The organism is Nostoc sp. FACHB-888, assembly GCF_014696655.1.
GTDB lineage: Bacteria > Cyanobacteriota > Cyanobacteriia > Cyanobacteriales > Nostocaceae > Nostoc.
Genome location: NZ_JACJQM010000048.1, coordinates 1 through 47,565 on the forward strand (window position 1 = coordinate 1; position 47,565 = coordinate 47,565).

The 47,565-nt window shown below is 41.7% G+C and carries 36 protein-coding genes and 4 pseudogenes; 15 read left to right on the plus strand and 25 right to left on the minus strand.

The window, feature by feature from the left end; translation table 11 throughout:
* Nucleotides 1–288 (plus strand): annotated as a pseudogene (locus tag H6G26_RS24235) (hypothetical protein); the annotation flags it as partial.
* A gap of 143 nt (nt 289–431) precedes the next feature.
* Here the strand turns inward: H6G26_RS24235 and H6G26_RS24240 are convergent.
* Together H6G26_RS24240 and H6G26_RS24245 are read right to left on the minus strand one after the other, a co-directional pair.
* Nucleotides 432–1,571: a glycosyltransferase family 4 protein gene (locus H6G26_RS24240; protein ID WP_190731940.1), complete on the minus strand. Its 1,140-nt coding sequence runs from the start codon at nt 1,569–1,571 to the stop codon at nt 432–434.
* Nucleotides 1,572–1,783: 212 nt separating this feature from the next.
* Complete coding sequence (locus H6G26_RS24245; RefSeq protein ID WP_190731942.1) at nt 1,784–2,953, minus strand: glycosyltransferase; 1,170 nt, start codon at nt 2,951–2,953, stop codon at nt 1,784–1,786.
* Between the two features lie 525 nt (nt 2,954–3,478).
* On the opposite strand from H6G26_RS24245, the gene H6G26_RS24250 reads away from it, so the two are divergent.
* Nucleotides 3,479–5,695 carry a hypothetical protein gene (locus tag H6G26_RS24250; RefSeq protein ID WP_190731944.1) on the plus strand — a complete coding sequence of 739 codons (2,217 nt, stop codon included), beginning with the start codon at nt 3,479–3,481 and terminating at the stop codon, nt 5,693–5,695.
* Nucleotides 5,696–5,780: 85 nt separating this feature from the next.
* On the opposite strand, the gene H6G26_RS24255 is transcribed toward H6G26_RS24250, so the two are convergent.
* The 6 genes and pseudogenes from H6G26_RS24255 to H6G26_RS24280 form a co-directional block, all read right to left on the minus strand.
* The gene (locus tag H6G26_RS24255) at nt 5,781–6,062 is read right to left on the minus strand and encodes an ABC transporter substrate-binding protein (protein ID WP_190731946.1); all 282 of its coding nucleotides are present in this window, start codon (nt 6,060–6,062) and stop codon (nt 5,781–5,783) included.
* 169 nt (nt 6,063–6,231) lie between these two features.
* Nucleotides 6,232–6,428 (minus strand): annotated as a pseudogene (locus tag H6G26_RS24260) (TonB-dependent receptor); the annotation flags it as partial.
* 47 nt (nt 6,429–6,475) lie between these two features.
* Nucleotides 6,476–7,279 (minus strand): ABC transporter ATP-binding protein, encoded by an 804-nt coding sequence (locus H6G26_RS24265; protein ID WP_190731948.1) that lies wholly within the window; start codon nt 7,277–7,279, stop codon nt 6,476–6,478.
* Between the two features lie 91 nt (nt 7,280–7,370).
* On the minus strand, nt 7,371–8,411 hold the full coding sequence (locus tag H6G26_RS24270) for an iron ABC transporter permease (protein WP_190731950.1): 1,041 nt from the start codon (nt 8,409–8,411) through the stop codon (nt 7,371–7,373).
* Nucleotides 8,408–9,439, minus strand: a complete 1,032-nt coding sequence (locus H6G26_RS24275; RefSeq protein WP_190731952.1) for an iron ABC transporter permease — start codon at nt 9,437–9,439, stop codon at nt 8,408–8,410. The genes H6G26_RS24270 and H6G26_RS24275 overlap by 4 nt, the downstream gene beginning before the upstream one ends.
* Nucleotides 9,440–10,255: 816 nt before the next feature.
* A complete protein-coding gene (locus tag H6G26_RS24280; protein ID WP_190731955.1) occupies nt 10,256–11,134 on the minus strand; it encodes an aspartoacylase in 879 nt (292 codons plus the stop codon).
* Nucleotides 11,135–11,321: 187 nt separating this feature from the next.
* Between H6G26_RS24280 and H6G26_RS24285 the strand changes: the two genes are divergently transcribed.
* Nucleotides 11,322–12,509 carry an AGE family epimerase/isomerase gene (locus H6G26_RS24285; RefSeq protein ID WP_190731957.1) on the plus strand — a complete coding sequence of 396 codons (1,188 nt, stop codon included), beginning with the start codon at nt 11,322–11,324 and terminating at the stop codon, nt 12,507–12,509.
* A gap of 115 nt (nt 12,510–12,624) precedes the next feature.
* On the plus strand, nt 12,625–13,116 hold the full coding sequence (locus H6G26_RS24290) for a hypothetical protein (protein WP_190731959.1): 492 nt from the start codon (nt 12,625–12,627) through the stop codon (nt 13,114–13,116).
* A gap of 136 nt (nt 13,117–13,252) precedes the next feature.
* On the opposite strand, the gene H6G26_RS24295 is transcribed toward H6G26_RS24290, so the two are convergent.
* On the minus strand, nt 13,253–13,990 hold the full coding sequence (locus H6G26_RS24295; RefSeq protein ID WP_190731961.1) for a hypothetical protein: 738 nt from the start codon (nt 13,988–13,990) through the stop codon (nt 13,253–13,255).
* A gap of 674 nt (nt 13,991–14,664) precedes the next feature.
* On the minus strand, nt 14,665–16,593 hold the full coding sequence (locus tag H6G26_RS24300) for an alpha-amylase family glycosyl hydrolase (protein WP_190731963.1): 1,929 nt from the start codon (nt 16,591–16,593) through the stop codon (nt 14,665–14,667).
* Nucleotides 16,594–16,916: 323 nt separating this feature from the next.
* On the opposite strand from H6G26_RS24300, the gene H6G26_RS24305 reads away from it, so the two are divergent.
* The 4 genes from H6G26_RS24305 to H6G26_RS24320 all read left to right on the plus strand — a co-directional run bounded on the left by H6G26_RS24305 (nt 16,917) and on the right by H6G26_RS24320 (nt 22,075).
* Entirely contained in the window at nt 16,917–18,107 is a 1,191-nt protein-coding gene (locus H6G26_RS24305; protein ID WP_190731966.1) for an RNA-guided endonuclease TnpB family protein, read from the plus strand.
* A 217-nt stretch (nt 18,108–18,324) separates the two neighbouring features.
* On the plus strand, nt 18,325–19,362 hold the full coding sequence (locus H6G26_RS24310) for a hypothetical protein (RefSeq protein WP_190731968.1): 1,038 nt from the start codon (nt 18,325–18,327) through the stop codon (nt 19,360–19,362).
* 312 nt (nt 19,363–19,674) lie between these two features.
* Nucleotides 19,675–21,480 (plus strand): serine/threonine-protein kinase, encoded by a 1,806-nt coding sequence (locus H6G26_RS24315; RefSeq protein WP_190731969.1) that lies wholly within the window; start codon nt 19,675–19,677, stop codon nt 21,478–21,480.
* A 379-nt stretch (nt 21,481–21,859) separates the two neighbouring features.
* Complete coding sequence (locus H6G26_RS24320) at nt 21,860–22,075, plus strand: hypothetical protein (RefSeq protein WP_190731971.1); 216 nt, start codon at nt 21,860–21,862, stop codon at nt 22,073–22,075.
* A 43-nt stretch (nt 22,076–22,118) separates the two neighbouring features.
* Here H6G26_RS24320 and ribD read toward each other — a convergent pair whose 3' ends face one another.
* Nucleotides 22,119–23,333, minus strand: a complete 1,215-nt coding sequence (gene ribD, locus H6G26_RS24325) for a bifunctional diaminohydroxyphosphoribosylaminopyrimidine deaminase/5-amino-6-(5-phosphoribosylamino)uracil reductase RibD (RefSeq protein WP_190731974.1) — start codon at nt 23,331–23,333, stop codon at nt 22,119–22,121.
* Nucleotides 23,334–23,786: 453 nt separating this feature from the next.
* Entirely contained in the window at nt 23,787–24,386 is a 600-nt protein-coding gene (locus H6G26_RS24330) for an MBL fold metallo-hydrolase (protein ID WP_190731976.1), read from the minus strand.
* 171 nt (nt 24,387–24,557) lie between these two features.
* On the opposite strand from H6G26_RS24330, the pseudogene H6G26_RS24335 reads away from it, so the two are divergent.
* Nucleotides 24,558–24,764: pseudogene (locus H6G26_RS24335) on the plus strand (four-helix bundle copper-binding protein); the annotation flags it as partial.
* Nucleotides 24,765–24,885: 121 nt separating this feature from the next.
* Here H6G26_RS24335 and modB read toward each other — a convergent pair.
* Together modB and H6G26_RS24345 are read right to left on the minus strand one after the other, a co-directional pair.
* Nucleotides 24,886–26,697 carry a molybdate ABC transporter permease subunit gene (modB, locus tag H6G26_RS24340; protein ID WP_190731983.1) on the minus strand — a complete coding sequence of 604 codons (1,812 nt, stop codon included), beginning with the start codon at nt 26,695–26,697 and terminating at the stop codon, nt 24,886–24,888.
* Between the two features lie 166 nt (nt 26,698–26,863).
* The gene (locus H6G26_RS24345; protein WP_190731985.1) at nt 26,864–27,766 is read right to left on the minus strand and encodes a class I SAM-dependent methyltransferase; all 903 of its coding nucleotides are present in this window, start codon (nt 27,764–27,766) and stop codon (nt 26,864–26,866) included.
* Between the two features lie 264 nt (nt 27,767–28,030).
* Here H6G26_RS24345 and H6G26_RS24350 point away from each other — a divergent pair, with 264 nt between their 5' ends.
* Nucleotides 28,031–29,542 (plus strand): FAD-dependent oxidoreductase, encoded by a 1,512-nt coding sequence (locus H6G26_RS24350; RefSeq protein WP_190731987.1) that lies wholly within the window; start codon nt 28,031–28,033, stop codon nt 29,540–29,542.
* A 107-nt stretch (nt 29,543–29,649) separates the two neighbouring features.
* Entirely contained in the window at nt 29,650–30,012 is a 363-nt protein-coding gene (locus H6G26_RS24355) for a DUF6464 family protein (RefSeq protein WP_190731989.1), read from the plus strand.
* Between the two features lie 58 nt (nt 30,013–30,070).
* Here H6G26_RS24355 and fmt read toward each other — a convergent pair whose 3' ends face one another.
* Nucleotides 30,071–31,102, minus strand: coding sequence for a methionyl-tRNA formyltransferase (gene fmt, locus H6G26_RS24360; RefSeq protein WP_190731990.1), 1,032 nt, complete (start codon nt 31,100–31,102; stop codon nt 30,071–30,073).
* 851 nt (nt 31,103–31,953) lie between these two features.
* Between fmt and H6G26_RS24365 the strand changes: the two genes are divergently transcribed.
* On the plus strand, nt 31,954–33,273 hold the full coding sequence (locus H6G26_RS24365) for a hypothetical protein (protein ID WP_190731993.1): 1,320 nt from the start codon (nt 31,954–31,956) through the stop codon (nt 33,271–33,273).
* Nucleotides 33,274–33,364: 91 nt separating this feature from the next.
* Here the strand turns inward: H6G26_RS24365 and H6G26_RS24370 are convergent, their stop codons facing one another.
* From H6G26_RS24370 to H6G26_RS24395, 6 genes are all read right to left on the minus strand, one after another.
* Nucleotides 33,365–33,910, minus strand: coding sequence for a DUF3592 domain-containing protein (locus H6G26_RS24370; RefSeq protein ID WP_190731995.1), 546 nt, complete (start codon nt 33,908–33,910; stop codon nt 33,365–33,367).
* Nucleotides 33,911–34,108: 198 nt separating this feature from the next.
* Nucleotides 34,109–34,399 carry a cell division topological specificity factor MinE gene (minE, locus tag H6G26_RS24375; RefSeq protein WP_190731996.1) on the minus strand — a complete coding sequence of 97 codons (291 nt, stop codon included), beginning with the start codon at nt 34,397–34,399 and terminating at the stop codon, nt 34,109–34,111.
* A 36-nt stretch (nt 34,400–34,435) separates the two neighbouring features.
* Complete coding sequence (minD, locus tag H6G26_RS24380) at nt 34,436–35,242, minus strand: septum site-determining protein MinD (RefSeq protein ID WP_190731998.1); 807 nt, start codon at nt 35,240–35,242, stop codon at nt 34,436–34,438.
* 186 nt (nt 35,243–35,428) lie between these two features.
* Nucleotides 35,429–36,532: a septum site-determining protein MinC gene (minC, locus tag H6G26_RS24385; RefSeq protein ID WP_190732000.1), complete on the minus strand. Its 1,104-nt coding sequence runs from the start codon at nt 36,530–36,532 to the stop codon at nt 35,429–35,431.
* Between the two features lie 127 nt (nt 36,533–36,659).
* Nucleotides 36,660–37,982, minus strand: coding sequence for a four-carbon acid sugar kinase family protein (locus tag H6G26_RS24390; protein WP_190732001.1), 1,323 nt, complete (start codon nt 37,980–37,982; stop codon nt 36,660–36,662).
* A 160-nt stretch (nt 37,983–38,142) separates the two neighbouring features.
* Nucleotides 38,143–38,805 carry a hypothetical protein gene (locus tag H6G26_RS24395; protein ID WP_190732003.1) on the minus strand — a complete coding sequence of 221 codons (663 nt, stop codon included), beginning with the start codon at nt 38,803–38,805 and terminating at the stop codon, nt 38,143–38,145.
* Nucleotides 38,806–39,768: 963 nt separating this feature from the next.
* On the opposite strand from H6G26_RS24395, the gene H6G26_RS24400 reads away from it, so the two are divergent.
* Together H6G26_RS24400 and H6G26_RS24405 are read left to right on the plus strand one after the other, a co-directional pair.
* The gene (locus H6G26_RS24400) at nt 39,769–40,242 is read left to right on the plus strand and encodes a hemerythrin domain-containing protein (protein ID WP_190732010.1); all 474 of its coding nucleotides are present in this window, start codon (nt 39,769–39,771) and stop codon (nt 40,240–40,242) included.
* A gap of 101 nt (nt 40,243–40,343) precedes the next feature.
* Complete coding sequence (locus H6G26_RS24405; protein ID WP_190732012.1) at nt 40,344–41,483, plus strand: Gfo/Idh/MocA family oxidoreductase; 1,140 nt, start codon at nt 40,344–40,346, stop codon at nt 41,481–41,483.
* Nucleotides 41,484–41,804: 321 nt separating this feature from the next.
* On the opposite strand, the gene H6G26_RS24410 is transcribed toward H6G26_RS24405, so the two are convergent.
* From H6G26_RS24410 to H6G26_RS24425, 4 genes are all read right to left on the minus strand, one after another.
* A complete protein-coding gene (locus H6G26_RS24410; protein WP_190732014.1) occupies nt 41,805–43,094 on the minus strand; it encodes a Glu/Leu/Phe/Val dehydrogenase in 1,290 nt (429 codons plus the stop codon).
* A gap of 212 nt (nt 43,095–43,306) precedes the next feature.
* On the minus strand, nt 43,307–44,449 hold the full coding sequence (locus H6G26_RS24415) for a beta-ketoacyl-ACP synthase (RefSeq protein WP_190732016.1): 1,143 nt from the start codon (nt 44,447–44,449) through the stop codon (nt 43,307–43,309).
* A 68-nt stretch (nt 44,450–44,517) separates the two neighbouring features.
* A complete protein-coding gene (locus H6G26_RS24420; RefSeq protein WP_190732018.1) occupies nt 44,518–45,315 on the minus strand; it encodes a peptidylprolyl isomerase in 798 nt (265 codons plus the stop codon).
* 105 nt (nt 45,316–45,420) lie between these two features.
* Nucleotides 45,421–45,990, minus strand: coding sequence for a photosystem I assembly protein Ycf4 (locus H6G26_RS24425; protein ID WP_190732020.1), 570 nt, complete (start codon nt 45,988–45,990; stop codon nt 45,421–45,423).
* Between the two features lie 916 nt (nt 45,991–46,906).
* Between H6G26_RS24425 and H6G26_RS24430 the strand changes: the two are divergent.
* A pseudogene (locus H6G26_RS24430) lies at nt 46,907–47,565 on the plus strand (photosystem II D2 protein (photosystem q(a) protein)); the annotation flags it as partial.

The window sequence follows — 47,565 nt, forward strand, 5'->3', positions numbered from 1 at the left end:
CAGCACCAAATTAACCGATTTGAAGGCAATGCTGATCGTGTCGCTGCTTTTGAGATAGATTTGAAAAATGATGCTCAACGCAAGGCTCGTCGCTTTGAAGTGCTGCTTGTGAATCAGGAATATCAAATGGCAATAGACACCCAAATTCGATTAACTATCGATAAAGCAAATGCGATTGGTCATTTAGAATATCTGCGTAACCAGTTTAGTGTAGCTAAGTTGGAAGCAAGATTAGCGATCGCTCAACAACTCTCTGATTTAGAATCTCGTGAATTAGTTGGTTTGTAATCATACCCATAAACCCCAAGACTTGAAAAAGAGGCAAGGGAGCAGGGAGCGGGGAGAATTGGGGAGAAGAATTTGCAATTTTCTCCCTGCCTCTTCCCTGGGATTATCCAAACAAAATCGGTGATTGTAGATTAACCAAGCATTTATAATCTGTGAGACAGCAGTTGGGCAATTTGCTGATTAATAATTGCAACATCAAAACGCCCACTAGCTGTAGTTCTGGCATTATTGGCTATAGTTGCAGTTATTTCCGTCTCCTGAAGACAGGTGATAATTACTTGTGCAAGTTCTTGGGGTTCTCCTGGTGTCACTAGAAAACCATTAAGTCCATGTTCTACTAATTCTATTGCACCTCCAGCTTTTGCCGCAACTACAGGTTTTCCACATAGCATCGCCTCAACAATCACTCTACCAAAGGGTTCTGGGGAAGTAGAGGTATGTGTCACTAAATCACAGGCTGCCATTAACTGGGGAATATCAGAACGAAATCCTAAAAATTTGACGCGGTTTTCTAATCCCAGTTCAGCAACTTGTTGGTCTAACTTTTGGACATAATCTTGTTCGCCAAATAGTGCATCACCCACTAAAACCGCTGTCACCTCTGGCGGACATTTGGCAAGGGCATCAATTAAAATATGCTGCCCTTTCCAAGGTGCAAGACGGCTAAAGTGTCCAACTACAAACTTTCCTTGCAATCCTAACTGTTGCTGTAACTTATTAATATCAGACTCATCAGTTTGATATTTTTTTGAATCAAAGCCGTTATAGACAACTTCGATAATATCTGTGCGTCCTCCCGCTTGTACAAAGGCTGTTTTACTAGCTTGAGAATTAGCAATTACTAATGATGCAAAACGATTAGCTAAATTAACAGCAATACGAAGATTAGTTTGGCTAAAATGCTCTATGGAAAGAATATCATGTAAATGATAAACCAGAGGGCGGCGACTAAAAAAACTTGCTAATGCTCCGACAACTAATGCTTTTTGGGTGTTGGCATAGATTAAATCGTATTCACGTGCTTTTTTAACTACCTTAATAATTAAAGGCGCAAGTTGTCCCAGACTCTTTAATCCTTGTACTAAACTGCTTTCTTTACGAACTTGGATTGCTTGAGTTGCGAGAACTTCCACGGGGATATGATTTTGTTGTAGTAAATCTTTAAATAGGCCATCTGCAAATAAACCGACCAAAGCGCGATCGCCATATGGTTTAGCAATATCTATTAAACATAATTCGGCACCGCCTGGTTTACCACTTTGATCTAAGAAAAAAATTCTCATAAAACCTCTACTTTATCTAATTTTGACCCGCATAGTGCCCCTAATATCTATTAGAATCTAACTTTTCACGGTATGTGAAAAACCTCTTTCTAAATCTCTCTCCTTTTAGGAGAGAGACTTTGAATTTTCCCCCTTCCCGACACGGGAAGGGGGTTAGGTTTTTGGTGGATTTTTCCACATAACTTAAAAAGTCAGCTATTACAATCACTTGTTTAAGCTAATAAAATTTTCCGTACTTCTTGGGCGATTTGATTCCAGTCATAGTGCGTTTTAGCGTACTGGCGACAGGCTTCTCGTGAAGGTATAGGAATATCTCCCAATAGTGCTTGCTCTAATTTTTCAGCAATAGCTGAGGCTTCTGGTGAAGTAGTAATTAAATCGGGTGTAAACTCCGATAAAATTTCTGGCATTCCCCCAACTGGGGTACATAAAACAGGAGTACCGCAGGCTAAAGACTCGATTATTACTAATCCAAATCCTTCAAAAGATTGGCTAGGCATGAGAGTTAATTCAGCAGCTTGATAAGCTATGGGCAATTGCTCATCAGGTAGAAAACCTAAAAATTTAACGTTGTCGGCTAGCCCTAATTCTATAGCCTGTTGTTGTAGTGCAGCTTGGATGTGACCACGACCTGCGATCGCTAGCCAAACATCTGGTATCCTGGGCTTAATTATAGCCAGTGCTTGCAATAATTTGTCAACACCGGTTCGATGTACTAAGCGGCGGGATGTAAATATTATCCGGCGATTACTAGGCCAGCCTAGTTTTATACAAGCCTCCTGGGGTGATAAATTTGGCTGAAACCAGTTAATATCAACTCCACCAGGGATAATATTAATTTTGCTCCACGGTACTTGATATTTATCATGTAAAATTTTACCAAATGCTTTGCTCAAAACAATGAAGCGATCGCAGCGATTATAAGTATTTTTTTCTATTAGCCAGTGCTTGATCAAAAGACTGAGATTTTTATTAACTACCTCTTGCTGACTCTCAGAAGCCCAAGGGCCATGAAAGTTAAAAGTAACTGGTACTCCCTTGGGTAAAATATCTAAAAGAGGAAAGCTATATAATGCAAAGTGCAGATTAATAGCATCTGGTTTGCTTGTTCTTGTTTTCTGAAAATTACTGCGAATCGACCATAATCTTTGCCAAATAGCACTATCAACAGAAGCCAAATTAGTCAGCTTAATCGGCGAATTTATTTCAGCCTCTGGTAGACCGACTCCGCATAATTCAACCTGGTCTTGATTTGCTGCTAATTTATGAGTTAGTTCATAAATATACCTTTCTAGTCCTCCGGGACTTTTAGGAAACCAGCCTAATCCCAGGGTGAGAATAGATGCAGATGATGAAGAGAAATTTTCTGATTTTTTTTCCACTGATGTATTTCCTATAAATATATTAAAATAGGCGCACAGCCGTGCGCGTCTATATCTGTTTCTAAACCTGAATCACTAGAGTTTCCGAATACACATTAGCAATAAAACTTTTTTATAGAACACCAATTTATAAACTATTTATATGCCAACGTCAATAAAGAATTGTTGTGTTTTTATTAACTAGATAATACCGAGATAGATATATATTATACCTACCAATTAAGGAAGTAAATGCTATGCAGGGAAAGACAAAAGCCGCTATTAAGCAATGAATACAGAAGAATTTTGTATACCTTATTACTGTTTTATTTGAATTATAAGTAAATATTAATACTTGAATAGTCTTTTAAAGATATTAGCTAATAATTTAAAGAATAAGGTGAGCTTTGTAAAGCTTATGTAAAATAAGTTCCTACTTATCGTATTCAGGGTTAGCGAGTATCTTAACTACTTAACAATAGTTATTTTTATTGCGGATTTTATAGGAAATGGCTGTAGATAAATAATTAAAAGCCTAAAAAATACATGAAAAATAAATTTCTGGCGCAGTTACGAAAACTCCGTCATAAACTCAATCGGTATATCAAAAAAATATTAAATATTAGATATTTACAAAAAAGCAAAACTTTTAACTTTTTACTTAGCCTGACTGTTGGAGTGATTGTTACTACCATTGGAATTACAACAGACTGGGCGACAACTGGAACATCCACACTTACCTATAAAACATCGTGGATAGGTAATACGATTGGCAGTGGAAATTTGCGGGTACAAAACAATATCGAAGCAATGTATGTTGCCCCTGATGGCACAGTCTACACCAACAGCCATTGGGATGAGGCTGGAATGGAGGCAGGAATATATAAGGATGGTAAGGTTATTGGTGCCCTTGGGGATACTCACGGCTGGAGTCGTGGCGGTGGCAAAGCTGTAACAGCAAATAGTAAATATATTTACATTGCCATGACTCAGGGATCGCGGGGTAAAACAAATGAAGACTACCCCCCTGAAGGAACAACTTGGCATTGCGTTAGACGCTATGACTTGTCAGGAAAACCAGCACCTTTTCCTGAAGGGCGTGGCTGGGATAAAAGTATGTTAATTACTAGTACTAAAAGTGAAGTCACTGGATTAGCAACTGTGGGTAATGAGTTGTATGTGAGTGATTTTGCTGCTAACCAGATTCGTGTCTATGATACTGATACGATGAAGGAACTCCGCAGCTTTACCGTTGCTAATCCGGGAGCAATAACTATTGATCCACAAAAAAATCTGTGGATTATTCAAAGCAAAAATGCTGGTAAGCCTGCCAAGATTCTCCATTATTCGCAGAGTGGAAAGCAATTACCCCAAGAGATTGCAGATATCATTGCACCAACTGCGATCGCAATTAATCATCAAGGTAAGCTGTTAGTCGCAGAAAATGGGCCGCGTCAGCAAATGTTGATTTATGACATCAAAGATAAGCCAGTGCAGACGGGTAGTTTTGGCTGTAAAGGCGGTATCTATGCAGGAGTTCCGGGTGAAGTTCGAGATTTGAAACTTTACGGACTTACCGGAGTTGGTACAGATGCTTCCGGCAATATCTATATAAATAGTAATGGTTTCAACAAATCGGGAACAGATTTGCGGAAATTTTCGCCATCGGGAAAACTAATGTGGCGATCGCTAGGATTAATATTCGTCGATAATGCAGATGCTGATCCTAAAACTGATGGTGTAGATGTATTCACCAAACAAGAACACTATCTGATGGATTACAGTAAGCCTGCTGGTAAGCAATGGACTTACAAAGCTTACACCTTAAATGCTTTCAAATATCCTCAAGATCCCCGACTGCATACATCGCCAGATGGAACCTTTGTCCGCCGCATCCAAGGGAAGCCGTTTTTGTTTCTCACAGATATGTATAACAGCTTTCTGCAAATATATCGTTTTAATCCAGACACAGATGGCAAAATTGCCATACCAGCCGGAATGTTTGTCGGTACTAATAGCGCAGATAAACCATTTATCAAGGGAAATTGGCCACCGCATCAACCAAAACAAGGAGAATGGATCTGGCGCGATCGCAATGGTAATGGCAAATTTGAAAAGAACGAATATGATATCAGCAAAGATTATCCTTATATCGGCGGCTGGTGGGTAGACAGCAAAGGAGATGTTTGGAAAGCTTTGCGAACAGAAGATGGCATTCGACACTATCCTCTACAGGGAATAGATGCTAAAGGCAACCCCATCTACAGCTATAGTTCGATGGAGAAGCAAACTACTCCCAACATATTTAACGACTTGCGGCGGATCGAATATTTCCCCGAAACAGATACTATGTATTTGTCAGGCTTCACTGTAGATCACCCTGCATTCGGTGACGATGCTGGAGTTGCTGGATCTGAGATTGCCCGTTTTGACAATTGGAATAAAGGAAATCGGACTCCTCGTTGGCGAATTGTAATTCCCTACGACACCACTGGCAAACGTGAAGTGTCTACCGCGGCCATGAGTGTGGCGGGAGACTATGTATTTGCCGTGACAGTCAAAACCGCAGAGGTATATGTCTATAATGCCAAAACGGGAGCGCAAGTACAACAGTTAAAACCAGGCCCAGAAGTTGGCGGCGAAAGTGGCTGGATTGATATACCCTACGGTATCCGCGCTTTTCGGCGTTCAAATGGTGAGTATCTAGTATTTGTGGAAGAAAATTGGAAAGGAAAAGTCATTGTGTATCGGCTGGCGGGGTAAGCATTTTATATCGTTAGTCCTAGCCCTTTAGGATCAGTTTAGGGTGTATTAACTAAATATTTAAATAAATCATCAATAACGGCATTTATATGTAATCTATGGAGTAAACATGATTTTGTTGAACGGCTCGAAGCTTTTTCCAAAGTGGGTTTTGCTTGAGTTTATCAAGAGACTTTTGATCATCATTACTCAAGGTTCCCACGAATAAAATATCACCGTCAGCTTTCTCTAATTCTTCTATAGAAATGTAAAGCTGGGTATGAGGTACAATAATATCTTGTGCTTTGGAACGTTGCAGCCCCACATCCTTAAGAATAGAATCGGGAAATGAGTTTTTAGCTTCGCTAAATATCGCGCCGGGAGCCAAGAAGATAAGAGAAATTTCCTTGTGCTTGTAGCGCGATCGCCTAAAGCTGCTTTGAGTTCTTCAACTCGCTGATAATAGCGTTCCCAAGCCTGCTTTGCAGCTTCTTGTCTTCCTAACCGCCCTAGTTGTAAAAAATTCACCATCACTCCCACACCTTCAAGCTTAATATATCAAATAGATTACGGATATTGATACCAGTCTTAAAACCATCTCTACGGTAGTAAATTGCCGCATCAGTACGCAAGTAATCGGGTATTTCAAAGGAGTTAACTGAATCTCCCGATCGCGTACCCACATAAACAGCCCCAGACCAAATCCCAAACCCTTCAAATCGCTATTTTGAAACTCATAGGTTGTCCAGAGGCTAGGTGTTAGTATTTCCATTTGCCTTTGTTGACAAGTAAGTTAAGAAATTAAATAGGACTCCTTCTTCTTGCTTTACGTCCTATCGGTACACACATCGGTGTACCCACAACGGGGTCAGCAACAACACGACACTCCAACCCAAAGACTTCCTGCACCATCTCTTCCGTCATCGCTTGTTTGGGTTCACCAGCCGCAAAAATCCGACCTTCTTTGACAGCAACCAAATAATCAGCATAACGGCAAGCTTGATTCAAGTCATGTAAGACCATCACAATAGTCCGTCCCTGAGTTTGGTTCAATTCATACAATAAATCTAGAACCTCTATTTGATGCGCCAAATCCAAAAAAGTAGTCGGCTCATCCAACAACAAAATATCTGTATCCTGTGCTAAAGCCATTGCAATCCAAGCTCGTTGTCGTTGTCCACCAGACAAAGTATCTAAGGCTCTATCTGCCAACTTCAACAAATCTGTAATCTCTAGCGCCTGTTGGACAATTTTTTCATCTTTTGCTGACCATTGCTGCAACCAATTTTGATAAGGATAACGCCCTTGTGCTACCAAATCTCGTACTGTTAGACCTTCTGGTGCTACTGGCCCTTGGGGTAAAATACCCAACTGCTGTGCTACTTCTTTGGTGGAAAGCTGAAAAATAGATTCCCCATCTAGATATACCGTACCGACATGAGGTTTAAGCAGTCTAGCCAGACCTCTTAATAAGGTTGATTTACCACACCCATTACCACCAACTAAAGCACTAATTTTTCCAGTGGGAATTGCTAAATTCAAGTCACGGATAATTGGTACACCATCGTAAGCTAAAGACAGACCCTTGGTTGATAGTCCTTTCATAGTTGCTCCCATTTTACATTTTGGATTTTGGATTTATGAAAACCTGATATTTTGGTTGATAAAGTATTATTTTTACCAAGCCCTCAGTCGCTTATTTTTTGCGGTTACGAATTAACAAATACAGAAAATAAGGAGCGCCGATCGCAGCAGTGACAACTCCACAGGGCAGTTCGATAGGTGCAAACAGCGTTCTTCCTAGCAAGTCTGCCATCACAACAATCATTCCCCCCAACAATGCCGAGATAGGAATCAAACCTTCATGATTTGTGCCTACTAACTGTTTTCCTAAATGGGGTGCAATTAAACCAACAAAGCTAATCATGCCGGCGGTGGCGACTCCTGCACCTGCTAAGGCTACACCCACTAGCACAAGTAAACCACGCTGCCATTCCACACGACTACCTAAACCTTTGGCAACATCATCTCCCAAATTCAAGGCATTCAAATGTCTTGCTAATGTCAACGCCATAGGCACAAAAACAATTAACCAGGGTAACAATGAAAAGACTTGCTCCCAGGTACGCCCATAGACACTGCCTGCCAACCATACCAGAGCATTGCTGACATCATAAATTTCCCCAAAGGTAATCAACAATCTGGTTATTGCACTGGCGATCGCATCTAAGCCAATACCCATCAAAATAAATAGAAGAGGAGAACTACCATTGTTCCAAGCCAGCCAATAAATTAAACTAGCCATCAACAAAGCACCAGCAAAGGCTGATAAAGATAAGGTGTAAATTGGGGCTGAAGGGAATAGTACAATTACTGTAACGGCTGCTAGACTTGCCCCAGCATTGATGCCAATAATAGCAGGGTCAGCTAAGGGGTTGCCTGTTAGTCCTTGGAAAATAGTACCAGAAATAGCCAGTGCTACTCCCACCATAAAAGCTACAAGGGTACGGGGTAGACGCAGATTGTGAATCACAAAAGCATGATCCCGGTTGCCTGTATCTAACCCTAATACAGTTTTGACAATATCTAAGGGCGAGATTGGGTATTCACCCCGTCCTACATTCATCACCATTGCCACTGCAATCACTGCTGCTAAACAAAGCAGCATGAGTGGTACACGTCGGTCTATGCGAAAAGATATCGCTTCGGAACGGATGACTAGCCAATCAACTTTCATTTTTTCACCTTTGACTTAGCTAGATATACAAAGAAGGGAGCGCCTACAAGTGCGGTCATTACACCTACAGGTAGTTCTTGCGGTTTGAGTAATACACGCGCAGCAATATCTGCAATTAAGATTAAAATTGCCCCCACAACTGCGGAATAAGGCAAAATCCAACAGTAATCAGCTTTAATGAAAAATTTCACAATGTGCGGAACTACTAAACCAATAAAGCCGATTGGCCCTGCCAGAGATACTGAACTTCCAACCAGTAAAACTACGCTGATGCCTGTAATGATTTTTATCCAAGCTGTTTGTTGACCTAAACCTTTTGCTACATCTTCACCGAGACTCATGGTAGTAATTTGTCTACCAAGGGCAAAAGCAACTAATAATCCGACGCTGACAAAAGGTAGTACCTGTAAAAGTATGTTGATATCGCGACCAGCCAGTGAACCAGCTAACCAAAATCTAATTTCATCTAATGTTTTTTGACTGACAATGAGAATAGCAGTAGTTAAGGAGGAGATAAGTGCCATGAGTGCTGCGCCTGCTACTGTCAAATTCAGGGGTGTAAGCCCTCCCCGTCCCAAGGAACCTAGAAAGTAGACTAAAATTGCTGTAGTTGCTGTACCCAAGAAGGCCACAATGGTTAAAACACTCAAAGGCAAGTTGCCAAAAGCAAAAATTGTTCCAACAACAGCCAGTGTTGCACCCGCCTCAATACCTAAAATGCCTGGGTCTGCCAAAGGGTTGCGTGTCAAACCTTGCATTAAAGCTCCTGCAACAGCTAAAGCTGCGCCTACAAGGATACCAATGAGCGATCGCGGTAATCTCACAGTCTGGATAACTAAGTGATCATAGGAACCATCAAAGGTTACAAAGGATGCCAAAATCTTGTCTAGGGGTATTTCTGCTGCGCCTAGAGTCACACTATATACCAAGCAAATCGACAGAATAACCAGCCCCAAAACCAGGCCAGCTAAGGGTGATAATTCGGGCTTTTTCCATCCTCTAGGTGACATTATGGAAGCTTTTGTCATTCTATTTTTGTGCTGTGTCAATAGTTAACTGTTTCTCAACCATAAAATTAATAATCTTTTTTGATAATTTGAGCAAATTTTCAGCTATTGAACCGCAAATAGGTAACTTAATATACCAATTTTGGCTTGTTATATTCTAGATGTTGCATAGAAAATCAGAATATTACTTTAAACTTATTGCAACATTTTTTCAACTCATTGCGTAAAAAAAAGAGAGACTAAGCTGAAGAAACTTTTAATTTGCACAGATAAATTACATGGAATGGTTACTAGGTAAGCATATTGTCCATTCAAAGAAAGGAAATCGTATGTGCGATCGCTGATTATTAGCTGAGGTTAAAAGTGATTTGTTTTCTCAAGTTTGTTGTGCAGTTATGATATAAGCACTACTGATGTGGGTTTTGTCCCTTACCAGGTTTATTTTATCGAGAATCTATATTATCAAGTAATTCGACTGACGAGTATAAATTCCTAATTGGTGTTTTTGGGTTAGTTCCAATCAATTCTTTTTGTCAAAAAAGGGGAAAGGGGCAGGGAAGAAGATCCCATACATAAATGTAGTTGCTCTGAAAACGCGGTATCAGAATCGACACAGAAATTACCATTGGGGATGTTTATAGTACTCTATATTGTCATGACTTCAGAAACTATGACCATCGGCATAAGAATTACCATTGCCGTTGCTATTAGCACTAATTAAGCATAAGCGTGAAGCTTAGAGGATAATCATGTTTCATAATTTCACACTTTATTTGTCTTAATTTGGTATGAGATAAATTAAGACTAAAATTAGGGCTACGCTACCAAAGAAATGTCTTAAACTACCTCTTGTTGTTTTTGAGTGAGATACATGGCAATTCCTTTCTCGTAATAAGCTGCTTCATTAATAAAAATAGGATAAACAGTAGACGCTCCCTCGTAGAAAATATCTTGTCCTGTAAAAGTCAGAAACATTGGATCACCTGGATTCAGAGGCTCATAATCTCTAAACTGAAGCTGGGGATGAATCATAGCTTTAATCTCTTGGTGATTGCTTCTAGGATAATCAATTGTTTCAATATATTTATAGAATGTAAGCGTGCTTTTGGTCTGCGGAATATTACCTTGGTTGCAACCTTCCAAATAGTCTAAAATTGCATAAACAAGCTGCTCTGTTTGCTGAAATAATTCGGCGTTTAAGATATTCTGAGCCACGGCACCAACTTCTATGACAAAACCTAATTCGCACAAAGAACGGAGAAAACCACCTTCTTTAGATTGTGGATTAATAAAAACCTTTACCATCGGATTGATAGAACTTAAATAAGCACCTAACCGAAGTAAGAAAGGATGCATATCGCAAAAAATCAGACTTAACCCCATATTGGCAGTTGTACTGTGTAAATCAACAATTACGTCTACAAATGGCTGATTTTGCGGTTGCAGCATCTGTTGGATTGCTCTCGCCCGCGTATCTTCATAACTGGAGAGTTGGGTATTTTGTAAGCCTTGATTAGTGAAGCAACGATTTAAATCCTTGTCAATGTATCGTTTACCTTCTTCAATAGCTTTGAGATTGCCAAGTAATGCCAAAGTTTCAAAACTTGATCTATTGATTAGATTTGGATACTGCTGAAACCTTTTGACTAGATGTACTCCTGTTAACTCATTACCGTGGTTACCTCCAACGATCGCAACTCGTTCAATGTGACTCATAACAACCTCATATCTCAAAGCCTTACCAAATAAGCGTAAACCTTCCACCAGACCTTTGGGAATGAAAAACCGGGTAAACTCTGTTTTTAAAAGCGGGTTCAATGTTGTAAATTTGAGAAAATTGATTAATAGTTGGTAACTGATAACTGTTACGCTGTTGGTCTTAGAACAAAAGGGGAGGAAAATTATGGAGTATGATTTTAAAGCGATGCCTCCGGCGGGCTACGCCTACGCTGAACTTTACAAAAACGCTCTCCTCAACGATGTCCTCCCATTTTGGGAAAAATATTCTCTCGATTGGCAGCAAGGCGGCTATTTTACCTGCCTTGATCGCTACGGCAAAATTTATGACACAGACAAATTCATCTGGCTGCAAAACCGCCAGGTGTGGACTTTTTCGATGCTTTACAACCAGCTAGAAAAACGCGAAAACTGGTTAAAAGTTGCCAGCAATGGCGCTAATTTTCTCGCCCAACATGGCAGAGATAGTGACGGTAACTGGTACTTTGCCCTCACCCGTGAAGGGAAACCACTGGTTGAGCCTTACAACATCTTCTCTGATTGCTTTGCAGCGATGGCATTTAGTAAATATGCACTCGCAAGCGGCGAAGAATGGGCAAAAGATGTAGCGATGCAGGCTTACAACAACGTTTTACGCCGCAAAGATAACCCGAAGGGCAAATATAATAAAACCTATCTTGGCACACGCCCTATGAAATCGTTGGCTGTACCGATGATTTTAGCCAACCTGACTCTAGAAATGGAATGGTTGCTGCCAAAGGAAACACTAGAGAATGTCTTAGCTGAGACAGTCCGCGAAGTGATGACCGATTTTCTCGACCACGAACGGGGACTAATGTACGAAAACGTTGCCCCTGACGGTTCCCACATAGATTCTTTTGAGGGACGGGTGATTAATCCCGGTCACGGTATCGAAGCGATGTGGTTCATCATGGACATCGCACGTCGCCAAAACAACACCAAAACTATTAACCAAGCCCTTGATGTGGTGCTAAATATCCTAAATTTTGCTTGGGATAGCGAGTACGGCGGATTGTATTACTTTATGGATGCAGATGGTCATCCTCCACAACAATTGGAATGGGATCAAAAGCTGTGGTGGGTTCACCTAGAATCTTTGGTTGCATTAACGATGGGCTATCGCCTGAGTGGGCGTGAGGTGTGTTGGGAATGGTACCAAAAAATGCACGATTACACCTGGTCACATTTTGCTGATTCAGAATGCGGTGAGTGGTTTGGCTATCTCAATCGCCGTGGAGAAGTATTATTGAACCTCAAAGGTGGCAAATGGAAAGGATGTTTTCACGTACCGCGTGCATTGTACCTTTGTTGGCAGCAATTTGAGGCATTGTGATACCTGCGGCAGTAAACAACGCAGTCAGTTTAATCTACAAGTAAACGTGAAATCAGTGCCATTGTATAATACTCAATCATTTCTGAAACAGAAACCGAAAATTAGAATTTTAATTATGCTTAATTTTTCTAAAGTTCTTGCTTTAGCTTTAACAAGTTTAAGTTTTTACACTGCCAGTATACCAACATTCTTAAAACCTGCGTTAGCTGGGGAACCAATTATTGATAGAAACTGCCATCGTCACGAGAGAACACAAGCAGTATTTCAAAAAATACCACCACAAAATCAAGCTAGAATATTGCTGACATCTCCTTTTAAAGTTAATAATCAAAAATACGCTCTACAATTACTAAAATTTCCTAACTCTACAGGTGTCTTATGCCTTTGGAAACCTAATGATCGGCTACCACAAAGATTGAAATCCCTGTCGATGATTCAAGACAAGGTAATTGAAAAAGTTGAAAGAGATGCGTCTCACCCAGGAACTTATATAGTTACAGTCAGAGGCGAGAAAGCTGAAGATATATTAACAAGGGCTTATAGATTAAACCTAACTAATCCCAATCAACCAAAGGCGACACTGTTAGTCAGAGTGTACAAAAAGTAAACGGGTTTTTTGTATATAGATACAGAGTTTGTCTCTATTGTTTTGTGAGTGATGCTCTTGTGTCTCCTTAAGAGGATGTTTATTAAATTGGCATTCTTTTTATTAGTTTGGCATAACAAGTACTGAAGAACCATTTTTATTGCCTCTTCACAGCAATTGTATAACTAGGTAAATGTGAGGCATCTGTTTGAGTTTTCACAAGTCGCAAGTCATTATCTATATATAAATGCTCAAAGACTTGAGAAGTTACTAAGGATGTTTTTTTAAGTTCATTAGCATGATTTGCCTCTAAATTTTCTAATTGTAGAGCTTTAGTCAAATTCAATTTTGGCGTATTCAGTCTGACTTTAGTGTTTATTTTATTATTAAACCAGTTATACACTGATTCTAAAGTTAGAGGAATTTCTCTATTTTCAAAAGCCTGAAACCTATCAATGTTATGAAGATACCATCTACCATTTTGAACTTCATATTTTTGGATCAACATGAAATCATAAGCTGGTAATCTTGATTGAAAATTCTGAGAATCCGGCTCTTTTCCTATTATATACCGAGCTACACTGCCACAATAACCATCTTGCTGGAAAATTTGGAAGGACTGCTCTTGTATTCTTTGCGGTAAACTCTCATGAAACGATATAGTAGACCAGATTGGTGTCCAAACACCCACTAAAAGCCGTAATTGTTCCGTAACGCTGAAAACAGGATTATGTTGGCTCAACTTGATAAAATAGGGAAGTAATTCAGTTTTATAAAAATCTATCTCGTCATTTAAATCTTTTAAATTTCGGCCTTGAACTCTTGCAAAAATTTCATTTTTAAATTTTACTTTTTTTGGAGCACTTAATTGATTTTTCAGTAATAGGTCGAACATTACCATTTACCTTTTTCTAATTTTTTTAGATGACTTGGTTGGTAAGTATTAAAAACTGCTGAGTTTAGCGATTATAAAGGTACCATCTATTTTTTTATTTTGTAGCTTAAGCCTTTTTGCCCCTCTTTTTAACAGTTTTTGGGTGCTTATCTGCTTGATATTACTTATTTTAACTCACAAAGTGGTGTGATCCAGATCACTGTAAACTGAAATATATTGAAGAAGCATTTAGAAATCAGAGTATTGCATACATAGATGTGTAGCGGCTGACCATCCGAAATTTCTACGATTCTCTTCCCGATGCCTAGATATCACACCATTTTACAGTGCCTTTTTTCGCAATCACCCAACGGTGATTTACAAGTAACGCACAAAAAGAGCTAACTTGATGCGTTACGCTGACGATCCTACAATTGACCTGCAACTAATTTTCCAAAAGTAATCTAGCAATTACTCCTTTTATTAATTTTCTTATCTTGTCGGTTGCATCGAGAACGGCAACTGCTGATATCTCATGAGTACAAAATTACTAAAGCATCTAACTACTACACTATGGCGCACACTGCGGTTCAATACCCTTATTTGTGTATTTTTTGTTACTTTAAATTCACAAATAATGAAGAGTGAAGAATCAAAATTTTAATCCTTCACTCTTCATACTTCATTTGATATTTCTACGATTCTCTTCCCGATGCCCAGGTATCACGCCATTTAACGGTGCCTTCTTTGGCAATCACCCAACGGCGATTTACCAAATTTTCCCGCAGAGGCGATCGCCCTTCCCGCCACATGGCATATTTATATGCAATCAGCTTACCAGCACTCTCATCGAAGGCAATCTCAGCAGACCAGGTATTTTGATTGATGTACTCTAAAGGATATGCTTTGCTGATATCCCAGTTACCCAACTCTGGGCAATCTCCAGTTACCACAATAGTTTCGCCGGGTTGGGTATCCACGCCATTGAGTTGTACGCGCACAATTGTCTGTGCTCTGATGCGTTCCCCAACGTGGCTGAAAACAAGCACTCCCCGTTCTTCTAATACTAGGTCATAAATCTTGCCGTCTTTCACTTCATACTTATTGCGAGTCACTACGCAGGTATGCTCCCCATCGGGCAATTCTGTTTCTACTTCTGGTAGAATGACTTCTCCTCCCCGGTTTAAAGCTACAAAACACAGCGAGTCACGAGAGCGGCGCACATAACAGTAAATGTCGGGGGTGAGGTATTTTGGCCAATGGCTACCCATTGACACGGCTGGATTTAGTCGCCGTAAGCCAGACAATAGCCTGATGTAACGATATATCTCAGTATCAGTATCCCAACTTTCCATCATCGGGCGATTATATGGGTCGTTACCGCCATCGGTGTCGTTATGCAGATACTGTTCTGTGCCGTAATATATACAGGGAATGCCGCGACAGGTCATAATTAAGGCGATCGCAACCTTAAGCATCGCTGGATCGGGGTTCAGCGATTGGAAGCGGGACATATCATGGTTATCGATGAAGGTAACTAACTCTGTTGCTCCCTTGTAACGATAATCCTGGTCAAAAATGTATTGAATTGTCTGGAATCCGTTTTCTGAACCTTGCGCCAGTGCGGCTCGAATTGCCACGCACAAACCAAAGTCTAACAGTGTCATGCCTGAGTGGTTAACAAATTCCACCGAGCGATCGTCACTAGGATTACTGTAAATCCATTCACCAAAAATAAATACATCTGGTTTGTGATTGCTCATGTCGCCAGTGAATTCTTGCCAAAACCAGATGGGCATGTGCTTGACAGTATCTACCCGCAGTGCATCCACACCCCGGTCTAGCCATTGTTTAATTGCTGACTTGATATACTCCCGATATTCAGTATTGTTTTCATTAAAGGTTGCTAAACCAGATAGTTCACAGTTTTGTACTTGCCAGTCGTCTTCCCAGTTTTGCACTTCGCCATAGTGGTGATACCAATGATTGACATCATCATTAAAATCAGCAATTTTGACGCCATCATCATACAATTCGCCTTTGCTACCGCTAGTATCAGGGCTGCTATGGTTGCAGACGATATCCAGCACCAGCTTCATATTCCGCTTGTGCAGTTCCGTAATTAACCGATCAAAGGTCGTATTTTTTTCTTCTTGGGTAGCGTTTAAAGAAGGATTCTCCCCATCAGCAATGTACCGAGGATTGAGCCGCTTAAAGTCTTTTGTCCAATAGCCATGTAGCGCTGCATTGCCAACAAATAACTCTTCAACCTGCTCGAACAGAGGAGTTAACCAAAGGGCGGTAACTCCCATATTTTTTAGATAATCTAATTTATCGATGACACCTTGCAAGTCACCACCCCAGTACTTACCCCAATCTTGTCTAGTTGGATCGTACAGTTCTGAGTTTGCACCTTCGCTGTTATCTGGATCGCCATCATAAAAGCGATCAACCACAAGAAAGTAAATGGTTTCTTGACGAAATTCAATATCTCTAGTGTACAGAAACTCTAGGTCAATCTCAGTTTCTGATGGTGATGTTTCTATAAGAGCTTCTACTTTTTCTTGTGCAGAATCAACTTCGTATTGATCTGGTGAAAATTGAGATGCAGGGGTTTTTACCATGAAAAAACTCAAAATTAATGTAATTCACACTTGTAGAACCAACAATACAACGTTTTAAGTATTGAGTGCTACTACAAACATTGCTATAGTTGCATCCCACTCACGGTGTAAGTATCTATCGCTAGCTAGTTTATAATTCTATCGGTAGACATAATTCATTTGTCAGAGGATAAAAACAAAGGACTATAGTACCTATTAACGGTAATTGCTTCAAGTTTTTACCGAAAAGCTGGGTCTAGAGCTACGCACTTGTAGGACGGCTTTTTATTATATTTTAATTAATCTTATACCGAAGGTGGTAGTATAAGACAGGAGGTGGAAGGATGCTTGTTTTTGAGTTCAAGGCTTATGGAAAATCAGTGCAATTAGTTGCAATAGATGACGCAATTCGGGCTGCAAAGTTTATTCGCAATAGCTGTATTCGGCTATGGATGGACGTTAAAGGTATAGGTAAAAACGATTTGCAGAAATACTGCGCGGTACTTGCGGCTAATTTCCCGTTTGCTAACGAACTCAATTCAATGGCTCGTCAAGCTTCTGCTGAACGAGCATGGTCTTCTATCTCTAGGTTTTACGACAACTGCAAGAAAGGTATTCCAGGTTTAAAGGGGTATCCTCAGTTCCAGAAAGATTGCCGTTCTGTTGAGTACAAAACATCAGGCTGGAAACTTGCAGATGATCGAAAATCAATAACTTTCACTGACAAGAAAGGTATTGGAAGATTAAAACTCAAAGGTACTCGTGATTTGCACTTCTACCAAATTAACCAGATTAAACGGGTTAGATTGGTAAAACGTGCCGATGGTGTGTATGTTCAATTTTGCATTGATGTAGACCGTTCTGAAAACATAGAACCAACTGGTAATACAGTTGGACTGGATGTCGGTTTAAAGGAATATTACACCGACTCTGACGGCATTAGGATCGAGAATCCTAAGTTTCTTCGAGTTGGCGAAAAACTTCTCAAGCGTTCACAACGTCGAGTTTCCAGAAAGGTAAAAGGTTCAAACAACAGAAGCAAAGCAAGACTCGTTTTAGGTAAGCGCCACCTCAAAATAAGTAGGCAACGTAAAGACCATGCTGTGAAATTAGCACGGTGCGTAGTTCAGTCTAACGACTTGATAGCCTATGAAGATTTGAGGATTAAAAATATGGTGAAAAATCATTGTCTTGCTAAGTCTATTAATGACGCATCTTGGTATCAGTTCCGTGTTTGGGTTGAGTACTTTGGTAAAGTATTTAAACGTGTCACGGTTGCGGTAAATCCGCAATATACAAGCCTTGAATGCTCTCGCTGCGGTGAACTTCTTAAGAAAACTCTATCTACTAGAACACACGTATGTTTGTGTGGATGCGTGATGGATAGGGATGAAAACGCAGCAAGAATTATCCTTAGTCGAGGATTGGGTACGGTAGGGCATATCGGAACCTCTGCGCTAGACGTAGGCAACGCTTGCGGAGATGAAACCTCTACTCATGTTGGTGAAAACCTGCATGAGCAAGTTATGTCTTAGATTCAAGAATCCCTGTGCGTTCACGCCGGGGAGTGTCAAAACAAGATTTAATTAGTGCCGGATATTAGCTGTCTACAAGGTTTTATTACACCTAAGCAATACTGAGTAAAGCATTTATTAGCTAACTTTTTCTCTAGAAGATTCGCTCCATTGGTAAACTGACCATTGTCACTTTCAATCTGTTATTACTATCAAGCAATTAATTCAGGTAGCAATTATGACAAAATATGATAAGGTTTTTAACTCACCAAAGACATCAGAGGAATCGCTAAGTCCAGAGGAAGCGGTGGCGGCGATCGCAACTGTCACGGCGATCGCTGATTCGTCTATTGAAGATGTAGATGCAGAAAGTTTAGCGGGTATCCTTTGGGAATTTGAGGTCTTCGAGGAATACTCAGAAGATGAAATCGCTGAAATAGTTGATAGACTCATAGGCATTACAGAAGAAGAGGGAATTGGGCCTCTGTTTAATGCCGCCAAAGTATCTCTATCGGATGAATTAGTGCTGGATGGTTTTGCTGCTGGAGTGATAGTGCTTTTAGACGAAGAACTCGCTATCCCCAAATCGAAACAAGCCTACCTCAAAAAGCTACAAGCGGCTTTGGAACTTGAGGATGAGGAAGCAGAAGAAATCATTAAGGAGGTAATTGCAGCTTTTGAGGAAGAAGATGCAGATGATGAAGATGAGACGGTAGTCATAGAAGATTTTAGCGACCAGACATATCAATCTCCTTTAGGTAATTTTACTGTACCGATTCCGGTTGATCCGCAGCAAGGCGGTAGAATTCAAAGCCAGGAAGGAGTAGTTGGCTTTTCTGATGACATCGGTACTTTACTGAGAATCGATTATTATCCTTTCCCTTTAGAACAGTTAGAGGAACTGGAGGCTATTGGACAAGAAGAATATTTACAAACAATTTTAGTAGACAAGTATGTACCCCAGGCGATTTTTGCCAATGTACCAGATGCTTCTGTGGAGTATACCGAATATCTGGAAGACACTTTGCGAGGCGCTTACTACGTGTTAATCGATATGCCCAAAGGTTCAACGATTTCTAAGCAAGAAAATAATGGAACTGCTATGAGATTAGATGCGTACCGGGGGCTACTTACCTTTATCAATGGTGAATTTTTGTATATAGTTAGTAGTCAGCACAGCTTTATTAACGGCGAAACTCCCGATTCTGTTGAAGAAGAGGCTGAAGACATCAAGGAGAGTATTTTGGAGTTTGTTGAGACTATAGAGTTCAATTAGGTAGTGTAAACCTTAGTTAACTTGTTCAAACTTTAGTAATTCTAGTAATATTGCTCAAATCATAGATGCGATCGCATCTATGATTTCCATACCTTTTTGACGGTGACGTTTCTAAGTAATCTCTGTGATGCAAAAAAGCGACCGCTAAACGGATTCACGCCATCACTGTACCAATAAACTGTTGGGAATGGATGGCGTTCTCAATTCAGGTTCATAAACTCATGAACTTATCTGATGTACATTTGGAAAGGGCCCTCTCTGACGACAAGCCCAGAGGCGGAATGCCTCCGGTGTCTACGCTTGTGATTTTTCATGACAATAACCCTGCTAAACAATCGCTATCAAGTTATCCAAGTAATCGCCGCTGGTGGGTTTGGCGAAACTTTTCTGGCTGAAGATGTGCATATGCCTTCTCGCCGTCGCTGTGTGATCAAGCAACTAAAACCGATAACCAATAATGACCCGCAAGCCTACCAGCTTATCCAACAACGGTTTGAACGGGAAGCCGCAACCTTGGAATATTTGGGTGAAAGTAGTAACCAAATACCTAAACTCTACGCCTACTTTTCTGAGAACGGGCAGTTTTACCTCGTCCAAGAATGGATTCACGGTCAAACCTTAACAAAAATTGTTGAGGCTAAAGGATTTGAGAGTGAAACTGCTGTTCGGCAAATTCTCTTGAATCTGCTTTCAGTCTTAGATTATGTCCACAGCAAAGGCATTATTCACCGCGATATTAAGCCTGAGAACATTATTCTCCGTTCTGTTGATGGCAAACCAGTTTTGATTGATTTTGGCGCTGTTAAAGAAACAATTCGTTCAGTGGTGAATACTCCAGGATACCCGACGCGATCGCTCGTCATTGGTACGCCTGGCTATATGCCTAGCGAACAAGCCGTTGGCCGCCCAGTTTACAGCACTGATATATACAGCTTAGGCTTAACGGCGATTTATCTGCTGACTGGTAAACACCCGCAAGAACTACCAACTGATCTCAAAACTGGAGAAATACTTTGGCAGCAGCACGCCCCTAACGTCTCTTCCCAATTTATGGCGATCCTCAATCAAGCAATTAAACCTCATGCTGGCGATCGCTACAGCACTGCCAGCAAAATGCTACAAGCTTTGCAGTCTGTTAACAATATACCTCCTGAGTTAGCTGCAAATAATTCCACAGTCAGTTTTTCTCCTACTGCTACATCGACTCGACAAACCCAAGCATTATATTCCCCGCAAAAAAATTCTGCTATCGCATCTCTTAGAAACTGGCAAAAACCTGCTGTGATTGTTGGTAGCTTGCTGATAGGCAGCTTGCTTAGTGTAGTAGCAATTTCTAACATCACTCGTCAGCAACAACCAGAAACAACCATTGCTACAAGTCCCACCCCATTGCCAGAATCTTTGCCCACTCCTGCATCTGCCGAACCGTCCGCTTCTTCTGAAACTTCTCCAGTCCCAGTTATACCCACCTCACCACCACGACGGCGAGTAATTCCCGATGTGCCAACTTTTAATTCCCCAGTTGTATCCACACCACAGCCAGAAAAAGAGCCTGTAACTTCAGATACTCCAGCGCCAGAAGTGCGTTTTACACCACAGCCAGAACCAGAGAATATTGCACCTTCCACACCCCAAAACAACGATCAGCCGCCTAGTAAAGTAGCTACCACTAACAGTAGCCAAAGCGTTCCTGCATTTCCTACAGGTACACCCAGAAGCGCCGTAGAAGCTGCCCTCGGCAAACCAAATCAAGATTTAAGAGGTGTATGGGGCAATACCCGTGCTGTTGTTTACAAACTAGTACCAAACAAAATTGATCTTGGTTACTTATTTGATCGTAATTCTAAAGTGTTGCGTCAAACTGAGGTATCTTTTGCCCAATCGGTAGACTCGCAGGTAATGGAGGCTACCTTGAATGGATTGTTAAATGGGCAAGCCACTGAAGAAATTAAGCAGGGACTCAAAGAGGTACAACAGCGCCAGTCGGATAATTTTAGGTTTAAGAAAGGCTCAGTTAAGGGTCAGATTATTCGCCAAGAATGCAATTTTATTTACATCAGCATTTGGGATGCAAATTTACATGATTTTGTGAGTCCAGCTACAGCCAAAAGGTGTTAATTTCTGGTAAAAATTATCTTCAAGAGTTAAGTTTTTGTATCCTATAAGACAAATATAGTATTCAATATAGTAATTAAAAAACTGGCATTCTTGGGCAACAATCAAAATAATTGCAGTCCTTACAAACATAAAAACCCAGTTTTTAGGATTTAGTCTATTTGTCTTCTAGGTTTTACAACTAAACCCATAGAAATCTGTCTTTTCCATGCCCAATGCTCATTTTCAAGCCGAGTTTCAAATTCTTAATCTTCATAAAGTTATAAATACCATTATTAAGTTTTTAATAATACTTGTCTCAGCTTCTACATTCATGTCGTAAAGTACGATCGTAATTGTGTAATCTGAAGACAGCAAAGCTAAATTATTCAATTGAGGTCTGATGACTCCTAGAATCATGCGTCAGCTTTGGTCAGTGGTTGAAACTACTCAAGCCAAGCTCCTCTTACAACTGGATGATGCTAGCTTGGTGCAGTGGTTAGTGAAACAAACCGAAACGCAGGTGTTGTTAGATTCTAACGAAACTGATTTTCTCTGCCACTACATCCAATCCCGGCTAGCCCTTATACGTGATATGGCTCATGAACGCCAATGTTGATGAGCAATATCACAATGAATTGATTGATAGTCAAATGTTATTACTATTGACTATTGGCTTTTTGAGGAAAATAACCTTCCACTAAGCAGTCAGAGCCTACTACACGCCAACGAACACGTTCTAGAGACAACGCCTCAGTCATGGTAGTAAAACCTAGATCGCCCACAGGTGTGGGAGCAATGGTACCACCAATGATTTTCGGGGCAATAAATGCCAAAACTTTTTGCACTGCTCCTTGAGCGATCGCACTAGCAGCTAAGATACCACCACACTCCCAAAGGACGCTACAAAAACCCCGTTCATACAAGTACGCCATTGCCTTATCTGGTGTAAGTGATGTTAATTCCACCACCTCCACCCCCTGCTTGAGCAACACTTCTTGGAAATCGGGATTAGCACCTTTCTGTGTTAACACCAAAGTGGGAGCATCCGCAGTTTGCCACAGATGGGCACTTTCCGGTAAGTCGAGATGGCGACTCATAACCACCCGCAGGGGATTATGTGCTTCCACCTGACGGGTAGTTAAGTAAGGATTATCTTGTCGGACTGTATTACCGCCGACAATTATTGCATCGCAAGCCGCCCGCAACTGATGTACTTCATTGCGGGCTTCTTGGCTTGTCACCCAGGTGCTATGACCAGAGGTAGTAGCAATTTTGCCGTCTAAAGTCATGGCATATTTTAAAATTCCCAAAGGTCGTTTGTAGAGAATGCGATGCACAAAAGCTTCATTTAGCTGATGACAAGCTGATTCTTCTACTCCTACCAACACTTCGATCCCCGCCGCACGTAAACGGGCAATACCGCCTCCAGCTACTAGTGGATTGGGATCAACCATACCCACCACCACTTTTGCCACCCCTGCTTGGATCAATCCTTCTGAACACGGGGGAGTTCGTCCGTAGTGATTGCAAGGTTCTAGGCTGACATAGATTGTTGCACCGCGAGCGCGATCGCCTGCTGCCCTCAAGGCAAATACTTCTGCATGAGGCTCACCTGCACGAGGATGAAACCCTTCGCCGACAATCTCGCCATCCTTAACAATCACCGCTCCTACTAATGGATTTGGCGAAGTCCGTCCTAAAGCGCGGCGAGCAAGTTCCAAACACCGCAGCATCATACGAGAGTCAAAGTCACTTCCGATCTTTTCCTTTGGTGGTGAATTCAATCCAACTGCTGGCTCCACTAGATGTATACTTTCCTGAGTGTAATTTGCTAAGGATGCATCTGCTTGAGCGACCACTGGGGAATTATCCATAATTTTAGGCAATACTGTAAATATTCTGCACGCGATCGTGCAGCCTTTCCACAGGAGAATAGCGCTTTGCATATCTATTTGAACCGCAATCTCCTATAGGGTAGCGTGCTACCCACCCATTTACAGCGTCGCTACAAGTCCTTCAGGCAATTTCTCTTCTCTAGGAGAGGCTGCGCCAACAGGAGCCACTGTTGATGTTTCTTTGTCCGCTCTTAGTAAGTTGGCGGAAAAATTTATAAGTATGTAACGAAAATTTAACCAGAACGATTTGTTTTACATAGTTTGGTTTTTTTATGCCCACCTACGTAATCCGGGGTCTTTAATCTCAGCAAATTGCTCAACTAGACTCTGTTGAATATTTCTGATGTCTGCCGAAACACAAATCAAATCGGATTGCTATAGTACTATTTGAGTGTAGGGCTAGCCCTAAAAGTAGGCATCGCCCCCACCCATTTATAGCGTTGCTACAAGCTCCTTTAAGCGATCGCGTCCATCGCGGAAGACAGGCCAGCCATCTCCCACTAACACTGCTTCTACCCGACTCAGTTGAGCTAACCTCCGCACAGAAGCAACAGCCTGCTCTCGATTCAGCAGCTTGTCATCTGGCAATATAGTTAAGCTACCTGCTTTACGTGCTCTGACTAAATCTCCTGTAATCAACGTTGTTTCCTCCAGTAATAGAGCCAATTCACCGGGAGTTTTCGAGCCTTGAAGTTCAATCACCTCCAATCCTGGCACAAATTCTTCACCATCAGACAGCCAGCGATCGCAAGCTATAGGAAAAGTGTCTTTTTCTGCCACAGGGCCAGCTATTTTAGCGTATGTTTGATCGGCAATTTCTTTAGTTGCCCTGACATGCTCGGAATTCGTCAGCACAATCCAAACCACACCACCGAGGGACTTCAGATGATTCCAATCATGGTTTGATAGGGCTACTGGGTCAATCAAGATGTTGCCATCTGGGCGAATCCAGGCAATCCCATTGAAATCAATATTTCTTGCCGGATTGAAATTAGACCAGCTATAGAGATCGGGACGGTGCAAAGATTTCATGATGATTCTGGATCAGTACTTCAGTAATTGACTATTAATATCAATAATTAAGTATATAGATAATAAGGGCATTGGGGATTGGGCATTGGGCACTTGTACTGAGTGTACTCCTACGGAAAAGTAACCTACGCGCAGCTTCTCGTAGAAAAGTATTGGTTATTTCCCTCTGCTTGTTCTGAAATGTGCATGATGTGCATGAATATGATGATGAGTGGTTCTGAGTTCATGGGACACACTTGTATGCTCTGTGCTGAAATGTGCGATCGCTGTGCGATGTCTTGTGAAATGATGAGCGATGATGCGAAAATGATGCAATGTGCTGCTGCTTGCCGCAAGTGTGCAGAGTCTCGTAGAAGTATGCAGATGATGTCCGCATAAATTACTTTAACTAGCAGAAGTTTCTCTGCAACCTAATATTCAAGCGCTCAGACTCTTTGGGTCTGGGCGCTTGAAGTAATATTATGTTGAAGAATTTCTCGCATCTTGTGTATCTCTGCGTTTATTCCATCAAAATCAAGCGCTGAGGATCTAAACGCACATACCAAGGAAAAGGTTGGTCTTTCATAATCGCCCATTTTTCTTTAAAGACTTCAGCTTGCAGATGGTAGTCTTGAAAGTTCTTGCCAACAGAATTTAGTTTGAGAAACAACGTCATTCGATGGGGCGTTTCACTTGTTCGTATTACCCAGCAAGGAAAAGTATTTTCCTGGGATGAGTCGTTGGTAAAAATAAACTGATGGGCACGAATGCCGATGTGGGATAATTCGCTCTTGATTGGTTCAATTATTTGAAGGGTACAATCCCAATCAATTGCTTCTACTTGTTGCGATGATTGGAGAACAACGCGGGAAAAGTTTTTACATCCGGTAAGTTGGGCAACACTAACGGTAGCAGGATGCTTAAAAATATCATGTTTGCTGCCATAATGAACGGCTCTACCATGCTCCAATACCAACAGATTTGGGCATATCCGATAAGCTTCTTCCATATTATGAGTGACAAATAGAGTCACACCTTGATAGCCAGCAAGAGTCTCTGTCATTTGCTGCTCCAATTGACTACGCAAATGGGTGTCAAGTGCCGAGAACGGCTCATCTAAAAGCAATGCTTCCGGTTGACTTGCTAATGCTCTTGCCAAAGCTACCCGTTGTTGTTGGCCTCCAGAAAGTTGGTGCGGATAGCGATCGCCTAATCCCTGCAACTGCATTGCTATTAGTTGCTGTTCTACCTGCACTTTAATACTCCCAGCCGATAGTCCTTTAGGCAAACCAAAAGCGATGTTTTGCGCCACACTCATGTGTGGAAACAGAGCGTAATTCTGCACTAAAAAACCGATCCGGCGATCGCGGCTGGGTAAATTAATTTCTTGCTCTGAGTCAAACAAAACTCTGTCATTTAAAACTATCCGCCCTCTTGTCGGCGTTTCTATCCCTGCAAGGCAGCGCAAAATCATGCTCTTACCTGCTCCAGAACCCCCTAACAATCCCAAAGGTTGCTCATCAGCAGTAAAAGCAACTTTTAAATCAAAGCTTGGAAGTATTTTTTCAATGTTGACTAACAATCCACCAGATTCAAAGCTAGATTGCGGAGTATAAAGATTTTCTCCTCCTGCTTCCCCTGCTCCCTGCTCCCTGCCCCCTGCTCCCCTCCTCTTTTCCCTCAATTCTTGCCAGAAATTAACCCCAATAATTCCAGATAGAGAAATCACCATAATAGCGATCGCCCAAAACCACGCTTCGTCCATTGCTCCCGCTTCCACCGCAAAATAAATCGCCATTGGGATTGTCTGCGTTTGTCCGGGAATATTACCAGCCAGCATCAACGTTGCGCCGAATTCTCCCAAAGCACGGGCAAAAGCGAGCATTGTGGCGGCTGCAATGCCGGGTAATGCTAAGGGTAAACTAATGCGCCAAAAGATTGTGGTTTCAGTTGCACCAAGGGTTCTAGCTACTCGCAGCAGGTTACCGTCTATTTGTTCAAAGGCTCCAAGTGCAGTTTTATACATTAATGGCAAAGAAACTACCGTGGCTGCGATCGCGGCACCATACCAAGTAAAGACGATGCTGAAGTCAAAAGCCTGCATCAGTTTCCCTACAGGGCCATTTTTTCCAAAAAATAGCAGCAACAAGAAACCGACAACCGTGGGGGGCAAAATCAGTGGCGCAATAAAGATACTCTCAATCAACGATTTACCTTTGCCACGATATCCCAGCATCCAGTAGGCAGCAGCGATACCCAAAAAGAAGGTGATAAATGTAGCAAGTAATGAAGTTTTGAGTGATATCCAAAGAGGCGATAAATCTAATGGCATAGTTGTCTGGGAAAGAATTAGCTCAACTAATCCATAATTTACCAACTTTAGTTAAAATATGTTCGTAAAAGTTGGTATATTACATTTATGGAAAAATAAAAGCACAACAATGTTGTGCTCCCGTAGTTCCTTTGTATTCAGCTAATTGTTACAACAAGATACTTACTTAGTCCAGTTTTGTGCTGTAGGCGCTAAAACCATAAGCTAAAGTTTCCTTTAGACTATCTGATGGCTTAAGGCTCCTATTGATCGCATTAGCAAATGGCACTGGAATTCCTTTAATGGTTTCCGGCAAAATTGCATATTCTTGCGTTGGTTCGACAGTATATTGTGGACACTTCGTTTGTATGCCAGCAGTTGCTAACATTTCATTTATTTCAGCAGATGTATATTGCTTAAGATAAACTGGATTTCTCACAAATGGATTCAGCCTTCTGATAAAATTATGAATAATATGAGAAGGACAAGACTTGTTGTGGAAAGAATGATTAAAAACGAAAATTCCACCAGGTTTTAGCACACGAGATATATCAGCCAACAAATTTCTTAATTGTGCATCTGGGATATGCATAAAGACGCAGTTAGAAATTACCAAATCTATAGAATTATCTTCTAAAGGCAATATTTCGGCAGAAGTGCAAATCAAGTTAAATTCAGCTTCTGGAAAAAAATCATATTCTTGTTTAACCTTAATTAACCGCCGCAACAAAGGTTCAGAAATATCAATTCCATAATATTTTTCGCATCTCAGATTTTTGGCTTTAGAGAGATGCAAAGGTGCGCGACCATAACCAGAACCAATCTCCAGAATAGAGCCAACAGACTTATTCAAGGGAAATTTGTTCCAAGTCCCTCCAGGTGTGCCAGTTAATAGAGTGTAATCTTGTTTGATGGGCGATGTATCTGCAATTTTTTCGATCTTTTGGGAACCATAATATGTTTTACCAATCGCATCCCATGTTTTTTTATGTTGAGTATTATTCAATTGCTCATAGTCACTAGGAAAATAAATGCCATCTCGTAATTCAAAGTCATTCAAACTGAATTTTACATTTGCTAATTGAGCCATTAGAATTATTCCTTATGAATAGTTGAGTTTGTTTCCTGTTATACTCTTAACTCAGCATTAACCGCAAGTGAGTTTTACTGACCTGCTCCACTTTAGCCTTTCTATAAAGTCTATAACTGTTTTCAATCCGATGGAATATAGTTCGGAGGGCGCACAGATATCGTATTGCATCCAAACAAAAACCACTCTAATAGCAACCGTCATCTGATGAGAGCGTCAAGTTCGTATACATTAGTTGATAGACTGCAACAATCGGAGGCTGGGATGGTAGAAGGGTCACAACAAAAACGGGTGGTAGTTGTAGGTGCAGGTTGGGCTGGTTTAGGAGCAACCTACCATTTGGCAAAACAAGGCTATGATGTGACACTTCTAGAAGCAGGCCCCTATCCCGGTGGACTGGTAGCAGGTTGGCAAACAGGCGCAGGAAAATCTGTTGAAGCTGGCATTCATGGCTTTTGGTATCCTTACAAAAATATTTTTTCCCTAATCAATGAATTAGGAATTAATCCTTTTACTACTTGGACTCGTTCTTCGCAATATTCGCCAGCAGGCTTGGAAGTTGAATCACCAATTTTTCAAGACTTACCGCGACTTCCTTCTCCACTAGGAACTTTTCTCTACACGCAGTTTAAGCGGCTGCCACTAATTGACCGTCTCAGTGCCTTGCCTTTACTTTATGCTGTTATTGATTTTGACAATTCTGATGAAGCTTGGCGGCGCTATGACTTTGTAACTGCTCGTGAATTGTTTAAAAATTTTAACGTTTCTGCACGGCTTTACCGCGATGCTTTTGAACCAATGTTATTAGTAGGCTTGTTTGCCCCTGGTGAACAATGTTCAGCCGCAGCAACTTTAGGGATGCTTTACTTTTTTATTCTGGCTCATCAACCAGATTTTGATGTAGTTTGGTGCCGGGGAACTGTTGGAGAAATGATATTTCGTCCTTGGGTGGAACGTATTGAAAAAGCTGGTGCGCGAGTGTTACCTAAGCGCCGGGTTACAGACTTAATTGTTGATAGTAATCATCGGGCAAAGGGTGTAGTTTGCGGTGATGAAGTAATTGAAGCAGATGCCGTGATTTTTGCAGTTGGGATCACGGGGATGAAGAAAATTGTCTCAACTAGCCCTAGTTTACAAAGCCGTGAAGAATTCCGTAATTTGAGCAATTTAGGATCAATTGATGTTTTAGCAACGCGATTATGGTTTGACCGCAAAATTGATATTCCTCGTCCTTCCAATGCTTGCTTTGGATTTGACGCAACTACAGGTTGGACATTTTTTGATTTGAATGCTCTACATGATGAATATCGAGATGAGCCAGGAACAGTGATTGAAGCTGATTTTTATCACGCAAATCAGTTTCTCAATTTGAGTGATGAGGAGATTTTACCAATATTTCAGGGTTATTTAGCAACTTGTGTACCGGCGTTTCGAGGAGCAAAGATCATTGATAGCAGTGTAATTCGGCTACCTCAAGCGGTGACTCACTTTGCACCTGGTAGTTACCGTTATATGTTGCCCGCTAAAACAAGTTTTGAGAATGTGTTTATGAGTGGGGATTGGATTGTGAACCGTCATGGTTCCTGGTCACAAGAAAAAGCTTATGTTACTGGTTTAGAAGCGGCAAACTTGGTGGTGTCTTATTTAGGAGAAGGTCAGCCATCTGAGATTTTAGCCGTAGAAGAGGATGAAGCGCATATCCAAGTGGCGCGATCGCTCAATCAAACTTTGCGTGACTTGGGCAAACCTATCCTACCTGAATTTTGGTTGCCGTAATCCGTAGGGGCGCAAAGAGTTAATCATTAATTGTAATTTAAATTCGGTAAGCTAAAGAAAGCTATTGCCATACCATCCTTGTAATGTAAATCAAATCACATAAGCTTATGGAGCCAGACTCTTTACAAACCGAGGTGATTCTGACGCATCCGCGTGAGTCACTCGGTAAAGTGCAACTTGATTGGACACCCCAACCCGGAAATTATCTCGATTTTGAAGGTAAAACTTATGCGGTTTTAGAACGTCGCCATCGATACCAACTTAAAGCAGGGCGCTACCGCTTGCATAATATTGCCATTTACGTGCAGTCGGCTAAACGACCATCTGAGAAAAGTTTAGTAGGTGGACGTTGGGTAGTTGGCGATGCCACCTGCTCCTATAATGCTCATTCAGAACTCATTCGCTGTGCAGTCAACCCAGATGGCCCTTGCGAATCTTGCCGTTTTTATGAAAAAGTAGAAGCCATTTAATTTTAGATTTTAGATTTTTCCTCTAATCCAAAATTCAAAATCTAAAATTGCTAATCCCTCAACTACCCGCGCCAAAAACTTCTCCCACAGTTAAGCGGGTACCATTAACAAAATCCCATCCCGACTGGGGACGTTTACCAGCTAGCTGAACCTCTCGCAACAGTAACAAACCTTCCCCAGTCTGGACGATCGCTCCAATTCCTTTGGCAATGCTGACTACAACTCCCGGTCTGTCTGATACATTTGACAAATCGGGCAATTTATGAGTTAATTCTTGTAATTCTGGTGGGAGATCGCGTAGACGCGGAGCGGCTTGTCGCCAGACATCGCTTACAGAATTAAGGGGAGCAGAAGCGGTGATTTTTAGCAGGTTGTTACGAAAGGTAGCGGTGCAGTTAGGGTAAAAGCCTCTAATTTGATTGTGTAATTGGATAGCGCTTTTTGACCAATCCAAACCATAATCTTGTTTTTGAATCAGAGGTGCATAAGTCGCTTCCAAATTATCTTGGGGAATTGGTTGAATTTCTTGGCGTTCCAACTTCAATAGAGTTTCCACCAACAAATCCCCACCGATCCCAGCTAGTCTTTCGGCTAAATCTTGAGTATTATCCAGTAATCCAATGGCTGTAGTGGCTATTTGTAGCATTGGCCCGGTATCCATCCCCACATCCATTAACATTGTCGTGATCCCCGTTTTTTTCTCACCGTTGTACAAGCACCACTGAATCGGCGCTGCACCCCGATATTTGGGTAAAATCGAGCCATGCACATTAATGCAGCCCAATTTTGGCATATTCAATATTTTTGACGATAATATCTGTCCATAGGCGACAACAACAAACACATCTGCGTCTGATTGTTTGAGTTGGGTTAAAGTTTCGGTGTCTTTTTTCACCCGTTCCGGTTGCCATACTGGTAAGTTGTGAGCAGTTGCGATCGCTTTTACTGGTGAGGGGATCAGTTTGTTTCCGCGTTCCCGGCGTTTATCTGGTTGAGTAACAACTGCCAACACCTCAAATTCTGAATGATTCAATAACTTTTCTAACGTGGGCACAGCAAACTGTGGTGTACCAAAGAATACAATTTTCATTAATAATTAGTTGTTAACTGTTAGTGATTAATTAATGGTAAATAATATTGGCTGTTTGGTGGTACAATGTTTTCGTATTGGTGAACCAAAAGACTGCAAGATTTAACTTAATAGTTAAGTTGACAAGTATAAAAGCTAGTATTAACTGCATCTACCTTTAGTGATCCCAATAGTTTAGTGGTGTATCGTCACGAACCGCTAGAGCATCTACCGAGTAAATTTTGTTGTGTTCCTGATAATTTCACCCAAACTAGCGTTAAATGCAATTGTATTTCTAAAAAACTATTGCATCTTATAGCTATTTTTGCAGTAGTTGAGATTGCAATTTATAACTTTGGGTTGCTGACAGCAGTATTTTCTGAGTATGATGTGTTATGCATCCGCTTTAAAAGCTTTTCACGTTTACCATTATGAGGGTTTGCCCTCTAATATTAGTGTGTAACCTGGCTTGTTTGTAGTGTACTAGCGATCGCTAGTACGATCCCCAATAGCCGATTTATCTCACTCTTGGTTACCAGCGTTATTGGCTAAACTATACGCTGAATATCCCTTGACTAATACCTGTTTTCGGTGTGTTTAGGTGTAGCAACAGCAACATTACATATTCTGTAGTAATTACTGAGTTTTCAGCATATTTACTATACTCGCATATTTTTGTACAAAAACATCCAATACCTAAGAAAGAAGGGGTGTAAAGATGATACTTAATTTGTGTAAAACTCTGCAAAATTTGAATAAAATATATCGTCAAAGTTCTTAGTTTCTTGTTATACATATAATTACCGCCTGCCCCATTGCTGCATAGGTATTGCTTCTCACATAGCAACCGCCCCCCTCTAGAGATTCTACAAATGCTTAAACTCCTTTTGCTGTCAGGATGGTTCCGCACGCAACCATTGATCAATTACGTTGTCGTTGTGATGCTAATCGCACCCTTGCTAGGCGCATCGGCTCACTCGTTCCCAGTAAAATCCGAAGTAGCTAAACTAACTTCAATGACTGGAGATTCTGATGTATCAAAGGAAACAGCTGTAGTTGGGGAACCTGAGATAGCTGAAATACTAACCACAGAGCAAACTTACTTCTTAACAGAAAAATTTGACTCTGTGCCAACACAAAGTACTGGTGTTCAGGAACCGCAAGTATTACCAGCAGAGAAAATTGAGTCTTTAGCTCAAATAGATAGTTTTGTGTCAAGTAGCGATTTAACTGTTCCTGATTCTTTGGCAGCAATTGAACTCGCACCATTAACAGATGTTCCTGTTAGTCAGCTTAATTTAATCCGAAAACTTAAAGCTGCTAATATCAAGTCTTTGAAAGGACAAGAAAATTCTTTCCTCAAAGAAAAATTTTTTACTGAATCATTGACAGCAACTCAAGTAACACCAACTCTTAGAAAATCACAACCAACCACAACGACGGAAGTACCTGTTTCTGAACCACGTGATGAGTCCCAAGCAGAACAAATAGATCCTATAGGTAGTCCTCATCCTATTCCTTGGAAATGGATTACAGCGACTCAAGAGGCGATTGGTTCCAAAGGCGGTTCAGGAGTGCGTCACTACCGTAGCGTACCGGTGGTTTCTCCAGATGGTAAATATGCTGTTTATAGCCGGGTGCAACTGGAAGTAAAACCAGAAATGTACAACAGCCGTGTTACCAGCGTTCTGTTTGTCCAAGATATGCACACCAAGAAGTTGTGGGTGATGGCTTCAACGACTCCTGTTAGCGATCCTTTATTAAAGCTAAAGGCTTTAAAGGCGGCGGCATCAGAAGAAACTGATACGAGTGGTAAAATTGGGGTATTAGTTCCAGTTAGCTGGTCGCAAAAAGGCGATCGCTTCTTGGCACGTAAATTTGAAGGTATATTTAATGCAGGCGATTCTACAGATAGTGCAGTAATTTGGGATCGGCAAAAAAATCACGCTAATATAGTTGCTCCAGCTAATCAAGAAGATGAGCATGAGAAAATTGCCGTATTGTTAGGTTGGAGTAAAAGCCAACCAGACCATGCGCTGTTCCGTGCAGGTGAATTGGGCGAGGAAAACTGGCCATTAATGCAAGTTGCTAATGATGGTAAAACTATCCCTATAACAGACGATGATCAACCGATTACTTTTGGTAAAAAGGTTACGGAAATTTGGGCAGGCCCACAAGTTGCTTATCGATAATTTAGGGAAAGAAAATTTTCTAATCTCCCTTTGTTTTGTGAGCCGCATTTGTCGTCAGTAAGGCTTAGGACAGTGACCGACTAGGTTACTCCTAAGTCTTTCCAAGCCGCGTTGTAGCATCTAGCATCACTTTAGCAACCACGAGCAAAACTCCAGTCGGCACTGCTAGAGTATAAAATACTTTAATAGCATCTCCCAAGTTAGATTGAGCAGGTGCAGTAGTTCCAATAAAAGTGTTTCGAGGGTTGGTGCGATCGTACCAAACCTTTACTATTTGTCCCTTGCCAAATTGAGGATCTCTGGGACACTTTCTACGCCTTGAATCTTGACAAGGACGGCGTTTTATAACGCAAGGCCCACTTTGTTCTTCATACTGCTGACCTTGAACCGTAAATCGAATTACCGGACAGCTCAGTTTTTTACCTTCTGGCTCAGACTCCGTAAAGGTAAAGGTTTCTCGACGAACTACAGTTGCGGAGGTAGATTCCCATTGAATACGTGGCTGGGTTAAAACTGACCAAGTTGACAATCCAGTGATTGTAACAACCATCACCCCTAAAAGAATAGCCAGCCCGATAAAAATCGAAGCAGATACAAGCAAAGTGATACGAAAAAAGATGATTTTAACCCGTGACATACAAGGCTAAACATAGTATCGATAATACCTATATGTAAGTATGCCCAAATCAAATACTGTGTTATCTCAACTCATTTGACGTAGAATCACTTTTTTATAAAAACTTTTATTAATTCAAAAGTTGGGATGATTTGTCGTAATTGGCGATAATTTCACTACATCCTAAATAAAAATACTTCAGATTAAAACTATAGAGACTTATTTATCACCCCTTTCCCATTCAGGTATAGCTCCTTTGACTCGGCGGATGGGCAAATTAGCAATTAAAGCTGTGGTTCGTTGGTTGCTTTCTAAAGAGAACTCCAAGCCCTCCGTCTCAATTTCGACATAGCGACAGACTACATCTAAGATTTCTTTCCGCATTTTTTCCAATGTTTGAGGATCTAAATCAGCGCGATCATGAGCAATCACCAATTGCAGGCGACGTTTGACTTGAGTTCGACTGCTATCAGTACCGCGAGAAAAAAGTCGTTCTAGAAGTTCAATCATTACGAATAGGTCTGGCGCGGAGACTGGAAAAGTAAGTTAAACAATCTTTGTCCTGAACAACCTTCGTATACGGGCGAAGATGCTGTCTTGGGACGAGTCGATCTCCAGAAATTCGACACTTTCCCCTTCTAATCTACGAGCAATGTTCTCAAAGGCTGTGGCAGCTAAAGAGGGATTTTCTGCTAACACTAAGGGTTCGCCGCGATTGGTAGATACAATAACACGCTCGTCGTCAGGGATTACCCCGATTAGGGGAATGGCGAGAAGTTCCTGAACATCTTGCACTGACATCATATCATTTGCCTGCACCATTGAGGGTCTGATGCGGTTAATTATTAAATGAACACGCTTGATACCTTGTGCCTCAAGTAACCCCACTACCCGATCGGCGTCACGAACTGAGGAAATTTCTGGTGTGCTGATAACTAGCGCTTCTTTTGCCGGGCCGATTGCATTTTTAAACCCATTTTCAATGCCGGCGGGGCTATCGATGATCACGTACTGATACTTTTGCGCCAATGCATTCACCAATAACTTCATCTGTTCAGGTGTGACTGCATCTTTAGAGCGATTTTGGGCTGCCGGCAAAAGTACGAGATTGGGTTGCCGCTTATCTTTCACCAAGGCTTGTTCTAAGCGGCACTCTCTGGCTAAGACTTCCACCGCAGTATAGACGATGCGGTTTTCTAGCCCTAGCAGCAAATCCAAATTTCTCAGACCAAAATCCGCATCAACCAAGGCAACTTGACGCCCCATTTTGGCTAAAGCCATGCCCAGATTTGCCGAAACTGTGGTTTTACCCACTCCTCCTTTGCCGGAGGTAATCACAATAATGCGAGTCATGATAGAAATACGGTCAATAAGGGTTCAGAAAATATAAAACAGTAAATTGCAGTATAAAGTATGAAGTATCGTATCAAGTATGAAGAAATATCTGATCTTCCTCATCAGGGCGAGGCATAAATATTTGTATTATTTCATCCTTATCTACTTCATCCTTTAAGTAAATATTTATGGCTCTTGATTGCTTTAGGTAAATTGGTTTCTGGAAAAATCAGTAGCCCTAGCAATGCGAATTCCTTGGGGCGTAATATGTGCCACCTCTGGAAAAAACTGTATTGGCAATTTTTCTGGTGCCCTAGCGACAGCATCTGCGATCCGCAATTGGGTTGGTTCCATTTGCAAAGCCATAATCAGACACTCACGATTGCCTCCAGCACCAGCATGAGCGATTCCACGTAGGCGACCCCAGATGATAATATCTCCATCTGCAATTACAATACCACCTGGATTTAAATCTCCCAATAGAATTACTGTTCCAGGATGACGAATTTCAACTCCAGAGCGGACTGTCATTTCCAAATAGAGAGCGTCTTCTTGGGGTATGGCTGTAGGTTTTGGCTCGGAATTCAGGGAAGTTACGGGCTGCAATTGTTCTACAGAATACCCAGATGTGACGGCAGCGATCGCAGTTTGCCGACGACTAGTCGAGACTGATATGAGCCTAAGTTGTACTTCATTCAAAGCCTCAGCGAGTTCTTGGAGTTGTCTGGCATCTACTAGACGGTCTTGTGCCATCAGATGCACAGGAGTATTAGATATACGGAAGCGATCGCCTGCATTCAAACGTTGTCTTATTTGTTGCCAAATTTCAGACCAAGTGAGTTCTGAGGCAGATACTTGGGATTCCGGGGGCAAAATTAATAAAAGTCGTCCCTCCTTACTTTTTAACTGGACTTGAGTATTGTCATTTACGCGATGTCCTGGTAATGCTGACTCATTAGGGTTTGAATCAGTAAGGATAAAATCTAATGCTGTATCAGCATTTGACTCTACATTTGGGTTAGCAGGATTTGACTCTACATTTGGGTTAGCAGGATTTGACTCTACATTTGGGTTAGCAAGATTTGACTCTACATTTGAGTTAGCAAGATTTGACTTTACATCCTCAAGGACAGTATTTGATTTTAAATAAAGGAGGACAGATTTTAACTCCGCATCCGGGAGGATAGAATCTGACTCTACATCAGAAACAGTAGGATTTACCTCTACCTCAGAAAGGATAGAGTTTGGTTCTGCATTAGGAAGTGCAGAATTTGACTTTAGATCGGGAACCGCAGAATCAGAAGTCATGCATTACTAGCCAAAAGACAAAGGATACACAGATTTTGGATTTGTATTACCCACAAGGGCTGAAAGCGCGTAGCAAGAAGTTAGTTTGGCATGAAGCAAAAGATTATTTAATCTCAAATCTTAAATCTCAAATTGGCAGGGTCAACCTCTGATAAACTGTCGCCAAGGCATCAGCATCGCCGACATTACCGGGAAACAGCACCACAGGTAAATCAGGAAACTGGGGATGATCGGAAGGCGTTAACACCATTGAACAACCAGCTAAAATTTGACCGAGTAAACGGGCTGAAGTTAAAGCTAGTCCATTACTCAAGACATCATTAGAGGTAATGCCACCCTTGCTGATTAAGAATCCTATATCAGATGGTAAACCGCGTACAATATCCATCAATAAACCTGAAACTTTTGTCCCAAACTCCAATCGTGTGTTGACATCTTTAAAATTCAGTTCCTGACGGCTAGTATAAACCACTGGTGTTTTGCCAGCCTTGTGTGCCGCCCGTGTACTTTCTTTGATTTCAGTTAGTAGTGCCGCAGATTGATTTGCATCATCAAGTAATCGCGCTACATTCACTTCGATTCCCACTGTTCCTTCTACTCGTAACAGTGCTTCTAACTGCTGAGTAGTCTTTTTCACATGGGAACCAACAATTACCGCACCTGGTTTGCCTTGCCGCACGTACTGGGCCATGTTTTCGGCGGCAATGGGTTGGGGTGGTAAAGCGGCTAAAGCTGTTAAAATACTTGCTGCACTGCGAAACAAAAAGCGTTTCCCTTGACTTGCTGCGGCTAATATGTCTACTGCAAAGCAGTTGAGATCATCTTGAGTTTCACCATCTACAACACCGCACTTATTACCACTCAGTTGTAACAAGCGTTCCAAACTACCAGCGCGAATATCAGCTAGGAGAAACCTTTCTACAGCTTCGGCACTAATTCGTCCTTGAGTCTTTTCTTCAACGTACTTGGGTAAGTAACTGTGATGGTAGCTGAAGACTGAATCACGGGCAAATTCGGTTTCATGCACTGGGGTGGGTACACCACCGATAATTAGATAATGAACACTGTCGCGGGTGATGCGTCCACCCTCAAAAAATGCTGGTACGAGAAAATGAGCATCAAAAGGGCCGAGTTCTTGTGCGATCGCATCAGTTTCAATGGGATAATGTCCCCGCAAAGTAGAATCAGAACGGCTGACAATCAAAAAATCGTCAATTCCTTCAGCATTCAAAGCGATTTTCAAGTTCTGGCAAACTTCTGTGGTGACAGATGCAGCTGACTCTGGCGTTAGCGATCTAGTATTAGTCAGCACAAAGAAAATCGGCGAATCATCCTGCAACCCGATGCGTAAAGTGTCCACATCCCAGTGCATTAGCAGCAAGCAGCTGTGGACTGTCTGAGAACCTGTAGGGTCATCATCCAGGACAATTATTTTTGGTTTGTTGCTCATTTTAAGTCAACGGGGAGATTGTTTTTTGAAAAAGTATTGGCGACTACACAAGTAAAGTCCACCTCCGTGGACTAATCAAAATCAAGGGTTTTCTAACCTGCGGAGGCAAGTTTTGTCTGTGTAGCTGCGACTTCTAGCCCAAGCTTTTACAAACATCCACTCAGCCTTTCTGCAATTTTCTGATTTCTGCTTGCACATCGATCGCAATTTGCAATGATTGATTTAGCAGTTGAGCATATTCGCCTGCTTGACTACTAACTTGTAAAGCTTGCAGACTGGCTAAATTATTCACAAATAACTCTTGGTTATTAGCAAGCAATTTTTTATTATCCCGCAAAATTCGTTCCGTTTTCAGAGCGCGGACTAAATCTTCTCTAATTAGTTGCAGGGCGGCGGTTACTTTATCTCGGTCATGAATACTGCTTTCTACGTTTCCTGATGCTGCCAATTGGTCATTAATATCTATGGCAGCAACTAGGTCATGATATTTATCAACTTCATCTAAAAGTATTGTCAGCCCTTCAGGACAGGTCAACTGCCGCCAGAGCCATCGCCCCACTAATATCGGCATTGGCACTAAAATTAGTAAAAGAATTCCAAGTCTAATTGAAGAACCAATTATCGGCAGAATAATAAAAGCGTAAATAAAGCCCACAATTATTGGCGTTAGCGCCAGCGTCACCAGCATTTCATTGATCAAGAACCCTAATCGCTTCTTGCTGTCTCGCAAAACAGAGGGGCGAAAAACGTCTTCTGGATCGAACCCAGTCAAACGTCTCAGTTCCCCCTTACTAATTTCCAAGCCTATTAAGTCCGGCTGCACGGCTGGATAACTCCTATGGAAGCCCAAGTTGCGTATTTATTTTAATCGGGTTTGGTAGATAAGCAATGGATGGTTACGTATAGTTATGATAAAAAGCAGATTGCGGAATACGATTAGATAAAGCTAAAAAGCATTTACACTTATTTCCTGCTTTCTTTTGGATACAATGCAGTACTTATGTAGGCGATCGCGTTTAAGCGCATACTAATTTGAGTAGTATGACCGCAGAACGCATAAAACTAAATTATCGACCGCAAGCTGCCAATACAGCATTGATGCCGATAGTTATTTGTTTTCCCGGTTGCAAAAACTCTCACTTGAACAACGCATAAAAATGTTCGCGGCTCATGAACGTGCGGTAAAAAAAAACTTTGCCTTGCAGAAATTAAATCACAACATTGCAATGCTTCCGAGAAGGAAATTCGTTGTATATTTGCGTGTGCTTTGTTGGCAGAAAAATTTTCTCCAATTAAACTTTTATTATTTGTATTTATTATAAACTGTGTGTTTTATACACCAATTATGCTTCAGGTTTTGAATATTCAAAATTTCCTCTAACTCTTCACCAAAAGAAAAATACCTTCGGTAACATCATCATAATAAGAAAGTTGAGTTACCCCACGCGCTCCACCAGAAATCACCTGCATTCTATAAATAACTTCTAAGCTCTACTTTACCCAGCAATGGGCTTAGTGCTTTACTGTGTGGGAATCTTCAGCTGGTATTCCAGGTTTAGGTCGTAGCTTTGAACTGAACTACTAATGATACATACTTAGTATCCATCATGCCAAGGTTATGGATTTTAGTTAAAGTGCAATAGCGAAAATATTCCTTAAGTCTAAATTAAAGCTTACTGAAAGAATGAGGTTTTAATTTACCAAGTCATTGAGAATATACGGTATCTCATTTCTGAACCTCCAAATTCTCAGCCCTATAAATTGATAATTACTAAGGGAAAAGAAAATGGCTAAAACTAAAGCAACAGACATTCTTTTATTAATTGAAGCAGAACATCGCCAAGTTGAGAAACTTTTTGCAGAAGCAGAAAAAGCTAAGGGCGCAAAATTGCTTGAACAATTCAATCAAATCTATATAGCATTGAACTTACACGCTAGAACTGAAGAATTAGTCTTCTATCCAGCTATGCGAGAACACGAAGAAACTGAACAATATATTGAAGAAGCTGAAGAAGAACATGAAGAAGTTTCAGTGATTTTAGAAGAGATTAAGGTGCTTAAACCTACTGATCCTGAGTTTAAAGAAAAAATGAGCGAATTGAAAGAATCAGTTGAGCATCATGTAGAAGAAGAAGAAAGCGAGATTTTTAATGCTGTTCGCGAATGTATGAGTGAGAAAGAGCTAACTGAATTGGGTCAGGAATTTCAGGAAGCGAAAGCTAAATTGGTACCCGATATAGAAGCTGCATTAGCAATGTAACAATGCACTTTTGCTAAGTGTTTCATCAGCAGTTAGGCATAATTTGCACGTAATTAGTGCATGAAAATTACACAAGTATTCCTTCATCGGAGAGTAGAAAAATGACTACTACAAATGGCAACCGCAAAATTCGCTACGCTGTCGTTGGTTTAGGTTGGTTTGCCCAAGAAGCTGCTTTACCTTCCTTTGCCAACACCGAAAACTCAGAACTAGTGGCACTAGTTTCAGATGACGCCACTAAAAACGAAGAACTGAGCAAAAAGTATGGGATTGAGCATACTTACTCTTACGAGGAGTATGAGGACTGTTTAGCAAGTGGCGAGATTGATGCAGTGTATATTGCGTTGCCGAATCACTTGCATTGTGACTACACTGTGCGGGCTGCTAATCAGGCAATTCATGTGTTATGTGAAAAGCCGATGGCAATAACTGAACAAGAGTGTGAGGCAATGATTAAAGCTGCCAATGACAACAATGTAAAGCTGATGATTGCCTACCGCTTACATTTAGAACAAGCCAATTTACAAGCAGTTGAAATTGTCCGCTCAAAGCAAATTGGTGAACCACGGATTTTCAACTCGATTTTTACTCAGCAAGTAGAAGAGGGCAATATTCGCTTACGAGATGTAACAGGTGGTGGCACGCTTTATGATATTGGCATCTACTGCATTAATGCTGCACGTTATCTATTTCAAGATGAACCAATTGAAGTATTTGCTGTAGCTGCCAATAAGGGAGAACAACGCTTCAGCGAAGTGGAAGAAATGGCTAGCGTTATCTTGCGTTTCCCCAATGAGCGATTAGCAACATTTACCTGTAGCTTCGGAGCTGCAAGTGTTTCAACCTATCAGATTGTAGGTACTCAAGGCGATTTACGAGTAAAACCTGCTTATCCTTGGCAGGGAGAACTGAAGCATTACCTGACAATTAATGGTGAAACTCAAGAGCGTACCTTTGAGGATCATGATCAACTAGCAGCTGAATTTACGTACTTCTCTGATTGTATTCTCGAAGATAGAGACCCAGAACCATCTGGGACGGAAGGACTGATTGATGTTGCTATCATTCAAGCACTTTACCAGTCAATTGAAACGGGGAAACCTGTGCAGATCGAAACTCGCGATGCCTACGGCGGTAAACTACGCCATCAACGTCCTACATCGGAGCAAACTATTGAACGTCCTCCTAGTGACGAGAAGCCAGACTTGATTCATGCTGCTGCACCTTCTGGGCAGTCGTAAATTTGGTTGAAGAAGATGTTTAAATGCTCTGCATGGGGATGCTTCATGTGTGCTGCTGACTCAATGTCTGACTGGAAACAGCAGCCCCTAATTAGTCATTCCCATGCAGAGCATAGGAACAAAAGAACAATGGGGAAATCTAGCTTTTTTTAGTTTGCTTGCTATATGTATTAAGCTTCTTATTGTAATATCGAAGACATTTAGTAGTAGTTATATTGTAGCGATCGCTCAACGAGAAAAGGCAGCAATTTCAATGGCTGTTCCAGTGAAATTGCTGTCAACAATGATTTATCTGTCCTGTGAACAACTAAGTATAAAATCTTAAGGATAAAGACCTCTGTCAGTCAGCGCCTGAGCCACTCTACCCACCCCTAAAGTGTAAGCTGCTAATCGCATAGAAATTTGGCGTACCTCAGACTGATGAATCACCCGATGGTAAGCTTGTACCATCAAATGCTCCATTTCGCGGTTAACCCGTTCCTCATCCCAAAATACGTAGGAAAGACCCTGCACCCACTCCAAATAACTGACTACCACACCGCCAGCATTCGCCAAGATGTCGGGTAGCACTGTCACACCCCGCGCTTCTAAGGACAAGCTAGCCTCAAGAGTAACTGGCCCATTAGCCGCTTCGGCGACAATTTGCGCTTGCACTTGATTCGCATTTTCTTCAGTGATTTGGTTTTCCAAAGCGGCTGGAATCAAGACATCGCAGGGCAAAGCTAATAAATCTGCATTGCTAATTGGTACAGATTGCGGGAAACCCATAATACTCTTGCGATTTTCAGCAGCATAGACTTTCAACTTGGGAATATCAAGACCAACTTCGGAAAATATTCCTCCAGTACCAGTTGAAACAGCAATAACTTTCGCGCCTGCAAGATGTAGTAATTCTGCTGCGGCACTACCAACGTTACCGAAACCCTGAATAGCTACTCGCACTCCTGCTAAGGATTTACCTTGCTGTGCCAGCGCCTCACGAACAATAATCATCACGCCACGTCCGGTTGCCATTTCCCGTCCTAGCGAACCACCAATAGAAACTGGTTTCCCAGTTACAATTCCTGGTACAGCATGACCAACATTCACAGAGTAAGTGTCCATCATCCAAGCCATCTCACGGGACGAAGTACCCATATCTGGGGCAGGAATATCTACAGCAGGCCCAATATCTTTAATCAACTCGCTGATATAACGGCGGGTGATTCGCTCTAATTCGCCAACACTGTAGCGTTTCGGATCTATGGGAATGCCACCCTTCCCACCACCGTAAGGTATACCTAACAAAGCACATTTCCACGTCATCAGCATTGCGAGAGCGGATACTTCGCGCAATGTCACAGCCGGATGGTAACGGGTTCCACCCTTGTAGGGGCCTAAAACATCGGAGTGCTGCACCCGGTGTCCAGCAAGAACCTGTATTTCTCCATTATCTAATTTCACGGGGATGGAAACCGTGACAACCTTACGCGGATGGCTAAGAATTTCCAGCAAACCTTGATTTAAATTTAATTCTTTAGCTGCCGCTTCTAAGTAGCTACAGGCTTGATCAAATGGGCATATATGCGCTGGAGAAGCTGGTTCTGGCAGCAACAGCGATTTTGAAATCATAGAATTTTCTCCTAATCACGGTATCTTTACGAACCGGATATCATCTGTATTTAGCTTATCCTTTTTTTGAGGAAAATAGGAGTTTTGTAGTTTTTGTTACAGTTTTATATTTTATATCCTGCTATTGCTGCGAAAGCAGAGTGTTTATAGATCAAAAACAAATACTTAACTAAAACTTATATCTGATGTCGGATAGTTAAACTTACAAATTTTTACCTTGCTAGTGCGATCGCTGCATTCTGTCCCCCAAAGCCAAAACTGCAACATAGTACCTGCCTAATTTTGCTTAGACGTGCTGCTGTAACGATGTTTAAATCAAATTCTGGCTGCTGAAATCCTACACAAGGTGGTAAAATTTGATGCTTTAAGGCCATGAGAGAAAAAGCCACACCTAAAGCTCCAGATGCTCCTAATGTGTGGCCTGAGCTTCCCTTGGTGGAACTAACTGCCACGCCTTGGGGAAACAAACGCTGGATTACCATGCTCTCCATCTGATCATTTAGCTGGGTAGCTGTGCCATGAGCATGAATGTAATCAATATCTCCTGGTGAGAGACAACTACGTTCTAGACATTGTTTAATGGCAGCGATCGCACTTTTCCCTTCAGGTTCTGGTGAATTACTATGATATGCGTCGTTGGTTAAGCCAAAACCGAGAATTTCACCATAAACTTTTGCTTGACGCTGTTTTGCCAACTCTGCTGATTCCAAGACAAACACAGCTGCGCCTTCGCCTAACACTAAGCCTTCCCGGTGCAAATCAAAGGGATAAGCCCCAGTTTTTGCCAAAGCACCCATCTGCTGAAATCCAGCTAAAGTTAGGGGTGTAATTGGTGCTTCCACTGCGCCAGCGATCGCCTGTTGACATTGCCCAGTTTGTATCAGCAAAGCTGCTTGAGCAATAGACCAAATCCCGGTTGCACAAGCTGCCATCGGTGCCAAAACTATCCCAGATGCACCGATTTGTCTTGCAGCTGCGATCGCATTCATGTGAGGTAATGTATCTAGCCAATTTCCAAAAGAGGACACAGGTAAATTTGCCGCGTCTTTATACATTTGCCGCGCCAGCGTTTCCCAAGACGCTTGATAAGAGCGACTCGATCCAATAACTACAGCACAATCAGCTGCTGAAACTAATCCAGAATCTTGTAAAGCAGAAGAAACAACCATCTGAGTCAACATTGTTAACTCAGATGGTTTTTGACCAATTAAACCTAGAGGAAGTGGTGAAAGTTCTGGAAATGGTTGATGCAACCGAATTCCAGATTTACCTGCAATCAAATTTTGCCAACTATCCTCTAAGTTTCCACCCAAGGCGGAAACTAGACCAATACCAGTGACAACAACCTTTACCAATTTAGGAGTTAACAGTTAGGAGTTAGTAGTTATTTTCCCCCTGCTCCCTGCCCCCTACCCTCTTCCTCCTACTGCCCTGGTGTTTTCAGATTTTCAGCACCTTGAGTGACTTTAGCAGACTCAATGCGATCGCCTTGCTGAATTTTGTTGACTACATCAAAACCTTGAGTGACATTGCCAAACACGGCGTAGTTACCATCCAAGAAAGCTAGATCCGCCAAAGCAAAGTAAAACTGGGCAGAAGCGGAGTCTGGTGATTGCGATCGCGCCATCGCTACTGCACCCTGTTTATGAGGCAATATGACGGGTTGAGCAGTAGCATCAAACGGTTTGTTGTAAGTGGGAGTATCTGAACCTTTCGCCTTAACTTCTAAAGGTATATAGCGAGCATTTCCCGTTTTTGGGTCAATATAGCTACCGGTTCCCAGGCTATTTGCTGAAACTTTCGGGTCTTTGCTTTGGGGATCGCCCCCTTGAACTACAAACGGTTGGGGTTCGCGTACAACTCGATGGAAAGCTAAACCATCGTAAACACCCTTTTGCACTAAATCTACGAAGTTACCAGCTGTAATGGGGGCATTAGTGCCGTCTACTTCGATAGTAATTGGCGAACCTTTAACCGTTAGCACCACAGTAGCTTTGCCTTCAAGACGTGGTAAATCACTGATTCCAGGAATATCACTACTAGTTTGAGATACAGATGTTGCTTCAGTAGTCGTTTGGGTGCTTGACTCGCTTGTGTCCGAGGTAGCTGTCGAGGTTGGAGAAGAGGTATTAGAACCTACTTGCTGTGTTGAACATCCTCCCAACATCAAAGCACTGATAATCACAAGAGAAAGCAAAAATTGTGAAATTTTTAAACGCATTGCCAATTACTGATTTAACCAGAGTATCTTATCGTTAGTTATTGGTCATTGGTCATTAGTCTTGAGTTCTTCTCTTCCAACGCCCCATGCTCCATGCCCAATTAATTAAAGTCCTTCTAGTGACACTCCCAAAAAGCGGGCTAATTTTGCGCCTTCTGTTTCCAACTCTGTTAAAGATAACGGTTGTCCAATCCGTGTTAAGGGTATATCTCGCCGGCCCTTAATGCGTAGATACAGGGCGCGAAGGGGATTAAGCCCTTCTTTGACGGTTATTCGTACAGACTGCACATCTTCTATGCGACCGTCAATCTCAATTCGGCGGTTTTTGCCAGGAAATCCCCAACGGAATATTTTGATTGTGCCAGTTTCCTGATTAAATTCGTTGTAACCGCCTCCCACGTCCCATAAAATCACTAGCCACAGGTATGTGGCTAATAACAAGCCAGCAGTACCATATAACCCCATCACCAATCCTTGGGGGACAAATACCAGTTTAGTTGGATCGGAAACTATGAGTAAATTAACTTTTAAATAACTGGATATCCCAGCCAATAAAAAGCCGCTTGCTCCCAAGGTAACGATAGTTGCCCAGCTGTAGTTACTAAACCGACGAGAACCGAGAACATTTTGATGCAGTAGGCGATCGCCTTTGTTAATCGTTGTTGATACCGTCATTGAACTACCATTGCCCCGTGAGATACTCGCTGTGACATACAAAGCACACTGAATGCTCTTGAGTAGATTGGTGGCTCTCTGTACCAATCCGGCTATTGCTTAGGAGGCACTGAGAGCTATGTTTTAAGTCCACAGGATACTTTACCGCAGACGATGAATTTTTTACCCTGTACTCCACAAATTTTACTGTTCCGGATGATACTGGCTTACTTGCACTATGGGACAAACCACTTAGGCTATTTGTATTAGTCAAGATGTGCCAACTTCCTTTCCCCTTATCCAAAGTTTCACATATTTTCCAGAGGTGTATCAATGGGTGTGGCGGCGAAGTAACCATCCACATTTTACCAAATATTGCTGACAAAAACTCAACTGCGCTCCTCGCTGTTGCCGCTACCCATATAATAATTTCTTAGGGCACGTTATATTATTTGTTCACTTAATGACGGATAAAAATTCTTTCTCTCCTGCCCTTTAACCTCTGCTCCCCTCTCCCTGCCTCTTTTTGACCTCTTGGGAATGAGTTACCTGCCTACATCCATCTGCACTAATTTTTTTTACATTTCTGAGAAAAGTTGTGTCAAATTGTAAAATTTCTGATATTCATATTATTTATAAGGTTCGTGTTTCATACCTGATTTGCTTTTGTGTATCAGGCAAAAACCGTTACTAGTGTGATAAGTTAAGAATCATTAAGTTACCACAAGCTAGATTACTAGCCGATGGTACGTGTAATGGCATAAAGAAAGAGAAATGCTGATTTCACTGGTCAGCAAACTCTGAGAATCTCATTTGCTTTCACGCTGTTGAGATTGTCAAAAAAAAACGTTAATTCCTCACGGCAGTCGGTTACACTGGCTCTCCGCACTGTCTTAGAAACGTTGCAATTTTAGTAAAAAAAGAGGATTTTAGTCCGATGACCATCGCAGTTGGACGTGCCCCCAGTAGAGGGTGGTTTGACGTTCTAGACGACTGGCTCAAGCGCGATCGCTTCGTATTCGTAGGTTGGTCAGGAATACTATTGTTCCCCTGCGCCTTCCTAGCACTAGGCGGTTGGCTAACTGGCACCACCTTCGTCACCTCTTGGTACACCCACGGGTTAGCCTCCTCCTACCTAGAAGGCTGTAACTTCCTAACAGTGGCAGTATCCACCCCCGCCGACAGCATGGGACATTCCCTGTTGCTGTTGTGGGGGCCAGAAGCTCAAGGTAACCTCACCCGTTGGTTTCAATTGGGTGGGTTGTGGCCATTCGTTGCCCTACACGGAGCCTTCGGTTTAATTGGCTTCATGTTGCGCCAATTTGAGATTGCGCGTTTAGTAGGTATCCGTCCTTACAACGCTCTCGCCTTCTCCGCTCCTATTGCAGTATTTGTCAGTGTATTCCTGATGTACCCCTTGGGACAATCAAGCTGGTTCTTTGCACCCAGCTTTGGCGTAGCTGCAATTTTCCGGTTCCTGCTATTCCTGCAAGGTTTCCACAACTGGACACTCAACCCCTTCCACATGATGGGTGTTGCTGGTGTATTAGGTGGTGCTTTGTTGTGTGCCATTCACGGAGCCACAGTCGAAAATAC

Excerpts from the sequence above, each read along its gene's own strand:
- ribD (WP_190731974.1), bottom strand. The coding sequence starts at position 23,333 with ATGGATAATTCCCCAGTGGTCGCTCAAGCAGATGCATCCTTAGCAAAT.
- H6G26_RS24405 (WP_190732012.1), top strand. The coding sequence starts at position 40,344 with ATGACTACTACAAATGGCAACCGCAAAATTCGCTACGCTGTCGTTGGT.
- H6G26_RS24295 (WP_190731961.1), bottom strand. The coding sequence starts at position 13,990 with ATGTTCGACCTATTACTGAAAAATCAATTAAGTGCTCCAAAAAAAGTA.
- H6G26_RS24425 (WP_190732020.1), bottom strand. The coding sequence starts at position 45,990 with ATGACGGTATCAACAACGATTAACAAAGGCGATCGCCTACTGCATCAA.
- modB (WP_190731983.1), bottom strand. The coding sequence starts at position 26,697 with ATGCCATTAGATTTATCGCCTCTTTGGATATCACTCAAAACTTCATTA.
- H6G26_RS24400 (WP_190732010.1), top strand. The coding sequence starts at position 39,769 with ATGGCTAAAACTAAAGCAACAGACATTCTTTTATTAATTGAAGCAGAA.
- H6G26_RS24330 (WP_190731976.1), bottom strand. The coding sequence starts at position 24,386 with ATGAAATCTTTGCACCGTCCCGATCTCTATAGCTGGTCTAATTTCAAT.
- H6G26_RS24280 (WP_190731955.1), bottom strand. The coding sequence starts at position 11,134 with ATGAGTCACATTGAACGAGTTGCGATCGTTGGAGGTAACCACGGTAAT.
- H6G26_RS24265 (WP_190731948.1), bottom strand. The coding sequence starts at position 7,279 with ATGAAAGGACTATCAACCAAGGGTCTGTCTTTAGCTTACGATGGTGTA.
- H6G26_RS24290 (WP_190731959.1), top strand. The coding sequence starts at position 12,625 with ATGCTTAATTTTTCTAAAGTTCTTGCTTTAGCTTTAACAAGTTTAAGT.
- H6G26_RS24370 (WP_190731995.1), bottom strand. The coding sequence starts at position 33,910 with ATGTCACGGGTTAAAATCATCTTTTTTCGTATCACTTTGCTTGTATCT.
- H6G26_RS24275 (WP_190731952.1), bottom strand. The coding sequence starts at position 9,439 with ATGACAAAAGCTTCCATAATGTCACCTAGAGGATGGAAAAAGCCCGAA.
- H6G26_RS24310 (WP_190731968.1), top strand. The coding sequence starts at position 18,325 with ATGACAAAATATGATAAGGTTTTTAACTCACCAAAGACATCAGAGGAA.
- minD (WP_190731998.1), bottom strand. The coding sequence starts at position 35,242 with ATGACTCGCATTATTGTGATTACCTCCGGCAAAGGAGGAGTGGGTAAA.
- H6G26_RS24365 (WP_190731993.1), top strand. The coding sequence starts at position 31,954 with ATGCTTAAACTCCTTTTGCTGTCAGGATGGTTCCGCACGCAACCATTG.
- fmt (WP_190731990.1), bottom strand. The coding sequence starts at position 31,102 with ATGAAAATTGTATTCTTTGGTACACCACAGTTTGCTGTGCCCACGTTA.
- H6G26_RS24270 (WP_190731950.1), bottom strand. The coding sequence starts at position 8,411 with ATGAAAGTTGATTGGCTAGTCATCCGTTCCGAAGCGATATCTTTTCGC.
- minE (WP_190731996.1), bottom strand. The coding sequence starts at position 34,399 with ATGATTGAACTTCTAGAACGACTTTTTTCTCGCGGTACTGATAGCAGT.
- H6G26_RS24285 (WP_190731957.1), top strand. The coding sequence starts at position 11,322 with ATGGAGTATGATTTTAAAGCGATGCCTCCGGCGGGCTACGCCTACGCT.
- H6G26_RS24300 (WP_190731963.1), bottom strand. The coding sequence starts at position 16,593 with ATGGTAAAAACCCCTGCATCTCAATTTTCACCAGATCAATACGAAGTT.
- H6G26_RS24420 (WP_190732018.1), bottom strand. The coding sequence starts at position 45,315 with ATGCGTTTAAAAATTTCACAATTTTTGCTTTCTCTTGTGATTATCAGT.
- H6G26_RS24410 (WP_190732014.1), bottom strand. The coding sequence starts at position 43,094 with ATGATTTCAAAATCGCTGTTGCTGCCAGAACCAGCTTCTCCAGCGCAT.
- H6G26_RS24240 (WP_190731940.1), bottom strand. The coding sequence starts at position 1,571 with ATGAGAATTTTTTTCTTAGATCAAAGTGGTAAACCAGGCGGTGCCGAA.
- H6G26_RS24390 (WP_190732001.1), bottom strand. The coding sequence starts at position 37,982 with ATGAGCAACAAACCAAAAATAATTGTCCTGGATGATGACCCTACAGGT.
- H6G26_RS24355 (WP_190731989.1), top strand. The coding sequence starts at position 29,650 with ATGGAGCCAGACTCTTTACAAACCGAGGTGATTCTGACGCATCCGCGT.
- H6G26_RS24305 (WP_190731966.1), top strand. The coding sequence starts at position 16,917 with ATGCTTGTTTTTGAGTTCAAGGCTTATGGAAAATCAGTGCAATTAGTT.
- H6G26_RS24350 (WP_190731987.1), top strand. The coding sequence starts at position 28,031 with ATGGTAGAAGGGTCACAACAAAAACGGGTGGTAGTTGTAGGTGCAGGT.
- H6G26_RS24320 (WP_190731971.1), top strand. The coding sequence starts at position 21,860 with ATGACTCCTAGAATCATGCGTCAGCTTTGGTCAGTGGTTGAAACTACT.
- minC (WP_190732000.1), bottom strand. The coding sequence starts at position 36,532 with ATGACTTCTGATTCTGCGGTTCCCGATCTAAAGTCAAATTCTGCACTT.
- H6G26_RS24250 (WP_190731944.1), top strand. The coding sequence starts at position 3,479 with ATGAAAAATAAATTTCTGGCGCAGTTACGAAAACTCCGTCATAAACTC.
- H6G26_RS24345 (WP_190731985.1), bottom strand. The coding sequence starts at position 27,766 with ATGGCTCAATTAGCAAATGTAAAATTCAGTTTGAATGACTTTGAATTA.
- H6G26_RS24315 (WP_190731969.1), top strand. The coding sequence starts at position 19,675 with ATGACAATAACCCTGCTAAACAATCGCTATCAAGTTATCCAAGTAATC.